Origin of the sequence: Thermodesulfatator indicus DSM 15286 (assembly GCF_000217795.1) — a bacterium.
Lineage (GTDB): Bacteria > Desulfobacterota > Thermodesulfobacteria > Thermodesulfobacteriales > Thermodesulfatatoraceae > Thermodesulfatator > Thermodesulfatator indicus.
In genome coordinates, this window is record NC_015681.1 from 1,713,366 (window position 1) to 1,768,948 (window position 55,583).

The window sequence follows — 55,583 nt, forward strand, 5'->3', positions numbered from 1 at the left end:
TAAAAAAAGATTTAAGGACTATAAAGTTTCTTTATCTTTCCCATGGCCATTATGATCATACAGGAGGGTTAGTAGAGCTTCTTAAGGTAAAATCTCCTCTGGATATTTATGCTCATCCTGACATATTTCTTGAACGCTACTGGATCAAAGAAGATATAAAAAAGTATATAGGAATACCTTTCCCTAGATTTTATTTAGAAAACTTAGGTGCCAAATTCGTTCTTCATAGAGAATTTCAAGAAATTGCACCAAACGTATTTTCCTCTGGAGAAGTAAAAAGAGAAACACCATTTGAAAAGATAGACAAAGAAATGAAGAAAAAAGTAGAAGGTCAATTGGTTCAAGATGATATTCTTGATGACTATTCTTTAGCTATTAAGACTAAAAAAGGACTTGTGATTATCCTTGGTTGTGCCCATTCAGGTATGGTTAATGTTATAAATCATTTTGTGCAGCAAACGGGTATTGACCAAATATATGCTGTTATAGGTGGTACTCATCTGGGGTTTGCCGATGAGGAGCAACTCGAAGAGACAATTAAAGTTTTAAAAGATTACGAAATTGCCAAATTAGGTGTTTCTCACTGTACAGGGCTTACCGCTTCCGCCAAAATCTTTAATAGTTTTAGGGAAAAGTTCTTCTTTGCTTCAGTAGGTGCAGTGCTGGAAGTGTAATACTAATACTTTTTGTTGCTTTCTTTTAAATGTGTTAAATACTCGTACATGCCTGGCCAGGATACTTTCGCCATAAAAGTGGAAAATCTGGTTAAACGCTACGGGGTTATAACGGCCCTTAAAGGTATATCCTTTACCATCAAATCAGGGGAGCTTTTTGCTCTCCTTGGCCCTAACGGAGCTGGGAAAACTACTACTATTCGAATCCTCTGTGGTCTTACCAGGCCTACCGGAGGTCAGGCCTTTTTTTATGAAGTAGATGTTTTTAAAGAGCCAATTCAGGCCAAAAAAATGGTAGGGCTTGTCCCTCAGGCCATTAACCTTGACCTGGAATTAACCCTTAAGGAAAATCTCCTTATTCATGGTCTTCTTTTTGGCTTAAGTCGTGAGCAAATTCGTAAACGCTCTTACGAACTATTACGTTTTGCTGAACTCTGGGATAGGGCTAATGAAAAAGTCAAAACCCTTTCTGGGGGTATGAGAAGAAGGCTACTTATCATAAGGGCTCTTCTTCATCAGCCACGAATTCTCTTTTTAGATGAACCTACCGTAGGGCTTGACCCTCATATCAGGCGCAAATTGTGGGGGCTTATAAAAAGCATTCAACAGAAGGGTACAACTATTTTGCTAACCACCCATTACATAGAAGAAGCGGAATTCCTGGCCGATCGGGTAGCTTTTATAAACGCCGGTCGTTTGGTGGCTATAGATACCCCTCAGGCCCTTATGAAACAGCTGGGGGAATATGCTGTGGATATTGTCCGAGGAACAGAACTCGAGACCAAATTTTTCCCCGACCGTAAGGCAGCCGAAGAATTTAGCTTGAAACTTTCAAATGAAGTTGAGTCTGTTATCCTCAGACGCATAAACCTTGAAGACGCCTTTGTGTATTTTACTGGACGTAAAGTATGAAAGGTTTTCTGGCTGTTTATTTGCGAGAGCTTTTTATTATCTGGCATCGTCTGCCACGAATGCTACTTTCTTTTTCTGTTTCTCCTATTCTTTATCTAGTTGCCTTTGGTTTTGGTCTAGGGAAACACCTTGAAGTGGGAGGAAGACCTTATCTTGAATTTCTTATCCCAGGGTTGGTGGCCGCTTCTTCCATGACCCAGGGTTTTGGCATAAATGTAGAAATAAACGTGGCCCGTTTTTATCTAAAAGTTTTTGAAGAGTTTCAAGCAGCTCCTATTTCAAATCTGGCTTATGTGCTGGGAGAGATCCTGGCAGGGGTTACCCGGGCTTTTATTTCGGTACTCATAATAATCCTTGTCACTCTGGTAGCTGGAGTTTCCCTTAATTTCGGTTTTTATTTCTGGTTGGGCGTATTTCTAAACGCCTTTATTTTTGCCAGCCTGGGTGTGGCGTCAGCCATGTTAATCAAGGCACATTCTGACCAGGCCCTTATCAGTAACTTCATCATTACTCCTATGGTTTTCCTGGGAGGAACATTTTTTCCGGTAGAAAACATGCCCGGGCCTGTTCAATGGTTATTAAAGGCCCTCCCCTTAACCCATGCTTCTCACATGATAAGGTCAGCGGCTTACGGAGAGGGCCTTATACCGTCTTCCTTGGTTATTTTGTTAGTTCTTTCTGTTTTAGGCCTGGTTTTGGCCTATCGTTCTGTTGATAAAGCCAGAGATTAAGCTTCTTTAAGTTTTTGAGCTAAGTAATGTAAGAGCACACGCGGATGATCTATCGGTCCTTCGTGCTCACGCACTATATTGTCTAGGGCCTTACCGTCAACGACGAGTCCTGCCAGCCGCTCAGCTACTTCTTCAGGGTCAGCCGGCCAGGATAGACCCTTAATACGTACCAGGACTTCGGCTGGCCAGCCTACTCCGAGAACTTTAGCGCTTTCTTGAAGCACAGCCGAGAAGAAAACCAGGGCATCTCGGCCTTCTTTTATCTCTTTGTAAGCCAGCTTGGCCAGGCCGCCTGCCGTATGGGCTCGGGGAGTTTTTTCCTGAAGCTCTCCCTCAAGCTTCTTTAAAACCAGTTCAGGCTCCGCTCGCAAAATATTGCGTACGGTTTGGCGGGTAAGACCTAGAAATTCGGCGATGTCATCTTCGGTTTTAAAGGCTTCTTCGGCCAGTACTATGGCGTAAGAGGCCTCCATCAAGCTGGTAATCCAGGTAAGGTTGCGATATTCAATCAACTTACGCGGGCCACCTATGATCTCAAGGGCCTTTAAAAAAACCCTTATGGCCATGGCATCTACGTCAAACTCTTTGATTTCTTGCGGTCCAATTATTACTGGCATATTCCACCTCCTGATATGCTTTTTGCTATAAAAATGGGCACGATTTTAAAAAAAGCCAGCCTTAAATTTGATTTCGCTAGCTTTCGGTTAACACACTAACAGATGGCGGGGACAGGCAAAAAAGAAAAAATTGCCTGTCCCTAAATTTGTTCTATATTATGGGCATGAAAACTCTTGTTAATGATTATTCCCTTTTAGAAATTGCCAGGCAAAAAAAACATCATCTGCCTGATGGCCGTTTTAAAAACCCCTGGTTGCCTTATGAAGCTCCAAAGCTTGCCAAAATATTTAAATGGAAGCTTTCTCATTTAGTCACTAAAGAAAATAATCATATTCCCGTTATTTATCCGTCTCCAGGGCTTCTCCAAGAAACTGAAGGGCCAATTATCTCTTTTCTGGCCCATAACACCGTTTTTCTAAGGCTTGGAGGGAAGAACTTTCTTTTTGATCCTATTTTTGGCAACATAAGTGGTATTATCAAAAGGCACACTCCGCCTCCGATATTGCCCGAAAAGCTTCCTCCTATTGACTTTGTTATATATAGCCACGCCCACCGTGACCATTTAGATCTTCAAAGCTTACAAAGGCTCCCTGGAAATCCCAAAGTTATAACGCCGCTCAAGTTTTCCCTTTACCTAAAAAATTCCAATCATGAACTCGACTGGTTTGACGAATACGAAGAGGCGGGGTTTCTCATCAGGGCTGTGCCCGTGCAACACTGGTCCAAAAGAAACATAGGCGATACAAACCTTGCCCTCTGGGCCGGGTTTATCATAGAAACGCCAGGTTTTAAGGTCTTTTTCGGTGGTGATACCGGTTATTTTTTCGGATTTAAAGAAATAGGAGATCTTTTCGGCCCGTTTGATTTAGCTCTGGTCCCGGCAGGGGCTTATCTCCCGCGAGAGTTAATGAGGCCCTTTCACTTAAGCCCAGAGGAAGCTGTTAAAGTTTGTATGGACATTAACGCCAAGTTTGGCATGCCAATCCATTGGGGGGCTTATAAGCTTGGCGACGAAGCCCTTGATGATCCTCCTAAACTCTTTAAAAAATACGCCTTAAACAGAGGGTTTAAACCCCTGATTATTTATCCTGGTGAAGTGGCTTATATAGAAAACGGAAAGCCTTTTTTTCTCACTTCTTGAAAAGATGGCTAACTGCTAAAAGGCCTCTTACGGTGTTTCCCACAAAGATTTTTTCTGCCTGGTAAAGGTCGGCTAGGTAGAGTTCTTTTTCATAAGCTTTGCCGGCGCTTAAAAGGCTTTCCCGCAAAACCCCTGGCAAAAGGCCAAGTTTAGCTGGCGGGGTATATAATTTGCCGTTAATTTGCAGAAAAATGTTTGAAATAGTCCCTTCAAGCAGTCTTTCTTTTTCGTCGTAAAAAACTACTTCAAAGAGGCCATTTTTTTTAGCAAAATCCTGCCAGCGATTGAACCAATGGCGATAAGTTGTTTTATGTAGAAGAAATTTTTTAGGTGGTACGTAGTCTTTTTTTACCAGCGCAATTTTTATTTCTTTCGGAGGCGAGGGTAGGGGGTAAGCCTCAAGCTTTAAGCGCCCGTCTTCTCTTAAGAGCAGACGAAGTTTTGCCGGTTTATCAAGAGTTTTAAAAACCTCTTGAAGAAGCGCTAAAAGGGCCTTTTCATCTAGAGGGAAACCAAAATAAGCAGCCGAGGTTTTAAGGCGTGAGAGATGAAAAGAAAGGAGTTTTACGTCTTCTCCTGGATCAAATCTTATTGTTTCTATTAATTCAAAATAGGGGGCCTTGTCTTTTAAAAATTTGGCCTTAAGAAGGCTTTCTTCGTATTCTTTTTCCGGATTACTATCCCAGACAATTCCCGAACCTATGCCGAACTCCCCTTGGCCTTGACTCAAAGCCAGGGTGCGAATAGCCACATTAAAAACCATCTCTTTTTGAGGAGAAATAAAGCCAATGGCTCCTGTATAAACGCCTCTTGGTTCGGTTTCGAGTTCAGAAATTATCTCCATGGTGCGGATCTTTGGAGCGCCAGTTACCGAGCCACACGGAAAAAGCGCCTTGAATATGTCTAAAAGACTAAAATTTTTAAGCTTTCCTTTGACGGTTGAAGTCATTTGCAAAACGGTTTCATATTTTTCCACTTCAAATAGTTTGGGCACCCATACGCTCCCTTTTTCGCAAACACGGCCCAGGTCATTCCGCAAGAGATCAACAATCATTACGTTTTCCGCCTGGTTTTTGGTGTCAGAAGAGAGAAAAGCAGCAAGCTTTTCGTCTTCTGAAAGATTGTCCCCGCGGGAAGCCGTGCCCTTCATAGGCCTGGTGAAAATGTTTCCCTCTTTTACCCTGATGAAAAGCTCAGGCGAAAAACTCAGCACTTGAAATTCAGGCGTTTTTATAAGCGCTCCGTAAGAAACCCTTTGCTTGCGTCTCAGGGCCAGGTACCAGGATAGGGTGTCTCCCTTGAAAGAAAAATGATATTTCATGGTAAAGTTTACCTGATAGGTATCTCCTGAGGCAATGTAGCCTTTGATTTGCCTGATTTTTGAAATGTATTCTTCTTGAGCGAGAGAAAGTTTAAGATTTTGCAGTTCAGGCTCTTCGGCCTCGCCAAAACAAACTCCTTTAGCCTCAAAGATTTGCGGATGTTTAAAGGCCGCGAGAAATACCAGCGGCAAAAAATGAGGCTCTTTATAACAGGAAGTCAGTTTTTTATCCAAAAAGTAGCCGAACTCATAGGAAAAAAAGCCTGCCAGCCATAATCCTTCTGAAAGGGCCTCCTCAAGTTTGCGGAAAAAAACTGCCAGATCATCTCCCGGTTTAAATAGGAGAATTTTAACTGGGTCAATAAAATAAAAATGCCTGTTTTCTTCGCCGCTAACCCGAGATGTGTCTAAAAACACCAGAAAATCTCGCTTATAGCCTTCCTTAAGAAGACTTTTTAGATCCAAAAGATTTGAAGGTTCAAATTCTTTAATAAAAAAAGGAGTATTTAGGTTTTCCCTGGTCCGCATAGTTTTAGTCTAACAATCAGAAATTTAATAATCCGAGCGTTTTTTAGGTAATAAAATATCATCGCTGATGTAATCGCTAAAGTGAAGTAATCTTTACTGTCACGACGAGGCCTCGTTTCCCTTTTTCGTCATTGCTAGCCACGAAGTGGCGAAGCAACGCTCTCGCGAGGCGACGCGGTTGCCGTGGCGATCCCTGAGATCCCTTCGCTGCGCTCACATAGTATTAATCCGAATGTTTTTTACACGACAAAGTATTGCCGCTGACATAATCGCTAAAGTAAAATAACCTTCGCTGTCACTGTAGGCCTCGTTAGAGATCGAAGCAGTCTCAGGGATTGCTTCGCTTCGCTCGCAATGACCGCTCTTATCGCTTATTTAGTGAACTTATTAATTAATAAAGAAGGCCTAAGCAAATAGGTGGCAGCGAACCTTTCGGCCATTTACAGTTACCATCTCGGGTGAGGTAAGGCATTTGGGGCCCTTTTTAGGGCACTTGTCGTAAAACCTACATCCCCCAGGCGGTTTTTCTGTTGACTCAGGAGGCTCCTTAACGCCTTTTAGTAGCATCTCGGTATAAGGATGAAAGGGACTTTCAAAGACATCCACCCCTTCTTCCACAATTTGGCCGGCATACATGACGGCCGTTCTATGGGCTACTATTTTAGCCAGCTCAAGGTCGTGGGTAATAAATAGATAACTTAGGCCAAACTTCTCCTGCAACGCCAGTAGCATCCTTGCGATGGCGGCTTGAACCGACATATCCAGCATGGAAGTGGGTTCATCACAGACAATAAACTTTGGCCTTAGAGATATGGCCCGCGCAATCATCACCCTTTGCAGTTCTCCACCGCTTAGCTCGTGAGGATAGCGGTAAAGGTGTTCTTCACGGAGACCTACCATTTCAATGAGTTTAAGAAGTGTGTTTTTGCTGGCGTCAAGACCGTGAATTCTTAAAGGCTCGGCGAGACTGCTGTAAATTTTCCACAAAGGGTCTAAAGAATCCTCTGGATGCTGAGGAATTAGTTGCATTTTCTTGCGCATTTTTCGGAGGTCTTTCTTCTTCATTTTGGTTAGCTCGTGGCCGTTAAAATGAATTTCTCCTTTAGTTGGCTGCATTAGCATTAAAAGCAGACGGCCAAGACTTGATTTTCCACTTCCGCTTTCTCCTACAAGGGCCAATATTTCTCCCTGTTTTATTTCAATATCAACGTTGTCAACGGCATTGACTCTTTGTTTTGATAACAGGCCTGAAGTAAAAATTTTGGAAAGTCCTTTCGCTTTAAGCATAAAGCCAGCACCTTACCTGACCATTAAAGGGGGGTTCTTCAAAACATTTATCCGTAGCGTAATCACATCTGGGTCTGAAGCGGCAGCCTTTAGGCGGATCTATCATACTGGGCGAGAGGCCTTTTATGGGTTTTAATCCCTTTGAAGGCAATGACTCAAGCAGGGCCTTTGAATACGGATGAAGCGGAGAGTTAAAAAATGTCTCCGCTTTGGCCACCTCTACTACCTGACCGCAATACATCACCGCTACTCTATCCGCCAATTTTTCAGCAAAGGGCAGATCATGGGTGATAATAAGAAGCGATGGTTTATGGTTATTCCTGATTTTTCTGAAGAGCTCTATCACTCTGATTTTTTTGGTGGCATCAACTCCCTTAGTGGGTTCGTCGGCAATAATGAGCTTGGGCCTGGTTGAAGTGCCCATGGCTACCAGGGCCCTTTGTCTCATGCCACCGCTATATTGATGGGGATATTGTTTAGCCCTTTTCTCAGGAGGCCTTATGTCAAAGAATCTGAGCAAGTCTATAGCCTTTTGCCAGGCTGTCTTTCTCCCATAACCGAGATGGACTTCCATGGGTTCTGCAATTTGAAAACCTACTTTCAAAACTGGATTTAAAGAAGAAGATGGATTTTGAGGAACCCAGGCAATTTCTTGGCCTCTTATGTCTTTCATTTTTTCTTCAGGTAATTCCAGAAGGTTAAAGCCATTGAAGTCAATTCGTCCACCTATTTTTATGTTGCTAGGGAGCAGTTTCAAAATGGCCATGCCAAGGACGGATTTTCCGCTTCCGCTTTCTCCAATTAAGGTAAGCACTTCGTTTTCTTTTACTTCAATGCTGGCTCTGTCAACGGCCTTTACCGTGATCTCTTCTAGCATGAAGTGAACACTCAAGTTTTTGACGTTAAGCAAGCTCTTCATAGTTCATGCCTGGCCTTGGGATTTAGTATGTCTTTAAGCCCGTCACCTAAAAGGGTGAAGGAAAAGACTGTGAGCACAATGGCAAGGCCTGGGAAAACTGACCACCACCAGGCCACTCTGAGATAGACTCTACCCTCGTTTAGCATGGTTCCCCACTCGGGAGTAGGGGGTTGGGCTCCAAGCCCTAAAAAACCCAGAGCTGCAAGAGATAAAACGGCGTGCCCCAGGTGAAGCATGGCAATAGTTACCACCGGAGAAAGGACATTGGGTAAGATGTGTTTGATTATCAGGCCAAAGTCACTAAGGCCTGCTGCTCTCGCCATTTCCACGAATTGTCTTTCCTTTATGGAAAGGACTGAGCCCCTTACCACCCGTGCGTATTTAATCCACCCAAGAACTACCAGAGCCAGGGCTGAGTTGAAAAGCCCCGGCCCCAGGGCTCCAACGATTACCAGAGCCAGAATCAGCTCTGGTAAAGCTAGAAACACATCTATGATGCCAATGGTTATTTTATCTACTTTTTTGAAAAATCCGGAAATAAGCCCGATAAATATCCCGATTATTACGGATAAGCTGACAATGAGAAGGCTTATGGCCAAATCTATTTGGGCTGCATGAAAAACTCTGGCCAAAAGGTCTCTTCCGAGATTATCAGTGCCAAAGGGATGTTTTAGGCTTGGAGGCTGTAAGCTATTCTGTAGATTGATGGCTGTAGGGTCAGAGGTAAAGGGAGAAAACAAAATCATAGAAAGAAGAAGCAAGAGGATAAACAGCCCTGCCACAATAGCCCTGTGCCTCAAACACTTTTTAATCACTTTCATCTCCGTATTTGACTCTGGGATCTAAAAAGCGATAAGAGAAGTCAACCAGAATATTTACCAGGGAAAACATAATAGCGATAAAAACTACACATCCCTGGATCATAGGAATATCTCTAACTTCTATGGAATCAGCCAAGAGTTTACCAATGCCAGGCCAGCCAAATACTGTTTCAACAATTACCGTGCCACTTAGCAGATGGCCTATTTGTAGTCCAATCATGGTTACCACGGGAATAAGAGCATTTCTTAGAGCGTGCCTGTAAAGAATTGTCTTTTCGGCAAGGCCTTTGGCCCTGGCGGTGATTATGTAATCCTGCCTTAAAACGTCTAGTAGGCTTGCCCGGGTTAATCTCACCGTTATGGCTGACATGCCTGCAGCTAGCGTAATAGCGGGCAAAATAAGGTGAGCTAAACTGCCAAACCCCGCTACTGGTAAAAGATCAAGATAGAGGGAAAAGAATAAGATGAGTATTAAGGCCAGCCAAAAATTGGGAACAGATATAAAGAAGGCCGAATAAGTAAGACAGGCGTAGTCCCAAAAGCTGTTGGGCCTGGCTGCTGATAAAATCCCTAAGGGTATAGCGACAATCACGGAAAGAAGAGTAGCGGTAATGGCCAGTAAGGCCGTGGCCGGAAGCCTGGTCAAAATTTCTTGCGTTACCGGAAGCCCGGAAACATAAGAGCAACCAAGATCTCCATGTACGGCCTTTGAGAGCCACTTTAAATATAAAACTACACCTGGGGCGTTGAGTTCAAAGACATCTTTAACTTGTTCAATTTCTTGTTTGGTTGGCGAGTATTCTTCCTCGCCAACCAATATCTTTTTTACGATTACTTCAGCAGTGTCTCCAGGAGAAGCCAAAAGTAAAAAGAAAGTGAGCGCAGAAGTAGCCACTACTACTAGAACCGCTATGAACAAACGTTTTAAAAGATAAATCAGCATTTACCCTACAAGACCTTTGTAAAATTCAAAAAATATAGGTTGAAATCGTCACGGCACCGCTGGCGCCTCGCGATAGGGATTGCTTCGGCCGTTGTTACTGCCCAGCCATCGGCCACGTTGTCACTGCAAGGGCCGTTTTCATCTTGTCGCTGCGAGGAGCTGTCCAGGAAGATCCCTTCGCTGCACTCGGGACAGGCGAAGCAATCCCTGCGCCAATAGCCATCTACCATCGGCCATCTGCCATACCGTCACTGCGAGGAGCCGGAGGCGACGAAGCAGTCCCTAACATGTTACCAGTTGCCATCAGCCATCGGCCATCCACCATCTAGTCACTGCGAGCCCTCTCTCGTAAGGGCGAAGCAGTCTCTTAAACAAAGCTTTTGCGAACTGCAATTTATTTAGCTACGTAAATTTCCGGATTAAGCATGTAATCATGAGCTACAGGATTAAACTTGAAGCCTTTAACGTAATCTCTGTAAACGACCAGTACCTTATAAAAAGCAATATGAATCAAGGGCAAGTCTTTAAGGGCTAGTTCCTGGACCTTGTCGTAAATCTTTTTTCGTTCTTGTTGGTCAAAGGTGGTGAGCCCCTTTTCAAGTAATTTGTCCATTTCAGGATTGTTATAACCCCAAGTATTAGTAGAGCCTTTAGAATGATAGATTTTTCTTAGGTAGTAATCAGGGTCAGGTACCATGGCCAGGTGATAGGCCGAAAGTTTCATGTCGTATTTTTTCATGTATTTGCCAATGGCACTCCAGTCAAGCACTCTTACCTCTGCTTTTATACCTACATTTTTAAGAAAGGCCTGAATGGTTTCAGCCATAGGTTTAAGCCCTGGCCTTTGAGGATAGGTGTAAATGGTTACGTGAAATTCTTTTCCATTCTTTTCTAAAATGCCGTCGTTATCTGTATCTACCCAGCCGGCCTCTTTTAGAAGCTCTTTCGCCTTTTTAGGGTTGTAATCGTAGCCAGAGACATTGTTGTTGGCCCACCAGAGAGAGGGAAGAATGATCCCCTTGGCAGGCTCAGCACATCCGTGAAGGACTATTTGGGCTATTGATTTCTTATCAATGGCGTAGCTTATGGCTTTTCTTACGCGGACATCTTCGTAAGGAGTGCCGTGCAGGCTGCCAAAGGTTAGCTGATAGACTCTGGCGGTGGGATGAATTTCTAATTTGATCCCCTTTTCCCTGGAGAGTCTTTCTACGTCTCCATAAGGCACATCACAGGTAAAATCTATTTCTCCTTTTTCCACAGCCACTTCTCTTGAAGCTGGGTCAGGAATGGCTTTTATGATAAGCTCGTCAAGTTTGGGTTTCCCCTGCCAGTAATCTTTGAATCCTTTTAAATAGAGGGTTTCAGTGGCGGGATTCCATTTTACCAACATGAAAGGCCCTGTGCCTATAGGTTTGGTGATGACGCCGTTTTTGTCCATCTCAGAATGGGGAGAAACTATAGAAACTTTTGAGTAGTGAAGAGTAGCGGGAAAAGCAGCGTAAGGTCCTTCGGTTATAAAATCAATGGTGTAATCATCTATAACTTTTATTTCTTTAATTTTGGTAAGGGACTTTATGGAAGGGTCTTTTAAGGCCCTTTCAATGGCCCACTTTACGTCTCCTGCCTTCATTTCACTCCCGTCGTGGAATTTTACTCCTTTTCTCAGATAAAACCGCCAGTGGGTGGGGCTTAGTTGCTTCCAGGATTTGGCAAGCCCCGGCCTGAGAGAAAAGTCCGGATCGGCCTCTACCAGGTTTTCGGTGATCAGAGCCTTTTCTTTTACAAGTGTTCCCTTTTTGACAGGGTCAACCCCTCTGATATTCCACATTTCTCCTACTTTGAGTTCGTTTTTGGCCTCACAAACCGGAGAAAAAGCCAAAGCAGACACTAATAAAAACAAAATAACAACTACCGACCTTATTTTCATGCTTACCTCCTCAAATTTGCTATTTTTACTGAATAAGTGACACAACACGTAAGATATGTCAAGTAGAGACTTTTGCAAAATTGAGAATATAAATTGGGATGACCATGGCGACCATGGCGCCTGGCACCTCGCGAGATTGCTTAGGCCGCTGGCGCAACCTTTTGCGCTAACAGCTATCGGCTACGTTGTCACTGCAAGGAGCCGAAGGCGAGAAGCATTTTTTGCGCCAATAACTATCTACCATCGGCCATCTGCCAGTAGCCAATCACCATCTAGTCACTGCGAGCCCGCAGGGCGAAGCAGTCTATTATTAATCCGAGTGTTTTTTACACGACAAAGTATTGCCGCTGACATAATCGCTAAAGTAAAATAACCTTCGCTGTCACTGCGAGGCCTCGTTAGAGGTCGAAGCAGTCTCAGGGATTGCTTCGCTTCGCTCGTAATGACTCAATTGTCGCCTATTTAGTGACCAATAAGTAAAGCGTTTTGCAAAGGTCACCTTTACTTGCGAGCCTTGTGAGAGGAAAAGCGTCCTTGTGGTGACCCAAAAATGTGTCGATGACTTCAGAATTTTTTAAAATTTATGGCTGGGGTTCGTTGGGATGGTTTTCCAGAGTATTCATGATTACTTCCAGAAGGTTTTCCATTTCAAAGGGTTTTTGAATTACGATACCATCTTTGGTATTGATAAGGTCGGCGATAGAGCCAGTGATAAAAATAATATTTAAACTGGGGAATTTGTCTTTAGCTACTCTTGCAATTTTAGTTCCTTTCCCTCCGGGAATATGCATATCAGTGATAAGAAAATCTATATTAGATGAAGTTTCTATTATGTTAATAGCTTCTTCAAAATCAGCAGCCTGAAAGACTTTAAATCCTTTTTCTCTTAAAAATTCTGTTAGTATATTTCTAATAATTTCTTCGTCCTCTACGACTAATATTGTAATAAGTCTAAACTTGTTTAGCTTTATAGTTTTTAAAGGAAATAATAAAACAAAAGTTGTTTCTTTTTCTTTGTTGTCAAGAAAAATTTTTCCGCCCATCTCTTCGATAGATTCTTTACTGAAAGTCAAGCCAAGACCAGTTCCCGCCTTTTGGGTGGTGAAATTTAGTTTGAAAATTTTTTCTTTTATATTTTCTGGTATGCCTGGCCCTGAATCAACAATCTTTACTTTGATATATTCTCCTTCTCGTTTACTTTCAATTTTGATGGTTCCTTTTCCTTTTATTGCTTGATAGGCGTTGGTAATTATATGTTCTAAAATTTGTTCTATAATATGTTCTTTTCCAGTAATTTTAGGTAAATTCTCTTCTAAATTTAATTTTATAGTCAAATTTTCTTGTTTAATCCTGTGTACTTGTTTTTTAATGAGTTCATTTATGTCAACCTTTATTTTGCTAGCAAAGCTTCTTTTGAAATGTATTTCCAAAAAATCTTTAGTTGTTTTTTCTCCTTCTTGGCTTGTTTTAATGATGTCTTTCAAGTATTTGTCTTTATCTTTTCGGTGTATCAGGCCTTTTTCAGCGGAAAACGATATATTTTGTAATGTATTTTTTATGTTATGGATAAGAGCTTGAGATGTTTTTTGGCATTCTTTTATGGTTTCTTCTTTTGTTTTTTCTAGGTTGATTATATTACCTATGATATGGGCTATGCTAAATAAAAATATTAATTCTTCTTGAGTTAATTTTGATTGTCTTGCTTCGTTTTCTAAGAGGATCAATCCTGTTAAATTTTTCTGCCTTGTTATAGGAATTAATGCTATTAATCCTTTTGATTTATCTGAAGTTATCAGTTCTCCAATAATATTTATAGCCTTTTCTCTTTCTAGCTTTTCAAGCCATTCTCCTTTTACTTTATCTAAAAGTCTTTTGTTATTAAGACCTTCAAAATTAGTAATTACTTTATTCTTTTCTTCGATAAAAATTAAAAATATTTTTTTAGTATCAAAAATTTTTTCTATTAATGATAGTATTTCTTGTATTTTTTCTTCGTTTTTTTTGGCTTTTTCAGCAATTTTTCCTATTTTATAAATTTGATAAATCAAGTTATTTTCTATCTTTTTGCCAAACATGTTAGTTCCTCTACATTATTAACCTGAGCGTTTTTAGGTAACAAAGAGTTATTGCTGACATAATCGCCAAGGCGAAGTAACCCTCGTTGCCACGGCGAGGCCACGTTAGAGGTCGAAGCAGTCTCAGGGATTGCTTCGCTTCGCTCGCAATGACTTAATTGTCGCCTATTTAGTGACCTCATTAATAATAACCCATTAATAAATCTTATAATCATTGGTCATTTCTCTTAGATGCAAGGCCAGTTTATTCATGTCTTCAGCGGCCTGTTTTATACCCACAATAGAGCTTTCCGCTTCTTCGGTTCTACTTTTAAGGTTGTTATTCATATTCATGATATTTGATAGTTCTCCAGCAATACTGCCTGTATTGTGTATTATTTCTTGAGTAACGGCAGTTTGTTCTTCAATGGCTGAGGCGATACTTCCTGCTCTTTCAACGGTTTTTTCCATAGTGTTTAATAAAGTCTGGCTGGTTTCGCGCAATTTCATGCCTTTTTCCACCAGGTTTTCCACCCAGGCCCTGATTTGGTCTGTCGATTGGGCCGTTTGTCTTGATAGTTCTTTGATCTCACTGGCTACCACGGCAAAGCCCTTACCAGCCTCCCTCGCTCGAGCCGCTTCTATGGTGGCGTTTAAAGCTAAGAGATTAGTCTGGTCAGCAATATCTTGGATTATATCAGCTGCGTGTTTGATGTGTTCAATTTCTTTTAGAAGGCTTTCCATCAGTTCACTATTGAGAGAGGCCTGGTCACTGGTGCTCTGGCTCTCTTCAGCAGTGGTGGCTGTATTTTGAGAAATTTCTGAAATAGCGGCACTCAATTCCTGAACGCTGCGGTTAGCCAAATCTAGTTGTTCGCTAATCTGTTCCGTAAAAGAGGCTAGCTTTTTGACTTCCTTAAAGGTTTCTTTAGAATGCTGGGTAACCTGTTCAGCAATGGCTGAGAATTCTTCAGAGCCTGAGGCAATTTGTTCAATGCCTTCTTTGACTTCTTTTAAGATTTGATTGCTATTTTCTATAGTTTGATTAAAGTACTTGGCCAGGATATGAATTTCATTTTGGCTATTAGGTATTTCTTTAGCGCTTTCTGTAAAATCTTTTTGGCTTATCTTTTTCATTACCGAGATAAGTGCCTGGGCTTCTTCTTCAAGTTTTTTGCCAATGTAAAGACATAACCCCAACCCTATAAAAAAAGATATTATAAAAATACCTAATTCTGTCAAGACAACTTCTTTTTCCTTGTTTAATAAGAAAAATTGAATGCCAATGCTTATACTCCATAGGGTAAACACTAAACCCATAATAATTAGTAGTATGTTTTTGGTTTTGAGTGTCATTAATCTAGTCACTTGCCCCTCCCGCTTTTTTTCATTATTTTTGATTCACTTTTGATTGTTTTTTTAACGGTTTTTAGATTTTTATCGTCGGATAGAGATAATAGTTTAATACTTTTTGTATTTTTTGGTTGTCATCATATTTAATGAACCCTAAATATTTATGGTTAGTTTATTTGTATAAATTTTGTCAAATATAATAGGATTAAGTTTTTGTTTTAGCATCATACTTGATGAACTAGTTATTTTAATGTTTTCTTAACTACTTTTACCAAAATACTACTTGACTAACATAAAAAATATGCTACGGCAGTAAATATCCAAATAAAAATTGTAAACTTTTTGTAACTCTGTCTAGGTTCATTGTAAATGATGAACTATTGTATAAATTTAAGAATTTTTCTAAACTACCGAAAAGGGGTGAAATTATTGTTTTTAAGGAGGGGATATGCCTACAAAACAACCTCGGCTTTGTATTGTGCTTGAAGAAGAAGTTTATCAGCGGATTAGAAAGCTTTCTCAGGTGAAAGGAAAATCTATGTCTGCGGTGGTAGCCGAGCTTATTAATAAGGCCCTTGACCTTGAGGAAGATTTACTGTTATTAGACTATTTGTCTCAAAGAGATGAAAAAGATATAATACAGGAAGATCAGGAAGGAGTTTTACCGATTGAACATGAGACAAAAAAACTATGAGTTAAGGTTTCATCCCGAGGTACTTAAAAGAGATCTGGAAGACTTAAGCCCGCCTTTTAAAAATGCACTAACTAAGTTTTTAAAGGAAAAGTTTATTAAAAGGCCATTTTTTTATGGCAAACCTATTCGTGGAGAAAGCCTAAATTATTGGAAAATTCGGCTGAGTAACTATCTGATCGGTTTTAAAATAATCGATAATCAAATTATAATTTTAGGTGTAGTATCTTTTCATCAGCTCTTTGAGCAAAAGCACGAGAGGTTTAGTTGATGTACACTTATTTTGAAAAGGCAGGGCGAGTTAACACCGAGGCGGCCTTAAAAATAGCCTTTAAGGCTTTTAAAGAACGGGGCCTAAAACATATAGTAATAGCTTCTACTTTCGGAGATACCGGCCTCAAGGCAGCTGAACTCTTTGCCGGTAAAGAGGCCAATCTGGTGGTAGTTACTCACAATGTGGGCTTCAGAGAGCCAGGCAAGATCGAGATTACTCAAGAGATGCGGGCCAAAATAGAATCTCTGGGAGCCAAGGTTTACACTGGCACCATGGTTTTACGCAATATTGGTACGGCTATTCGGGAACTCCAGCAATATTCCCAGCAAGACCTTATTGCCAACACCCTGCGACTTTTTGGCCAGGGCATAAAAGTCTGTGTTGAAATAGCCCTTATGGCCTGTGATGCAGGGCTTGTGCCTCCAGAAGACGTTATCACTGTGGCTGGTACTGCTCGCGGGGCTGATACCGTAGCCATTATAAAAGCTATGCCTTCTAATAAGCTTTTCAACCTTAAAGTGCGCGAGATCCTTGCCAAACCAAGAGACTGGTAGTTAGGCTGCTTTTTGAAATTGTTCCAAATATGTTTTTTCAGCCAGTTTTTGGTATTTTTTCACACGGGCTTCTATGTCTTCATAATTTTCTGTAACAATTTTTACTATACGCTTGTCAAGAAGGCCTTTTTTAACTTGATTAGTCAATATTTCTAAAACTTCCTTTTTGGTCATAGGGTTCCGATAAGGGCGTTCTTCTATAAGGGCGGTAAAGATATCGGCCACAGCCATAATTCGGGCTCCAAGGCTTAATCGGTCACCGGTAAGCCCAAAAGGATATCCAGAGCCGTCAAGTTTTTCATGATGAAAAGCGGCCCACTCGGCAATAGTCTCAAAACCTTCAACGGAAGAAAGAATCATATAAGTATAATAAGTATGTTGTTTAATAATGTTAAATTCTTCAGGAGTGAGACGGCCTGGTTTTTCAAGAATAAAATTTGGTATAGCCAACTTTCCAAGGTCGTGTAAGCTTGCGGCTACTTTCATATGAAGAATTTCCAGCTCAGTAAAACCACAAAGATGAGAAAGCATGGTGGCACAGGCCACCACGCCGCTTGAATGCGTAGAAGTAAATTGGCTCTTAAAGTCAATTATTTTACTGAAAAAACCGGCAAGCTGAGCTATTTCTTCAATGCCTATATGTACAGACTCAAGGGGCCCATATTTCAAAAGAATTGAATAAAGCCTGTGGTTTGTCAGATCAAACCAAAAGCATTCTTGTTTGCTTAACTCCAGAAAAGCATTTACCACTTCAGGATGGAATTCTTTTTTAGAGAGAGAAAGAATTTTTTTATTAATAATTACTCTCTGTTCTAATATAAATTCTTTGCGTCTAACTAGACGTTCTACTGTATCAGCCAGGTTTAGTATCTGGCTTTCCAGGACGTAAGGACTATTTAAACTAAAGCCTTCTTCTTGCCAGAGGTGCCAGGGTTTGTGGTGAAAACGTATCAGAGGAGCTATTGGAGCAAGAAACTTGAGAGATTTAAAAAGCTCTTCTCCTTTAATACAGTGTAAATCTAGATTTTTTTCTATCGAGGAGTGTAGGCGTAATTTATCTTGAGGGGTTAAGGCGCCTACATCATGGAAAAGAGCCGCTATGTAAAGCTGATTAGTTTTTTCAGAAGACAAACGAAAAAGTTTCCCCATACGCCATGAAATATAGGCTACCTTAATTTGGTGGGCAGAAATATGGGGGTTAGCAAGGTCTATGGCATCAGATACCGAAAGAAAAAAATTATTCAAGTTTATGAGAAGTTCTCTTACCATATCATCAAACTTTTTCGGCTAAGTGTTGATAGGGCTTTAATGAAAAAGTGTTGAACTTTTGATTCTGACTATGTCACTGCGAGGAGCACTAAGGCACGAAGCAGTCTTTTAACGAAAGCTATCTTTTGGTGAACTAATCCAATAGGGAAATTATCTTTCGGGGGAAAAGAGTGAGCCTTTCTGGACCGTTTGCAGTGATATGATAAGTATCTTCAAGGCCAATAACTCCTATTTCTGGCACGTGACATTTGGGCTCGAGGGCTATGACCATGTTTTCTTCAAGGGTTATGTCCAGAGAAGCAATAGGTGGCCATTCGTCAATTTCAAGCCCAACCCCGTGGCCTACAAAAGGTACTTTTTCTGGCCCATGAGCCATAAAGTATTCGCTTATTCCTAGCTCCTCAGCTTTTAAAACAGCCCTTTCATATAGTTTTTGGACACTTATCCCGGGACGCAGCAGTTGTTCTAAATCTTCGAGTAAAGCGAGCACTTTATCATAGATTGCCAATGTTTTTTGGGGGATATTCCCAAAATAAAAAAGGCGGCTCTGGTCAACCATGTAGCCCTCATGCCAGCCAGCATAGTCAATTAGAATAAGTTCATTTGGTTGAATTTTCTTTTCCGATGGCCCTTGAGGGAAACCGTAAATTCCTTGGCCGCCCTGGCCAGTGGTTACAAAAGCAGGTATCACACCAGACTTGCCTGAAAGGAGGTGACCGTAGGCAAGCTCCTGCCCAAAACCATAGGTGCGTGTAAAAGCCGGATGCCCTCTTTTCCGGAGTTCGGCTTCAAGTAAACCTGCGGCTTCAAGTTCACTAAAACCCGGTTTAAGTTTGGGCAAAAAGCTATAAATGGCGTCTGAAAGTATCTCTGCCGCTTTTTTTAGACAATCTATTTCGTAACGGCTTTTAATAGCCCGTAAATTTCTGACAATTTCACTGATATCCCCAAGGTCAAAAGCTGCCAGAAGTTTTTGATACCGTCGATATAGGTTTATAGGAAGGCGGTCTTCTTCAAGGCCTAAAGTTTTTATGCTAAGGTCAGCTAAAAAAACAGGAAGTTTTTTTAAGGAACGAAAAGGAATAACTTCAGCCACGGGGTTAAAATCAGGCCTGCCTAAAGTGCGGTAAACTAGCAGAAAAACTTCTGCTCTTTTAGTTATAACCAGATGACCATCAACAAAAGCACCTGTGAAATAAAAAATATTTAGAGGATAGCGAATAAGAGCTGCATCAAAGCCTTTTTGTGATAGCCTTTCAGCTAAAAGGGCTATACGACGGGTAAATTCTTCTCTATCCGCTGGCATCTTTTAGTTTTTTAGCAAGACTTAATACTGTTTCCGCATAAGGCCGGCTTTTGTTGTAAGTCATAATTACTTTTAGTTGGGCCTGATAGTCTTTGGCCTTACCCCAGCCATGACGAGCTAAGTAGTTGGCTATAGAGGCTAAGGCGTCTTCCAAATTGAATAGATCTATCTTTCCGTCTTTGTTCCAATCGTAGCCGTAGAAAAGGAGACTTGAAGGTACAAACTGGGGTAGGCCAAATGCTCCAAAAACCGAGCCCTTTATGGAAAGGGGATCAACATTATGGTTAGAACTATAACGCAAAAGGGCTACCAGTTCTTTGTAAGCCCATTTGGACCGCCGTTTCATAAAAGCTTTTAGCCTTTTCTCTTCCTCGGGAGAAAGATTTTCAGGTAAAAAAGATTTTACCTCCTCCCAATCAGATGCGATGGCCATGCTGGCCAGCACATTAAAAGTCTCATATTTGCCGGTGTAACGTCCGAGATCGGTCTCAACTAAAAATATGGCTACAATTACTTCTTTGGGTACACCAAAATGTTTTTCAAGAGAAGACAAAAGCTCATAGTTTGCTTTCAAAAACTTTTGGGCCCGAGCCACTCTTTCAGGTTCTAAAAACTGGGCGTAGTTCAGTTTGTATTCATCATGAAGCAGTTTACGGGGCATTATCTGGGGTAAAAATTTTACCTCAGGACGAGAAAAAATTTCTTCTACATACGTAGGTGATAAACCGTCAGCTATTAGCCTTTGTTTTAAACTTTCAAAATTTACGGCCCAAGCAGAACCGGCTGTAAAAAAAACAGACAATACGAGCCAAAAATAACATATCATGAGATATTTGCTTCGAAGCTTCGTTCCAAATGAAACTACAAAGTTAGCCTTTTGTAATGAATTCAAAATATGAATACGAAAAAATATGTTAGATCTGTTAGTTGGCAAAAGTTTCATTAAATGACTCCTGCTTTATTTAAAACTTCTTTGAGCATTTCAAAAGTGACAGGTTTTCTCAAGTAGTAAGAATTATTTACTTTTCTTGCTTGAGATTCTGTGTGGTTATTAATAAGGCCGGTGAGAAAAATAATGGGATTGTTAGATTTGTTTCTAATATGATGAGCTAGTTCTAGCCCATCAACCTGTGGGAGCTTAATATCAAGGAGATAGAGATAAAAAAGTTCTTTTTCTATAAGATTTAGAGCTTCTTTGCTGCTACCGGCCAGAGAAACTTCAAAACCGAGCATACTAAAAAATTCCGCCAGCACTTCGCGAACTCCTGCATCATCTTCTACAATTAATACTTTTTTCATCTCGCCCACCCTAAAATTATAACAAATTATAAACGAGTTTTTAATTTTTTAATAGTTTTTATTTAAGATTTATCACAAGTTTACTGGGAATTTTTAACATAAAATCTAAAAAATTCACAGTGCTATTGTTTGGGGGACAGGCGCGAGATTGATTTCGGCCGATCTCCAAAAAATTTTTGGAAAAACTTTCAGAAAACCGAAAAGATTTATATAATCCCGATTAAGTTTCAAAGGGGTTGGGTATTCAAAAGGAGGCTTAAATGGACGCATTTACTATTTGGTTTACTGGTCTTTCTGGTTCAGGCAAGTCTACCCTATCCAGAAGAACATACCTGGAAATAAAAAAGCGAGGCCTTAAGGCTGAATTGCTAGACGGTGATATTATCCGTACCAATTTTAGTCAGGAGCTTGGTTTTACCAAGCGAGAACGAGATATTAACGTCAAGCGTATCGGTTTTCTTTCCTGGCTATTAAATAAACACGGCATTATTAGCGTGGTAGCCGCTATTGCTCCCTATGAAGAAACTCGCCAGTTAAACCGTAAACTTATTCCCAATTATATTGAAGTTTTTTGTAATTGTCCCCTTGAAGTGGTAGAAAAACGCGATGTAAAAGGCTTATACGCTAAGGCTCGTCGCGGCGAAATTCCTAATTTTACCGGTATTTCTGATCCTTACGAACCACCTCGAAATCCCGAAATAGAAGTTTTTACTGATAAAGAAACCGTTGCAGAAAGTATGCAGAAAATAATTTCTTATCTTGAAAAAAAAGGCTTTCTACCGGCTACGGAAAACAATATAGATCCCACAGTCATAGAAGAAGAGGAACGTCTTTTGCGAGAACATTTACGTCAGTTAGGTTTTGCCCGAAAAAGCTGGTAATTTTGGCCATGTCTTCTGAACAAATTTCATTTCTGGTTTTTGCTGACGATTGGGGTGAACACCCATCAAGTTGCCAGCATATTTTTAGACACATTGTTAAAGATTACCCCGTCGTTTGGGTAAATACTGTTGGTATGCGTTTACCCCGCCTTTGTAAAGCAGACCTGGCCAAAGGTTTTCGTAAACTGAAAAAAATGCTTATGACTACCAATCAAAAAGTTCCCCAACAGGCGCTACCAGAAAATCTTTCGGTAATTCAGCCTCCTATGATCCCTTATAACAAAGGCTTATTTCGACAAATTAATCGCAACTCGGTTATAAAAGCTGTTAAACAAGAGCTAGAACGTCGAGGTCTAAACAGTCCCATATTAGTTACCACTGTTCCCAATGCCTGTGATTATATAGGTGCTTTTGGAGAAAAAAGAGTAGTCTATTATTGTGTTGACGATTTTGCCAACTGGCCAGGACACGAAAAAGATCTTATTTTGCAAATGGAGAAGGAACTAATAAGAAAAACAGATGTCTTGATAGTGGTATCAGATATCTTAGCCCAAAGAATTAAAAAAATTGCGAAATCTCAAAAATTTTTTCTATTAACCCATGGTGTAGATATTTTTCGCTTTGCAAACCCTTTTAGTATTAGACATGAAATCGTTAAAATCCCCAGACCTAGAATTGGTTATACCGGTCTTATTTGGGAACGTTTGAATTTTCAGCTAATTGAACATATAATAAATAAACACTCTGATTACTCTTTTGTTTTTGTAGGAAAGGAAGATATTTCCGTAGATTTTCTCAAAAAATATAAAAATTTTTATTATTTTGAGCCTGTATCTTTTGATAAAGTTCCGGCCTTATTAAAAGAATTTGACGTCTTAATAATGCCCTATCAGTTAGACAAAGGGACTCAGTCTGCCAACCCTTTAAAACTTAAAGAATATCTAGCTTCCGGGAAACCAGTAATAGGGGTTCCGTTAAAAGAAATAAAAAAGTTTGAGCCTTACGTAGTCGTAGCGGAAACCCCTGAAGAATGGGTAAAGGCCATACAAGACATTATTAGCGGGAAGCTATGCCCACCAAAAATTCCTCATGAAGAATTGGTCAAAGAAGACTGGTCCTATAAGGCCAAGGAGTTTTTATCTTTTTGTCTCTCATGAATCTATATTTTTGCTTTATCGGGAATATAGGAAATTAATTTGGGTTCTCGACGTTTAGTGTTGATCCGATATAATAAAGAAAAGGGTAGGAAAAATTTGAACCAAGGCGGTTCGATAGTGAAGGGGAATAAGTTTGAAACTTATATCTTCATCACCTGATCCCTTTAGTTCATTTTATAAATCCGCCTCAAAAAATATTAATAATTTCCTATAGATACTTCTGAAGAAAAAGATCCAGAGGCTACTATTAAGAAAATGGAACTGGTGAGAGCAGCGGCTCTTGCTCCTGTAGATCCTTCTCTTCAAGATATTCAGGTAGCCCAAATGGCGTTGATGAAAGAAATGAGAGCTAGAGAAGAACTTTTAAAAACACAAGAAAAGTCCCACAGTTATAAAATTAACGAGATAGTCTAAATTCTAACTTTGTTTTGTTTCCTTCGGATAGACTGTTTTAGAAGTTTTAACTTTAGAAGTAATTTTAGCGAGTTTTTTCTCAGCCCTTACAAATCTTAAAGGGTTAAGACTTCTTCCCCAGCGCCTGATTTCATAGTGTACATGGGGCCCCGTACTTCGGCCAGTATTTCCTACGTAGCCAATTATTTCACCCTTTTGGACCCGCTCACCCCTTTTGACAACATATTTGCGCAGATGCCCATAAACGGTCATAAAACCGTGGGCGTGTCTAATCTTTACATAACGACCAAGAGCTCTGGTATAACCTACGCGATAGACTACTCCATCGGCTGTGGCTCTAACTGGGGCTCCGTAACGCGCTACTATGTCTATCCCCGAATGAAAGGCACGTTTTTTAGTGAAAGGATCTCGACGATAGCCGTAATAAGAAGAAATATAACCTCGAACCGGCTTTCCTATGGGTATTTTGTCAAATTTAAGAAGGTAAGTACTTATTTGGTTGATTAAAATTTCATATTCTTTTTTAGGAGGAAGATAGGGACCACCAACGGCCTTGTTTGATGAGACCTTAAAATGGTGTGAAAGCCCAAGCTGGCGCACCACCTTTTTAACATAGCGGTCATATTGTCGTAGAGCTCCTACTGCCTGGTTGAGTAGTTCTTCTTTTTCTTTTTCAAGCTCGTCAATCTGGGTTTCGAGTTCTTTCTCCCTTAACCTTAAAGAAACAATTTCTGTTTCTAAAGAGGCAACTTTTCCTCTTAGTTCTTTAACTTCAATTCTTAATCTAATATTTTGGTAAAAAAGAATGGCAGAAAGCAGGAGCAAACAGATGATAATCAGCGGACATAAATTTCCTTTAAGCCAACTAGGGCTGTTTTTATCATCGATATTTTTTTGTGGCATAGGAAGATGATGCCAAAAAATTCTTTGAAAGGCAAGACCTTTGTGTTTAGTATTTGAAACATGAGTAGTCCAAAAGAACGAATCTGGCTCGAAATATCGGTAGTAGTACCATCAGAACTCAGTGATGCTGTAGCCAACTTTTTTGTGGAAACCACTGGCCATGGGGTAAAGTGTGAGGATATAGAACCCCACCCTGAAGGAACCCTTCTAGTAAAAATTACCGGGTATCTTGCCCCTGAACAGGCAGAAACAGGCCTTATTAAAAAAATTTACGCCTATCTTGCTTCTCTTGAAGAACTCTATCCTGAATACCGGTTTAAATTGGAACACCGTCCTTTACCGGAAGAGGAATGGGAAACCGCATGGCAAGTCTATTTCAAGCCAATAAAGGTTGGTAAACGCCTGATTATAAAACCATCTTGGGAAGTTTACATACCAGAGCCAAAAGAAATTGTAATTGAAATAGATCCGGGAAGGGCTTTTGGTACTGGGCATCATCCTTCTACATATTTAATCCTTGAAACCTTAGAAGAACTTTTTGAAAAAGAACTTGCAAGTCCTACAGTGCTTGATGTGGGGACAGGCACGGGAATTTTGGCCATAGCAGCGGCCAAGTTAGGGGCCAAGGAAGTGATCGCTATTGATATAGACCCTGAAGCCACCGAAGTGGCTAGGGAAAATATTCTTCGCAATCATTTGCATGACAAAGTTTTCGTTTCTACCACTCCTATTTGGGAAATTTTTTCAGGTTTTGATTTGATTTGTGCCAATATTTCGGCATATGAATTAGAACTTATGGCTGAAAAGCTTACAGAGCTCTTAAACACCAAAGGTTTTCTTCTTTTATCGGGTTTTTTAAAAGAAGAGGCCCACAAACTTAAAGAAAAATATCTGTCATCAGGTCTTAAATTATATCAGGAAAAAACTGACCGGGAATTTCAGGAATGGACCATGCTTGCCTTTCAAAAGGATTAGCCCGCTTTTTGGCTGAAGGAATCAACCTCGGAACCACTTATCTGCTTGATCCTGAAGAAAGTCATCATCTTAAAAATGTTTTGCGTCTTAAAGAAGGTGAAAAAATAATCCTTCTTGACCTGGCTGGTAAAGAATATCTCGGGAAAATTGTAAAACTAGACAAAAAAGGGGTTTTAGTTAAGGCTCAAAGACTTTTGCGCCAAGAAAAACCTTTAAAACCAGAATTAATTTTTCTCCTCCCTTTGTTGAAAAAAGATTGGCTAGCGTTTTTGGTGGAAAAAGCGGTAGAACTCGGTGTTTCACAGGTAATCCCTGTTATTACCGAAAGAACTGTAGTCAAACCAGGAGCCAATTTTACGGCCAAACTTGAAAAAAGGGCCAGGCAAAGTTTAAAACAATGCCGCCGTCTATGGCCTTTAAAAATCCAAAAGCCTTTTTCTTTAAGCCAGGCAGCCAAAAATATCGTGGCAGATTTAAAGATTTTTGCCTACGAGAATGAAAAAGAAAGGACGCTCGTCGATGTATTAGATGTTAACTCAAAAGTAGAAAAAGTAGTCTTTACTTCTGGACCAGAAGGTGGATTTTCTCCAAAAGAGGCAAAAATTCTCAAAGAATGCGGTTTTGAATCAATCGGGTTGGGTTCATTTATTTTGAGAGCTGAAACTGCGGCTCTCTATTTGATGAGTGTAGCTCACTTTACTTTTTTTGCTTCAAAAATCTTGAAAAAAAGAAGTTATTAGATTAATTTTTTTAATAAAAATCCAGGAGGTAGGCCGTGTATAACACGCTTAAAACATTTATCCTACTCGCTGCTTTGACCGCACTATTTGTTATTTGTGGTCAATTATTAGGGGGTAAAACTGGAGCTGTAATTGCGCTTGTTTTGGCGGGGGTTATGAACTTTTTTGCCTACTGGTACTCTGATAAGTTTGTCCTGAAAATGACTGGAGCGAGAGAAGTGTCACCTGCTGAAGCCCCTGAACTGCACAATATAGTGGCTAAGCTTGCGGCTCAAGCGGGTATTCCTAAACCCAGAGTTTTTATCATGGATACTGACACCCCTAATGCTTTTGCCACTGGAAGAAATCCGGAAAAGGGTGTGGTAGCTGTTACCAGAGGGATTATGCAAATTCTTAACAGAGATGAGCTTGAAGGGGTCTTGGCTCACGAAATTGCTCACATTAAAAACCGGGATATTTTAATTTCCTCTATTGCGGCGGTAATTGCAGGAGCTATTGCTTATTTGGCTGATATGGCCTCATGGTCTTTACTTTTTGGTGGTCTTTATGGAGATGATGAAGATAATGGTGTTTTAGGTTATGTGGGCATTTTTCTTATGATATTTCTTGCGCCTCTTGCGGCCATGATTATTCAGATGGCCGTTAGCCGTAGCCGCGAGTATCTCGCTGACGCCACAGGGGCAAAAATTTGTCGTTGCCCGATGTCCCTGGCCAGAGCTCTTGAAAAGCTTGATGCCTGGAACCGCCAGGTTCCTATGCAGGTAAATCCGGCTCAGGCCCAGATGTTTATCGTCAATCCTTTAGCAGGTGGTAGCTTTTACAAGCTCTTTTCTACACATCCTCCGATAGAGGATCGTATAGCTAAACTAGTAGAAATGGCAAGGCGCGAAGGCCTGGCTGCTTAAGTTTTGGGGCCTCTCACGGCCCTTCCTCTCCTTTATTAGAGGGGAATTCGGGCTTTTCATTGTAACCCCATGCCTTATTTTCTTAGAGAGCGAAGCAATTTCGTAAAATTGTCGCAGGACACTACATTACTTTACAAAAAGCTGGTTAATAACCGGACTTAAAGTTCAAAATAAATATATTTCGCTACTAGAAATTATTTTTTCTTTCTTTTTAGAAAATTTTTTCTTTAATACTTCTAGATGGTTTAATACTTCTAGATGGTAAATAAATTGTTTTGAACCAATGATAAGACTTTCCGTGAAGTAGCGCGATCGATACGTAAATTCCTTGGCTTTGTTAAATTTTTTTGATTCACCGAGCCCACCTTTTCTGTAAACAAACTCTCGGTACAGCCTGAAACGCTCTTTTTCTGATTTGTTGGCATAAGAGGGAAGCCCTAAATTAAGGGTCATAAAATTTTCGCCTGTCCCCAATCTTGCCCGGTAGCCTAGTGAGCACCAGCGGTAATCCTCTGGCTTATCCACAATTCCTACCCGCACAGGATTTAGCTCAATATAGGCCAAGCAATTCAAAAGGGCCTCGCCAGTCTCAATGATTACGGACTTAAAGCGGTCACTCCAGAAATAGCCTTTGCGTTCGTACCTGCGGTTATACCAGCGTGAGAAGCGCTGCTTCAGATCTTGGATATAACGGGAAAGGCTGGCCAGTCTAGATCGCCATTTGGTTATTAGTTCTTCGTAGACAAAGACCTTGCGCTTTCCCTGGTAATAGAGCTTTATGCGGCGTACTACTTCTTCGTCGGAGAACTGATTCTCTGGTAGCATGCGGCATAACAGGTGAAAGTGGTTACCCATGATAGCGAAGCCATAGACTTCTACGAAATAAACTTGTGAGAGCCAGCGAATAAGATTGAGCAAATAGTCTTTTTCTTCGTCACCAAGGACGTCATGGCCTGGTAAGGCCGTACGCGAGATGACATGATAAGCCGCTTTTGGATGATTGGTAAGTAAGCGAGGGATTCTTGGCATGCTCAAACCTCCTGAAAAAATCTTCGCCTGTCCCTCTTATCGGAAGAAGTTTTGCGGAGCTTGAAAATTTCGCCTGTCCCTACCTTAATTTTCGAGTTCTTAAAAAGGTATTATGTTTATGCTGATGACCCTTGAAAAATTTTGGCAAAAATTTGCCTCTTTTCTTTGGCCTTTCGGAAAGGCCTATTCGCTTTTGATGCAAACAAGGCACGTTGCTTACGCCAAAGGGGTACTCAAAAGCCACCAGGTTCCGGCCAAAGTAATAAGTGTGGGTAACCTCTCCCTAGGTGGTGAAGGAAAGACTCCACTAGTTATATGGCTCGCCAGATTTTTTGAAACTCAAGGTGTCAAAGCCGCCATTGTAACAAGAGGTTATCGCGGCCGTCTAAAAGGGCCCATCATAGTCGGAGACCAGGGCAAAGTATTCTATCCCTCAAAAGATATAGGCGATGAAGCCGTGCTACTGAGCTTGAAAACAGAAGTTCCCGTTATTGTAGCCAGAGATAGAGTTGCTGGCGCAAGGCTTGCCATCCAAAAAAGGGGAGTTCAAGTTGTCATCCTTGATGACGGCTTTCAGCACTTGCCTCTTAAGAGAGATTTAGACTTAGTTCTTATGTCCCCAGGTCGCGATCCCTTTAAAGAAAAAGTATTCCCAGCTGGTTATCTGCGTGAGTCCTGGCCGGCCCTTAATCGGGCTCACGCCTTTATAATTACGAAAAGCAAACCAGAAGACCAAAAGGCCCAAAAACTTGTCGAAAAACTTAAATGCTTTGCTAAGCCCATTTTTTATGCCCCTTTTAACCTTAAAAATCCATATAAATTAGAAGACCTATGGCAGAGAGGAAAAAAGCCAATTCAAACAAAACAAGAAAAAGTAATAGCCTTTTGTGGTTTGGCGAGACCCGAGCCTTTCTTTAAAGCGGCAAGCCATTTCTTCTCATTAGCCCAAAAAGTAGCTTTTGAAGACCATGTTTATTATGACCAAGCCCAAATTGATTATCTTTTAGCCCAAAAAGAGAAGTATTCGGCCACAGGTTTCGTCACTACCGAAAAAGACGCTGTTAAATTAAAAAAGTTTGTTCAAGAACTTGAGCCGTGCTACCTTTTGCCGATAGAAGCAAAACCGGAGGAGGGCCTTGGAGATTTCATCCTCAAACACCTTGAAAATAATGGAACTCCCTGCTGACGAAGAAGGCATGTTTCTTGAACGCCCAAATCGCTTTTTAGGTAAAGTAGCACTAAACGGAAAAATCGTGCTGGTTCATGTACATGACCCTGGCCGTCTTCCGGATCTTCTCCTGCCAGGAACGCCTGTGCTTTTAAAACGTGCAGAAAGCCCTAAAAGGAAAACGGCTTTTAGCCTCCTTGCCGCCCGTAAAGATAGTTTCTGGGTATTTGTCAATTCCGGCTATCATCGGCGTTTAACAGGAGCCTTATTAGAAAAACTTGGCGAAAAATTATTCCCCGGCCTTAGAGGGTTTCAGGCTGAACCCAAGTTTGACGGTGGAAGGCTTGATTATCTTTTGAAACTCGAATCACAAGAAGAAATTCTTTTGGAGGTGAAGGGGTGCACCTGGGCCAAAGGTGAGATAGCCCTTTTCCCTGATGCTCCCACTACCCGTGGGCAAAAACACCTCCGCCATCTCTTAGAACTTAGGCGAAGAGGCCTTAAAGCTTGCCTCTGGATACTCGTTTTTAGACCTGAGGCTACCTGTTTTTGCCCTGCTGTTGAGATCGACCCGGTATTTGCCGAACTTTTTAATGAAGCCTTAAAACAAGGGGTAATTTTGAAAATGCACCGCATTTTATACGATGGAAAAAATCTTTCTTTTGGAGGAGAACTTCCTCTATGCCCAAGTTGAAAATCTGGCTCGTAATTTTTTTTCTCATAATATCTGTTCCTCGAGTTTTTGCCCTTAAAACCCACCTAACCCCTGAACGCATTCTGGTAGTAGTAAACACCAAAAGCCCAAAATCAAAGAGAGTAGCTGCTTTTTATCAAAAGGCTCGTCAGATACCTGCCGAAAACATGCTTTATCTACCTATGCCAACGCGTGAAGAAATAACTCGCCCTTTTTATCTAAAGTTCATTGAAACCCCGATACGCAAGTTTTTGGAAAAAAAAGCATGGCAGGACAAGATTCTTGTAATCCTTTTAATGCCTGACGTGCCGCACAAAATTGCTGGAAAAGTAGCCAAAAATGGAGATGCCGCTTCGGTTGACTCTGAGCTTACCTTACTTTACCGCAAGATGTTATTTGGCCCTTACCGTAAAGATGGCTGGTTACCAAACCCTTATTTTCAAAGTCCGATTGACGAACCCTTTGAACATGACCGCTACGACATTTACTTAGTAACCCGCATAGATGGTTATACGGAAAAAGACTCTCTTGCTCTTATAAAAAGGGCCACCGCTGCTAAAAAAACTCATCCTCCATATACGCTTGTTTTAGATGCCAAAGATGGGCCGGCAAGACCGGGTGATAATTGGCTACACGCTGCCTATTTGCTTCTTAAAGATTTTCCCGGCCTAAAAATCGAAGCCTCTTTTAACCGGGCTTTTTTAGTTTCAGGAGAAAGGGTGATTGGCTATGCCTCTTGGGGCTCAAATGACCCTAATTATCCAAAAGACCGTAAGCTTTACTTTAAATTTTTGCCAGGAGCCATTGGTGTCACTTTTGTTAGCACTAGCGCCCGTACTTTTATAGAACCGCCGAGACACTGGCAGGTAAATCGAGGCCGAAAATATTTTTTCCAGGGTTCTCCACAGTCCCTAATTGGTGATCTGGTGCGCCTAGGCATAACGGGTATCTCTGGAAATGCTTATGAACCCTATCTTTCAGCTTGTGCTAGGCCCCATTTGCTATTTCCTGCCTATATTAAAGGTAAAACCTTGGCAGAGGCTTATTATCGTTCTTTGGCTTACCTTAGCTGGCAAACTGTTGTTTTAGGAGATCCTCTGGCCAGTATCGGACCAAGAGAAGTGGAGAGGCCTCCTTTAGAAAATTGGTTTGTTAAAAGAAAAGAGGCCTACCAAGAAGCTAAAAAATCTAAAGATTACCTTCTGTTAGCTAAAATTGAGATGCATCTCGGCTGGCCAGAGAAGGCACTCAAGTATCTCAAAAAACTCAAAGAAGAAAAAGAAACCCTGCCGCCTCAAGCATACTATCTTCTTTTGGCTATGGCTCGTCAAAAAGATTTTGAGAGACGGGTAATCGATTTTTTGAAGTATGACTCCAATGAAAACGCAAAAATTGTAGAGGCCTTTATCTATATCAAGCACAAAAGGTATGCCTGGGCGGAAAAAGTGCTTTTAGAAACACCTCTTAAAACCCCTGACGCCCTCTTTTTGCTTGGCAAAGTAAAACTTGCCCTCAAAGACTGCGAAAGTGCTGTAAATCTCATAGAAAAAGCTATCGCTTTAAAACCTAATGCCTGGGGTTTTTATCCAGACCTTTACAGGGCTTTAAAGGCTTGCGGGCAAAAAGAGCGTGCCGAAAAGATAAAGACCAAACTCTTGCAAATGCCTTCTTTAGCTGAGCTGTGGCCAGAGTTAAAAAACTAATAGCGTCGGTTAAGCTCCCATTGCCAGGCGGTTTCTATGATGCGGGTCAAGTCATCGAACTTAGGTAAAAACCCTAAAAATTTTTTGACATTCTCGCTTTTAGCTACGAGTATCGGTGGGTCTCCTGGCCGCCTTTCTTTTATTTCATAAGGAATGTCCCTTTTGGTTATCCGTTTAGCTTCTTCTAAAACTTCCTTTACCGAATAACCGTGGCCATAGCCACAATTCAAGGTAAGACTTTCTCCCTTGTTAAGCAGGTGTTCAAGGGCAAGGATATGGACTTCTGCCAAGTCGTTTACATGAATAAAGTCGCGAATACAGGTACCATCTGATGTGGGATAATCTGTGCCGAATAAGTAAAATTTTTCGCGCTTCCCGATGGCTGTTTGCAATAAAAGGGGGATTAGGTGAGTTTCTGGATTATGGGCTTCGCCTATAAGGCCTGAAGGGTCAGCTCCGGCAGCATTAAAATAGCGCAGAGAAACATAGGGAAGACCGTAGGCATTATGGCAATCAGTGAGCATATTTTCTACCATGGCCTTGCTAGTCCCGTAAGGATTAATGGGCGAAACAGGATGTTCTTCAGGAATGGGGACTTCTTTAGGTACACCGTAAACCGCGGCACTTGAAGAAAAAATAAAGGCCGAGACTTTGTTTTCCACTGAAGCTTGTAATAGATTAACCGTGGCTGAGAGGTTATTTTCGTAGTATTTCAAAGGGTCAGTCACGCTTTCTGGTACCACGATATAAGCAGCAAAGTGCATTACGGCTATCGGCTTTTCCGCTTCAAAAAAACTTTTTAAAAAGGCCTTGTCTCTTAAGTCGCCCTTTACTAGCCGCGCGCCTAAGACTGCCTCACGGTGGCCAGCAGAAAGGTTGTCTAACACAATCGGCTCATAACCTTTTTCTAAAAGAAGTTTCACCACGTGAGAGCCTATATAGCCAGCGCCCCCGGTTACTAGAATTTTTCGGGACATAGGAAAACCTCTAAAAAGAATTTAGGCCAAGATATCATGGCTCTAGCGAGTGAAAAAGTCTCTTATCTGAGCAATTTTTAACTTCTCACCTATGCTTGCGAGCGAGCCATAGGCGAGCAAAGCAATCTCGCCGCCGTAATCGTAGAGGTAGTGGCCTTCAGCTAAAGGGCACGGGTAGCCGTGCCCATAAGTTCACTTTGCCAGTTTTTTAGCTATTTCTTTTGCAAAATAAGTAAGTATTATGTCGGCGCCTGCACGACGAATAGAGATAAGGCTTTCCATCATAGCACGTTCTTCGTCAAGCCAACCAAGCTTTCCAGCAGCTTTAATCATAGCGTATTCCCCGCTTACCTGATAAGCAGCAATTGGATGGTTGAACTCTTCGCGTAGTCGCGTAATCACGTCAAGATAGGGCATGGCAGGCTTTACCATCAAGATATCAGCACCCTCTTCTACGTCTAGGGTGGCTTCGCGCAGGGCTTCTCTGACGTTAGCTGGGTCCATCTGGTAGCTTCGCCTGTCCCCAAATTGAGGGGCTGATTCAGCCGCGTCTCTAAAAGGGCCGTAAAAGCTTGAGCAATATTTTACTGCGTAACTCATGATGGGAATATGTGAAAAGCCTGCCTCATCAAGGGCTTCACGAATTCTGGCCACTCGGCCGTCCATCATGTCTGAAGGGGCTACCATGTCGGCTCCAGCTTTGGCGTGAGAGACGGCTACTCTGGCAAGCTGTTCAAGCGTAAGGTCATTATCCACCTCGCTGCCTTTAATAATTCCACAGTGACCGTGGCTGGTATACTCACAAAGGCAGACATCTGTGATTACTAGAAGTTCTGGCGCTATTTTCTTTATGGCCGAAATCGCCCGCTGAACAACTCCTTTTTTGGCGTAGGCCTCTGAGCCGATTTCGTCTTTTTGGGCCGGGATACCGAAGAGAATAACAGCTGGTAGGCCAAGGTCTATAATTTCTTTGATTTCTTCTTTCAAAAGATCTACTGAAAAGCGAAAAACTCCGGGCATAGAGGGTACTTCTTCTTTAATACCGTGCCCTTCAACCACAAAAAGAGGATAAATAAGATGATTTAAAGAAAGTTCGGTTTCACGTACGAGGGATCGCAGGGTCTCATTTCGGCGGAGACGACGGGGCCTGTATTCAGGAAAGAACATAATGGCCTCCTTTTTTGTCAAAGGATTTTAAATGAAAAAGAAAAAAAGGCAAAATTTATACTTTCTAAATAGAAAGTTTCTGTTAAAAGTTTCCCACCATGGATTCTCCAAAATCTAAATTTAAAACTCTGGAGATTTTTTTACTTTCTCTGGCCCATTTTGTCCACGATGTTTACACGGCTTTTTTATCACCACTTCTTCCTCTTTTAATGGATAAATTATCTCTTTCTTTGACACGAGGAGGTTCTCTGGCCGCAGTAATGCAACTTCCTTCGTTGATAAATCCTCTTTTAGGACTTTTAGCAGACAGAGTGAACCTTAAATATTTTGTAGTATTTGCCCCGGCCTTTACCGCTATATTCATGAGCCTTATAGGTCTTGCGCCAAATTATCTAATTTTGCTTTTTATGCTTTTTATGGCCGGTATAAGTGTAGCGGTGTTCCACGTACCTGCTCCAGTGCTTATTGCCAGGATGGCTGGCTCACGAAAAGGCCTGGCCATGAGCTTTTTTATGGTTGGGGGAGAGCTTGCTCGAACTGTAGGGCCAATTATAGCTGTAACTCTTGTGGCCATGAGAGGTCTGGACGGATTTTGGCCAATCATGTTTGCCGGTATTGCCACGTCTGGAATACTCTTTTGGCGTCTTAGAAATGTCGATCTCTCTATTCATAAGTCAACAAAGAATTTAGCCCTTTCTCGAACTTTTATAAACCTTAAGCATATATTCTTGCCGCTTGCTGGAATTATAGCTGCCAGAAGTTTTATGCACGGGGTTTTAACTACTTTTTTACCAACCTATATCAAGACCCAAAGCGGAAATTTATGGCTGGCCGGATTAGCCCTAAGTGTTCTTGAAGCTGCTGGTGTTGTTGGTGTGTTAATTGCCGGGCCGTTGAGTGATTTTCTAGGCCGCCAAAAGACACTGGCTATTTCTTTAATAGGTGCTCCAGTTTTTATTCTATTGTTTTTAGAAAGTAGCGGAATATGGCAGTTTCTGGCTTTGATTGGCTGTGGAGCTACTTTACTTTCTACTACACCGGTTATGCTAGCCCTAGTTCAAGAACATGCTAAAGAAAGTCCTGCTACAGCCAACGGCATTTTTATGATGTTATCATTTGTATTTAGGTCTTCTATAGTAATATTTATAGGGTTCCTTGCAGATAGATTAGGCCTCCATACTACTTATTTTATTAGTGCCTTGGTAGGAATGCTTGGTATCCCCTTTCTTTTCTTTTTGCCCAAAAAGTCAAATTAATAACCAACGTTTTTTCTCAGTCGATACCAATTGGTTACTGCGAGGCCAGGTGAAGACCGAAGTAGTAGAAACGCAAATTTTGTTCCAAGATGGGACGTTCTGAAAGCATTGTTTTTTGGGTATTTTGAAGGTAAAAATTTTTTATTTTGGTTTTTTGACGGAAAAAATTTTCCCCTTCTAGTGGAAAAATTTTCTACTTTTTTAAAAGGGAAAATTTTTTCCACTTAATTTATTTGCCTGTCCCCAAAAAGCAGGGTTAAATTTTAACAATTTATGGGAGGGACTTTGTATTATGATTAAAACCATCACGGTTAAAACCAATCGTCAGACAGAACTGGTTGATATCACTGATCAGGTGGCCCCTTTGGTGGCAGGGGTGGAAAGCGGCATTTGTTTTCTTTATTGTCCGCATACCACTGCTGGCATCATTATAAACGAAGGGGCTGATCCGGCGGTAGCTGACGATGTAATTTCAGTTTTAAACCACTTTGTGCCCTGGAAGTTTTCCTATAAACACCTGGAGGGCAACTCACCGGCTCACGTAAAGGCGGTTTTAACCGGCCCGGGCACCTTTGTTTTTATAGAAAACGGAAAACTTAAGCTTGGCACCTGGCAGCGTATATTTTTTGCCGAATACGACGGGCCGCGTACCCGCAAAATTTATGTTAAAGTTATGGCCGACAAATAATCCGAGGAGAATTTTATGAGTGTGAATAAAGTTATTCTCATAGGGCGCCTTGGAGCCGACCCTGAAATTCGTTACACCGCTGATGGCCAGCCGGTGGCCACTTTTAGGCTGGCTACCTCTGAGCGATGGACGGACAAGAACGGCCAGCGCCAGGAAAGAACAGAGTGGCACCGTGTAGTGGCTTTTGGCAAATTAGCTGAAATTTGCGGGGAATATTTGTCTAAAGGCCGCCAGGTTTATATAGAAGGGCGCCTTCAGACCCGTTCTTACGAAGACCGCGACGGCATAAAACGTTACGTGACAGAAATCGTCGCTCAGAATATGCAAATGCTTGGCCGCCGTGACGAAGTCTCAGCTGGCCCAGCTCCCAGTGCTGGGACTAGCGATTTTGTTGATGAGCCACCCCCAGACGAAGACTTGCCTTTTTAGCAGGCGGTAAAAGACTTTACTTCGTTCTCTAGAAGAAATCGGCAAGTGTGGGTGATGAGCTGGTTTAATTACTTTTTAGCATTCTCTTCAGGCACTATAAGCCTGAGATTATTAATCCGAGTATTTTTTATACGACAAAGTATAGCCGCTGACATAATCGCTAAAGCAAAGTAACCTTAGCTGTCACGGCGAGGTCTCGTTAGAGGTCGAAGCAGTCTCAGGGATTGCTTCGCTTCGCTCGCAATAGCTCAATTGTCGCCTATTTGGCTCTCCCCTTAGTAGAGAAATAAATTTTATCTTTTGTTATCTCTGGTAAGGAGAATGTATCCACAAACGGCCGCGTGGGCTCCAATTATCTTGCTCCTTCGGGACAAGGCAAAGCAATCTAACAGGAAAAGTATCAAGTAGGGCATGGGAAAAACTTGCCGACTGTTAGTTTTTCGTTAAATTTTTCCGGGAAATGAGAATCAAGCGTCTAGAAATTTTTGGTTTCAAATCCTTCCCTAAAAAGGTAAACATAGTTTTCCCTTCAGGGATTTCAGCCATAGTAGGGCCTAACGGTTGTGGCAAAAGTAACCTGGTAGATGCCCTTCGCTGGATCCTGGGGGAGCAAAACCCGCGTTTTTTACGCGTAAGAGAAATGACTGACCTCATTTATGCCGGCGAAAATGGCCATCGTCCGGATTTTGCTGAGGTGAAGCTAATTTTAGATAACGATAAAAAAGAAGGCCCTAAAGACCTGGCGCAACTTAATGAAATCTCTGTGGCCAGACGCCTTTATCGCGACGGCGAAAGCGAGTTTTATCTCAATAATCGTCCCTGCCGTTTAAAAGATATTGTTTATCTCTTTCTTGATACAGGGGTCCATGCCAGGGGCTACGGCATTATTGATCAGGGAAGGGTTTCTCAATTTTTAGAGTTAAGCCCTAAGGAAAGACGTCGCTTTTTGGAAGAGCTGGCCGGCATTGCCCGCTTTAAAGTAAAAAAAGAAGAAACCGAAAGGCAGCTTTCCAGGACAAAAGAAAATTTAAACCGTATAAAAGATATCTTAACTGAAGTAGAATCTCGCTTAACAGAACTAAAAGAACAGGCCAAAAAAGCAGAGGAATATCTTAAACTTCAAGAAGAAATAAGAGATTTAAGTCTTAAAAAGTTTGATTATCTATTTAGGCAAGCTAGAGATAAACAGCAAGAAGTTTCTGAAAAAATAGCTTCTTTAAAAGAAGAAGTAAAAAATATTTCATTACAAATAAATCAACTTGAGCCCCAAAAAGACGAAAAAGAAGCTCTTATTTTACTTTTAAAACAGGAAATTGAAAAAATAAAAGCTGATTTTAATGAAGTAGATAAAAAGTTAAAAAATAAAGAAAAAGTCTTCCATGAATTACTTAAAGAAGAGAGTAATATTGGTCAAAAAACCGTTAGAATAAAAGAAAAAATTGCCGGAAAAAAAGAAAGAATAGAAGCTATTAAAAAGAGAATTTTAGAAATAAAAAGCGAAAAAGAATTAGTTAATGAAAAAATTGTTAATAGCCAGGATGAGCTTAAAAATTTGCACAGAGATAGACAAGAACTTTTTAAAGAAAAAGACGCTTTGGAAAAGAATATCAAAAATATAAAAGAAAGTCTTTTTAAAATAAAATACGAGATAGACGAAAAAAGGAAGTTAAAACAAAAAAATAATCAAATTCTTGAAACTAAATTAAAAGAATTACAAAAAATTGATCAAGAAATCAAAACTCTTGAGAAGAGATATAAAAAAAGTTTAGAGAAACAGAAAGAGCTTGAAATTAAAAAAGAAAATTTAGATAAAAGACAAAAAGAACTCTCAAAAAAAATAGAAAATCTTGAATTAAAAATTGAAGAGAAAAAAATAATTCTTGAACGAGAAAGAGAAAAAATATCTGATCTACGTTTAAAAATAAAAGAAGTAACTTCAGAAATAGAATGGTTAAAGCAAATAATAAAAGACAGAAAATCAGAGGCTGAAAAACTCTTAAAAAATAAAGGTTTTGACGTTCTTAGTGTTTTTGAAACTATAGAATTAGCACCTGAAGAAGAAAAAATAGCTGAACTGGCCTTCCCAGAACTCTTAGAGGCTATTTATTTTAAAGATAAAGAGACCTGCCAAAAAGCTATCAATGTCCTTAAAAAAGAAAAAATTCAGGCTTTAATTGTCTATAATAAAAATCCAAGCCTTTTAATAAAGGCAAAAATAAAAAACATATCATTAAAAGACGAGATTGACTTAACTGAAAAACAGGCTGTTGTTACTCTTCAAGGGGAATTATGGGATCCAGATGGCATATTTCGTTTAAAGGGTAAAGTCTCTTCATTATTGACTCATAAAAAAATGCTTGATGAAAAAATCAAATTTCTTCCCAAAACAAAAGAAGAACTACTTGAAAAAGAAAAAAATTTTAAAGAAATAAATAAAATTTTAGAAAATCTAAAAAGAGAATATACTGAAAATATAAAATTTAAAAAGCAGCTGAATAACGAACTACAAAGTATAGAATCTAGTCTTAAAAAGATTGCTCTTGATACTGAAAAAGCAATTCAAAGAAAAGAATTATTAGAAAAGCAAAAGCAACAAATTAATAAAGAAATAGTAAGCTTGAAAGAGGTTATTAGTCAAATAGAATTAGATAATTTACTAAAGGAAAAAGATAATTTACAGTCAGAACTGCATAAGCTTGAAGAACAATTTAAACTGAAAAATAAACAGCTCAAAGCTGTTTTGGCCAAAATAAGAGCAATAGAATTAGAAATTACAGCTAACAAGGAAAAATTTAATCAACTTATAAAAGAAGAAAAAAGAATACTTCAAGAGGAAACTAGCTTAGCTAGAGACATTGAAAAGCTCCATGAAGAAAAATTTATCTATGAAGAGAAGTTAAATGATCTAAAAAAAGAAATTGCTAATATTAAAAAAGACATAGATTCCCTTTTAGAAAAAAGAGAACAATTACAAAATGAAATAAATGCTAAGCAAAAGGATTATCAACAAATTGATGAGTTTTTAAAAGAACTAACAAAATCTTTAGAAGTCTTGAAAAATGAGAAACAGCAAAAAGAAAAGAAACTCCATCGTCTGGAAATAGATCTAGCGGAAATAGAGCTTACTTTAAGCCATTTAAGAGAGCAGGCAAAAGAACAATTTAATATCGACCTCCCCTTAGAACAAAATACTTCAGATCTTTCTTTAGCTCAGATAGAAAAAATCTTAAAGGAGAAAAAAGAAGAGTTTAATTCTTTTGGTCCTGTCAATCTGCAAGCTATTGAAGAACTTCAAAAGACAGAAGAAAGAAGGGCTTTTCTTTTGGAACAAAAGGCAGACCTTGAGAAGGCAATTGACGATTTAATTTCTGCGGTTAAGCAGATTGATCGCACCTGTCGTGAAAAGTTAAAAGAGGCCCTTAAGGCGGCTAATTTAAAACTTGCCGAAATTTTTCCGTTGCTTTTTGAGGGAGGCCAAGCCGAGCTTCAGTTTACCGAAAACGATGATCCTCTTGAGGCCGGGCTTGATTTGGTTATCAAGTTGCCTGGTAAACCCATAAGGCATCTTTCCATGCTTTCGGGAGGAGAAAAGGCCCTTACGGCTCTGGCGGTGCTCTGTGCCTTTTACCTGGTCAAACCCGGGCCATTCTGTATCCTTGACGAAGTTGACGCTCCACTTGACGAAGCCAATACCGAAAAATTCATTCGTTTGTTACAGGAGCTTTCCAAATATTCACAGATAATTCTGGTAACACACAATAAACGGGTTATGGAACACGCCGATCTCCTGATTGGTGTAACCATGGAGGAAAAAGGTATTTCTAAGATAGTCAGCGTTTCTCTTTCCTAGAAGAGGAGGGAAGAGGGGCCCTTGCGCCCCTCTTGTTAGCTCAAAGGAACAACTTTTACTTTGATGTGAGCGGTAACATCAGCTGAAAGCTTTATAGGGACGACATATTCACCCAGTTTTTTGATGGGTTCTTCAAGAAGGACCTGTTTTTTAGCGATTTCAAAGCCCTTTTCTTTTAAGGCGTTGACGATTTCCGTAGCAGACACGGAACCATAAAGGCGGTCTTCTTCTACCACACGCTGAGGGATTTCAAGTTCAACTTCGTTAAGACGTTCAGCTTCAGACATGAGCTTGCGGCGAATGCGTTCGGCCTTGGCCAGGATTATCTGGCGTTCTCTTTCAATGGCCTTAAGGCTTTTTTTGCTGGCCGGGATAGCCAAGCCTTTTGGGATTAAATAATTACGGGCGTAACCCGGTTTAACGGTAACTACATCTCCAGGGGCGCCTAAATTGGGAACATATTCTTTAAGGATAACCTGCATGGGTAACCTCCTATCTCACGAACTCTGCGTCTTCAATGTCAGCAATAAAAGGCAAGAGGGCCATAATGCGAGCCCGTTTAATAGCTGTGGTTAGCTGACGCTGATGTTTAGCACAAGTGCCAGTCTGCCGACGGGGAATAATTTTGCCTCTTTCGGTGATAAAGGCCTTGAGTATTTCGGGTTCTTTATAGTCAATCTTCAAATTGGGATCAGCGCAAAAACGACATATTTTTTTACGCGGATAAAACCGACGACGTCTTACTGTGCTTTGGGTATCGTTGGCCATGATTTCCTCCTTTACGCAGCTAGAGTTTCTGGTTCGTATTTTTCGTCAAGCTTGACCACGATAAACCGCATAATTCTTTCGTCTATACGGAAAGTCTGTTCAAGCTTAGGCGGAGTTTGGGCCGGCGCCGCAAACTCCATGAGGTAATAGTAACCCTGACGCTTTTTCTCAATGGGATAGGCAAGTTTTCGCATGCCCCAATCGTCTTGCTTGAGGACTTCGCCACCGTCTTGCTGGATAATTTGCGAGATTTTCTCTACGATTTCGTCTTTGGCGTCAGTATGATCCGGGTGGATCACAAAAAGGGTTTCGTACTTACGTAACTTCTCTGCCATACTTTCCTCCTTTTGGACTTATTTTAGGCCCCTTGCGGAGCAAGGAGGTGCCTTCTCTAATTTAATAAAAATTTTGGTGGGCGGTGCTGGATTCGAACCAGCGACTTCCACCGTGTGAGGATGACGCTCTACCACTGAGCTAACCGCCCACCTTCGTTCAAATATAAATTAGTTAAACATATTTGCAAGAGCCGAGAAAATCTATAACCCCTATTCAATTTCTTCAAGAAAAGAAGAAAGTTTGGCCTTGACTTCAGCCAGGGCTTTGCCCCGGTGGCTTAGCTTGTTTTTTTCGTCAAGGGGAAGTTCAGCTGCGGTTTTGCCAAGCTCTGGTACTAAAAATATAGGGTCATAACCAAAGCCTTTATCTCCCCGGGGTTCAAGGGAAATTAAGCCTTCCCAAATGCCTTCAGCGGAAAACCACTTGCCGCTAGGGTGATACACCACCATTACGCATTTAAACCTGGCCGTGCGTTTTTCTGGGGGCACACCTTCAAGCTCTTTGAGTAGTTTTTCTATGTTTTTCCGGTCATCGCCGTGGACACCTGCGTATCTGGCGGAGTAAACCCCTGGTGCGCCGCCTAACGCATCTACTTCAATACCAGAGTCGTCAGCCAGAGCCATCTGGCCAGTGGCCTCGGCTATCTCTTTGGCTTTTTTAAAAGCATTTTCAAAAAAAGTTTTCCCCGTTTCCTCCACCTCTGGAACTTCAGGAAACTCATCTAGACCTTTGACCTCAACCGGCAGGCCTTCAAGAGAAGCTTTAATTTCTCTCACTTTTCCGGGGTTTCTTGTGGCGAGGACAAGTATTTTTTTAGGCATTTTCAAGCACCTTTTGTTGGATTTGGGCAAGTTCATTTATGCCCTTTAAGGCCAGGTCTTTCATTTTTTCAAAGGTTTCCCAGGAGAAGGGTTCTTTTTCCGCGGTGGTCTGGATTTCTACGATGTGGCCTTCAGCCGTCATAACGAAGTTAGCGTCTATTTCGGCCAGCGAGTCTTCTTCGTAGTTTAAGTCAAGAAGTACTTCACCGGTCACTTGCCCACAGCTTATGGCTGCCAGCTGATGTTTCATCGGGTCCTGGGTCAAAACTTCTTCTTTTAAGAGCTTTTTGAAGGCAAGTGCCAGGGCCACCCAGGCTCCGGTAATGGAAGCGGTCCGCGTGCCGCCATCGGCCTGCATGACGTCGCAATCAACCCAGAAAGTCCTTTCGCCAAGAAGGGTGAGGTCAACCACGGCCCGGAGGGAGCGGCCGATGAGGCGCTGAATTTCGTAGGAGCGACCTTTTTTGCCTGTAGCACTTTCGCGCGGAGTGCGCTGGTGCGTTGAGCGAGGAAGCATGGCGTATTCTGCCGTTATCCAGCCCATACCGGTGTCTTTTAAAAACGGAGGCACTTTTTCTTCCACCGAGACGCTGCAAATAACTTTGGTTTCACCAAGCTCCATGAGCACCGAGCCTTCGGCGTACTTTAAGTAATGAGGTGTTATTTTTACCGGCCTTATTTCGTCAGGTCTTCGTCCGTCCTTGCGCATAGCTTTAAACCTTTGCCAAATATCTTATTTAAGAGACTGCTTCGCCCTGCGGGCTCGCAGTGACAAATGTAGCCAGGGCTCGCAGTGACAAATGAAGTAAAGACTTGCCGTGACAGGATGGGAAAGGCTCGCTGTGACAAGGAAGAGAAAAAATTCGCAGTGACAACCCAACAATCATGCGAGCCACGCCCTTCTGTTTTGTCATTGCGAGCCACGTCCCTCTATCTCGTCATTGCGAGCCACGTCCCTCTATCTCGTCATTGCGAGCCACGAAGTGGCGAAGCAATCCCTGTCCCGAGCGCTAGCGAAGGGATCTCTGTCGCCAGGCACCAGCAGCAAATTAATCCCTATTGTAAAGCGCTGGTGGCGCGCGGCGATCTACCTCATATTTTTTTGAATTTTGAAAGATCTTATATCTTTTTTTTACCAATACTTTTACGAGAGTCAAATCTTTCGGTGAGGATTAGAGAAAATTCAAGTTCTATGACTTTGGCAGGGCAGCCTTTTAGGCAATTCAAGCAACGGATACATTCAACGCTATTTAATTCTTCGGGAATTTTTAGGCCCATGGGGCAAACCTTTTCACAAATATCACAGTCAAGGCAGGCCTTCTCGTGCCACTTAAGTTTGAATAAGCCGACCTTGTTGAAAAGGCCGTAAATAAGGCCGAGAGGGCACAAAACCTTGCAAAAAAAGCGAAAATAGAACACGCAAAGCGTGAGAATGGTTAGTAAGAGGGCTACCTTCCAGTAGAACAGGCTTTTTACCAGGGCGGCCAGCTCGGGCCTTAAGGCCAGGTTTAAAAGGCCGGCTTCAAAGGTGCCTGCCGGGCAGATCAGACGGCAAAACCACACTTTGCCGTAGCCAGTTTTACTAACCAAAAGTGCCGGCAAAAGGATTACAAAAAAGACGAGTAAGAAGTACTTTACGGCGAAAAGTACGCGGGGACAGGCAAATTTTTGGGTTTTGATTTTGTAAAGCAGTTCCTGGAGGAGGCCAAAAGGGCATATCCAGCCGCATACGATTCTTCCGAGAAAAAGTCCAAAAAGAACGAGGCTTCCGGCTACGTAAGCCAGAGCAGCTACAGCCTGAGAGCCAAGGAGTCTTAAGCTTGCTAAGGCTTGCTGCAGCGTCCCAAGGGGACAGGCAAAAGAAGCCGCTGGGCAGGAATAACAATTGAGGCCAGGGAAGCAAATGCCTTTAAATGGCCCACGGTAAAGGGCCTTTTGCCATAAAAAACCGATATTGGCATTGGCTAAAAGGGCAAAAAACAGCTGAATGAACTTGCGTTTGGGAAGTTTCATTCAAGCCCCATGCAGGAAAGGCAAAGAGAGACCGCTCTTGACCACACAAAGCCAAAACCACCAGTGAGGAGGCCGTAAGCCAAAAGGCCCCCTCCTACCAATAAGAGAAACTTAGGTAAATGCTTCATTTAGATGTTTTTTAACGTGTTCTACCTTATCGCCAAGATGGACTTCTTTGTCCCGACGGTCGTCTATCTTAATAGCTGTATAGACCCTTTTGGCTCCAGCCTTGAATGGAATTTCGTGCACTTCACGGGCTATTTTTAAAAGTTCTTCTACATCGCCTTCAATGATGGTGCCCATGTCAGTGAGTTTATGAGGAATGTTTTTTTCTGAAAGATACTTTTCAATATCAGCCACGTAGCGGCCAAGGCTTGTTGAGCCTGTTCCGAGAGGTATTACGCTAATTTCCATGATAGCCATGGCTACCTCCTTTCATTACAATAGGCCATTTATTATACTCCATACATGTTTTTGTCTCTATAAGAAGCCGAACGTCCCCTCACGGCGAGGCCTCGGCCACCATCCTGTCACCGCGAGGTCTTGTTAGAGGCCGAAGCAGTCTCATACGCCCGCTGTCAGCCATTTGTCCTTATCCTTTTGCCCTTATCTATCAGCTCTTAGCCAGCTTGTCACTGCGAGGAGCCCCCCATTGTCACTGCGAGCGAAGCGAAGCAGTCTCTGAGATTACTTCGTCGGCCCTTTGGGCCCATTCGTAATGACCCGGTTGGGCCACTTCGTCGGCTCTGCGGGGCCCCTCGTGAGTATAAGTGAGAAGTGAAAAGTGAGAGCCTTCTACCATCAGCCATCTGCCATACCGTCACTGCGAGGAGCCGGAGGCGCCGCAGCAGTCCCTAACATATTACCAATTGCCATAAGCCATCGGCCATCCACCATGTAGTCACTGCGAGCCCGTAAGGGCGAAGCAGTCTCTTAAATAAAGCTTTTGTAAAGGTCTCAACTCAATCTAAATAAAGTTTATGTAAAGCAATGAATTCTCTTACAGATTCAGGCACTAAAAATTGAATGGACTTTCGGGTTTTAACAGCTTCTCGTATCATGGTGGAAGAGATATCAAGACGTGTTACCGGAAGGAATCTCAGGCTTTTCCCTTTAGGCAGGTGAAAAATCCCTTCCTTTTCTTGGGCTTGAGGGAAAATTTTTCTAGTTTTTTCAAAAAATTCTTTTTGCCCACCAGGCCCTCTATTTATTACCACCACATGGGCGAGTTCTGGAATACGCTGATATTGATACCATATGTCGAACTCAAGATAGGCATCAAGCCCTAAAATAAAAAAGAATTCATATTTAGAGACGGTCTTAAGTTCTTCAAGAGTCAATACCGAATACGAAGGACCTTGGCGCCGGCCTTCAATGTCTGAAACTTCGAAGTAAGGGGTATCTTTTATGGCCAGTTTGGTCATTTCGTAGCGCAGAGAAAAGGGGCTTAAAGGCCTTCTTTTTTTGTGAGGAGGGGTTCCTGCGGGGATAAAAACGAGTTTGCTCAAAGCGAGCTTTTCATAAACCTCAAGCCCGGCGCGCAAATGCCCTAGATGAATAGGGTCAAAAGTCCCTCCAAGAAGACCAACTCTTTCCATTACTCTCTGATTTGCCCTTCACCGAAAACAATAAATTTGAGGGTGGTAAGCTCTTCCAGGGCCATAGGGCCGTAAGCGTGAATTTTGGTGGTGGAAATACCTATCTCTGCTCCCAACCCCAGCTGGCCACCGTCGTTAAAACGGGTAGAAGCATTCACCATTACCACCGAGGCATCTACCTCCCGTAAGAAGCGTAAACCACGATGATAATCTTCAGTAACTATGCTTTCTGTATGATTTGAACCGTAACGGGCAATGTGGGCCAAGGCGTCGTCAAAGGTGTCAACTATTTTTACAGCAAGGACAAGGTCAAGGAACTCCTCTCCCCAGTCTTCTGGGGTAGCCTCTTTTACCCAGGGAACGATTTCTTTAGTTTTAGGGCATCCCCTTATTTCTACCCCTGCTGCTCGGAATTCTTCACACATGTCAGGTAAAAATGCTTTGGCTACGGCCTTATGTACCAGCATGGTTTCCATGGCGTTACAAACCCCAGGCCGCTGGACTTTGGCGTTAAAGCAAATACGGCGAGCCATTTCAAGATTAGCGAAACGGTCCACATACACATGACAAACACCCTTATAGTGTTTGAGTACAGGGATTCGTGAGTTTTCACTAACAAAGCGAATTAAACCTTCACCACCGCGAGGGATAATAAGGTCAACGTATTCTTCTAACTTCAATAATTCGTTAACTGCGGCCCGGTCAGTTATGGGAATAACCTGGACACTTGCTTCTGGAGCTCCCGCCGCTTTGAGGGCATCCTGAAAAAGCCGAGCCAGAGCCAGATTGGAATAAATGGCCTCAGACCCACCCCTCAATATAACCGCGTTTCCACTCTTAAAACAAAGCCCGGCAGCATCAATGGTAACATTAGGCCGACTTTCGTAAATCATACCTATTACGCCCAAAGGAATACGCATGCGCCCTACCCAGAGACCATTGGGCCGACGCCACATTTTCACTACCTCGCCAACCGGATCTGGAAGAGAGGCGACTTCCTCAAGCCCCTGAGCCATGCCTTCAATAACTTTATCTGAAAGGGTCAATCGGTCTATTAACGCCGCTGATAAACCCTTTTCGCGGGCTGATTCCAAATCTTTGCGATTTTCTTCCTGTAAAAATACGCGCTCTTCGCGAAGGCGAACCGCTACGTCCCTCAATACTTTGTTTTTTATATCAGTAGAAAGATAGGTTAAAACCCTTGCCGCTTCCTTGGCCTTGCGTCCTACTTCGGTGACAAGCTCTTTTACTTCCATGAGGCCTCCTCTATATTTCTTTGGTTACATAATTTTTGAGTTTGCCAACACCGGTAATTTCTATATCAATAACATCGCCTGGAGAAAGAGGGCCAATCCCTGGCGGGGTGCCAGTGGCAATAACGTCTCCAGGATAAAGGGTCATAATTTGTGAAACAAAACTTACAACTTGTGGTACAGGGAATACCAACTCTTTAAGAGAAGAATCTTGACGTAGTTCTCCGTTTAAATAAGCACGTACTCTTACCTTTTCTAAATCAAGCTCAGTTTCAACCCAGGGCCCTATGGGAGCAAAGGTGTCAAAACTTTTGGCCCGTGTCCACTGAGCGTCTTTTTGTTGGAGGTCTCTAGCGGTTACGTCGTTAAAACAGGTAAAACCAAGTATTACCTTCATGGCCTCTTCGGGTGATATTCGTCTGGCCTTCTTGCCAATCACCACTGCCAGCTCTGCCTCGTAGTCCACCCTTTTACTTTCAGGGGGAAGGAGAATGTTTTCCTCAGGGCCGATCACCGCAGAAGGAGGTTTCATAAAAATGAGTGGCTCTTCAGGTAAAGGAAGATTGAGTTCTCGGGCATGATCACGATAATTAAGCCCTAAGGCAATAATTTTGCTTGGCGTGACTGGAGGAAGAATTTTAACCTCTAAAAGGGATATTCCCTTACCGTTAACTTTTGGTTCATCGAAAATAGAACCTACCAGAGGATAGACTTTATCTTCAGAAAAGAGTACGGATAAAACTTTTCTCTGATATAAAACCCTCCCTAAACGCATGCTTCCTATTTAGCATAAGCTTGTCTTAACGGCCAGTTTTTTTAGGCCTTAAAGGACGCCGTGGCCGTTTAAGTTTTTGGGAAGTCGGCTTTTTGGACAAAGGTTTATACTTCTTGGCAATCTTTTCTCTGGCGATTACAGGAGAAAGGAACCATTCTTCTTCAGGCTCTGGCCAGGAAACAGGAATTTTAAAACCCAGTTCTTTTTCAATAAATTCCAGAAAAAAGGCCCCTTCTTCATCACAAAAGGAAATAATAGTCCCACCTTCTTTAACTTTTAAGGCACGCTGGCGAAATTCTTCGGCCGTTTCAGGAAGATCAAAGTTTATTAGAAGAGGGACCCCATCTTGTTGGATAAACCGGCAACCAGCATCAGTGGCTATCAAGATGTCGGCCTCTTTTCCGGCAAACTGTTTAAGAAATCGCAAACGATATTCTGGCCCCAGGTCAGGTTTAAGGAAAACAGCTTTGGCCCCTAGTTTTTTGAGTTCATCACAGAGTTTTTGTGCTTCTAACTTGTTGTTCACAAAAATAATGGTCTTAGGCCAATGATGTTTATCAAGAACACCTAAAAGAAGCATAAATTTTTCTTCAGAAGATACGTGGAAAAGAGAAAGATTAAGATTGGAAAAGTCCACTCGTCCAATTTCTATATATATTTCATCAGGTTCTTTAAGAAATTTATAGGCGAGTTCCAGGGCCTCATAACGAATATTTTCCATAAAAGCAAGCCCTTGACGTTCACCAGGTAGAGGAAGATTAGAAAGAACAGATTCTAGAAGAGTACGGTTTTCAAGGGCCATTTGGTCAAATTCGTCAAGAACCAAAATTTTTAGATTCTGAGGGTGAATAATTTTCCATTTGAGAAGACGGCTAAGCCAGTAAGGAGTGGTGAATATCAAATTTGGCCCGCGTTCAACAGCTTTTAGTTGTTCCTCTGGGATTTTTTCTTTAGCGGCAAAGGCTGTAAGACTGAAAGAAAAAGGCTTAGCTAGCTCCCTAGTAAGAGACAAAAGCTCAATAGCCCTTTCAGGATTAGTCACCAGGACAATGGCTTCGTTCTTTTGGGGTGGCTTGCGCAAAAATCTATCTAAAATGGTGACAATATAAGCTAAGGCTTTACCACTTCCACGTCTGGCTTTAACAATGACATCATGCCCTCTAAGGGCTTGAGGTAAGAAAAGATCTTGGATAATGGTGGTTTTTGTAAAGCCTTTCTCTTCAAGAATGCCTAAAAGATCAGGATGCAGAGGAAAAGCCCGAAAAGGGCGACCATGTAAAGGCACGGTGAGAGGCCGAATTTCTTTTTGAATATCAGCTGCCACTTCTGCCATACCGTTTCTCCTCTGTTTTAAAGCTTTATCAAAGATGACTTCAAAAGCGATATTAAGCATTTTCTCCCGCTCTTCAAGATTAATGAGTATCTAAAATGGCGAGACTGCCTAACGCCAAATGGTCTTAGGGGATCGGTCTGTTTAAAAGTATTTCGCAATGTAAGGGTTGATAAAAATTTTTCTTTGAAAAGATTTATGTTTTTTTCTGGGCTTCCGATATAAACATAAGCAACCCTTAATAGAGGGATAAAGGTGATTATAGAAAAAGGGCAATTTCAAATAACTAACGCAAAAGGTGAGATTATTGAAACGGAATCTCTGGGATCTTGTGTGGCCCTTGTGGCCAGAGACCCTGAGGCCAGGGTTTATGGCCTTTGGGTGTTTGTTTTACCGGCAGAGAGGATTCTTCCCAGAAGAGTCCCTGGGACTACTCCGGAATTTTTTGCCAGCGAAGGTATAGATAAATTTTTAGAAGCTTTAGAAGAGGCAGGAGCTTTGCGGGAAAGGCTTGAATTTTTCGCTGCAGGAGGGGCCAGGTTTCTTGAAGCGCCAACTATTTTTGACTTGGGAGGGGTAAACTCCTCTATGATTCGCAAATTACTTAAAGACCGAAATTTATCCCTTAAAGCTGAGCGTTGTGGGCTTCCTTTCCCCTGTCGTGTAAAGATTGATCCCAAAAATGACGAAATTATTTATAAAATTTCAGGAGAAGAGGAAGAAAAGTGGTAAAGATACTTGAACATATATTTGAAGAGCTCAATACCGTTCCCAATTTTCCTGATACAGCTTTAAAGGCCCTTCAAATGCTTGAAGATGAAGACATTAATTTTGAAGATCTGGCCAAAGTTATTAGATACGATGCTTCTATCACGGCCAATTTTTTAAAACTGGTAAATTCAGCTTATATAGGCCTGAGGCGCAAAGTAGAATCTTTAACCCAGGCCTTTGCCCTCTTGGGTATTAATCAAATTCGTTTTTTCTTAGTAGCCGCCTGTGCCGGGCAATATTTAAAACGCACTTTGCACGGCTATAATTTGTCTCCCTACGAGGTCTGGTTGCATTCTTTGGGAAGCGGGGTTTTTGCCGAATTAATAGCCGAAAAAGTCAAGGCCAAGCATCCTGACTACATATTCACCGCAGCTCTTTTACACGATATTGGCAAACTGGTATTAGATTTATTCGTTGGTGGTGAGCTTGAAGTAATAAAAGACTTAGTTAAAGACGAAGGCCTTACCTTTATGGAGGCCGAGATAATGGTCTTGGGAACCGACCACGCTGTGGTAGGTGCTGAGCTTTTAAGGCGTTGGGGTTTCCCAAAAGAAGTTATTTTTGCGGTACGTGCCCATCACGATGAGGACTGGATGGTCCAGAATCAGACTGCGGCTGTTGTGGCTCTTTCCAATATGCTTACTAATCTTTTGGGCATAGGGATGGGTTCAGACGGGCTTTCCTACCGGGTACCTCAGAAATTGCTCAAAGTAGCTGGCATTAAAGACCGCGAACTTTTTTCTCTTATCGCTGAGGGTTACCAGAGGTTTCAAAATATCAAAAATAATCTTTTGGCTAACTCTGCTCATTAAGGCGCCAGGCCCAGGCTAGCACTATGGCTACGGCTTCGTAAAGGTCTGGCGGGATTTCTTGATGTACTTCTAGCTTCATTAAAGCTTCAATAAGCTTATCATCTTTTTTAACAGGGATTCCATGTTCTTTAGCTAGAGCAAGTATTCGTTCAGCAAGTAACCCCTCACCTTTGGCTACTACTTTAGGTGCCTGGTCTTTGTTAAAGTCATATTTTAGGGCTACCGCTTTTTTCTCCATTTTTCTTTTGGCGACTTCTATTAGAACGGGCCTTTTTCTCTTCTTGGCCCTGATGACATTTTAAATTTTTACTTTCTTCTTTTATCGCTATTTTGTCTGGTTGAGCTTTAATGTCTGAGGAATTCTTTTTCTTTTCTTCGAAAATAGTTTCTTCGGGAGTTAAATAGATGTCAGGTTCAATGATAACAGTAGCGTTGTAATAGTCTTCTAAAGCCGCTAAGTCCTTTCTTTTTTGATTCAAAAGATAAGAAGCAAGTTCAGGAGATACTTTTACTTTTAGTTGGCATATATTCCTGGTAGCCAGTTTGCTTTTTATTCGTCTTAAAAGAGCGGTGGCCGAGACTTCTACGGTTCTTATCTGGCCTGCTCCGCGGCAACAGGGACAGGGACGATAACTTCCCCATTGCAATGGAGCCTGAAGCTTCTGACGAGCCAGTTCTATTAGCCCTAGCTTACTGAATTTAGTTACTGTTATTTTGGCTTTGTCTTTTTTGAGGGCTTCTTTTAGACATTTTTCTACCTGGTAGCGATGCTTGGTTTGCTTCATGGTGATGAAATCAATGACTACCAAGCCCCCAAGGTCTCTTAAACGAAGTTGACGGGCAATTTCTTCAGCGGCTTCAAGATTAGTTTTAAAAGAAGTTTCTTCCAGATCTTTTTCGCGCACGCATTTGCCGGAATTTACATCTATAGCTACCAGGGCCTCTGTCGGTTCAATATAAAGTGTTCCTCCAGAGGGTAAGGGCACTACGGGTTTGAAAACATTTTCAATTTGTTCTTCTAGATTGAAAAGGGAAAAAATAGGTCTTTCTTCTTTAAATAATTTAGCTAGACGTACCTGACGCGGAGCCACTAATCTCAAGAACCCTTTTATTTTTTCTAAAGCTTCTGGGGTGTCAACTAAAATTTCTTTCACGTCAGAGGCCAGGTGTTCACGTAAAAATCTAACGATGACGTCTTGATCACGGTAAAGCAGGGCAGGGGCTTTTTTTTGGGCAGCCTGTTTCTTGATTTCCTGCCAGAGGCGCAAAAGATATCTTAGGTCTGCCAGGATATTTTTTTTGGCGGCATCAGCCGCGGCCGTGCGCATTATAACGCCCACGCCTTCCTGCAGTTTTAGACCAAGAAGGATATCTTTTAGCCTTTTTCGCTTGTTTTCATCTTCTACCTTTTTGGAAACTCCCTGGGTGGGATTCCCTGGCATCAAAACTACGTAACGACCTGGTAAGCTGAGGTAGGTAGTAAGGCTTGCCCCTTTAGTGGGAGTTTCCTCTTTAACGATTTGTACTAAAAGCTCCTGCCCTACTTCAAGAAGTTCTGGCAAACGGGACTTACCAGAAGAATCTACCGCTTCGGCATAACCATAATACTCAGGATGAATTTCTTTGAAAGGCAGATATCCATTTCGCGAAAGGCCTATATCTACGAACACAGCCTGAAGGCTAGGTTCAATATTTACCACCCGGCCTTTGTAAATGTTGCCTTTAGTATGTTCGCGAACGACAGTTTCTATATCAAAGGCCTCCAGGCGTCCGTTTTCAACTAGTGCTACCCGGACTTCTTCTGGCTGGTCAGCATTAATCAGGATAATTTTATTTTTTTTAGTGGTCTTTTCCTTTTGTTTGGCCATGTTATGCGGGTATTTCCTCTTTATATGTAACCGATTCTTTTATCTGGTTTAGTACGTTAGTGAGGGAGTTTATTACATTATCTCGAAAATCTCCAGCTCCCACTAAACGCATAACATAGTCTCCTACCTTTAATTCTCCTTCCCTGACAAAAGCCCTTACTTCGAAGATCCCCGGCAGCTTTTGAGCTTCTTCTATAATCTCTGCCAGTTTATCTCTATCGACTTTAATCCTAACCCCTTTTACCTTGGTACCATTACGGCTATACTCTCGTACAATACCAGTATAGGAAAATACTAGACCGATTTTCCCCTGAGCCTTTTCGTTAATCTCCTGTATTAAAGAATCAAGAGACGGCATTTCCTCTGCAGATGAAATAACTTTAAACATTTTAGCCTCCTTATTTTATAGCTTTAAATTATATAGTTAAATTGTAGCCAAAATATGATAAAAAACTACACCCAAATAAATCAAAGTTACCAACAGGAGGCCTAAAAGGGCCTTTTTTGATTTTTGGCGAATACATAAAAGAAAGAGTATTCCACCAAAAAAACCTACTAGAGAACTTTTAAGTAATAAAAAGAAGACTGGAGAAATTTTGAAACTCCAGTTCATAAGAGGATTTAGTTCTAGGCATCTGTCTTCATAAAGGCACTCAAGTGTTAAAAAAGCGTCTATCTTTGAAAGCATGAGAAGAAACACGTAGGCGCAAAGGGCTAGCGCAAAAATAAAAGAAAGCTCTATCGGGCGCTTGAGTTCTTCCCACAATATTGACGCTTTTTTAAAGGGCATATTTAAAAATCAACAATTTTTTTGGCTTGGGCTGTAGCCCTTTGGACAGATACAGCCTTATCTAGATCCAAATCAGCTAACTCCTCTTCTCCCATATCACGGTAAACTTGACTTCTCGCCATAAAAGCGGCGGCGTATAAAGGTTCCAGGTTGATAGCGGTATTAAAACTTTCTAGGGCCTTTTCTAGTTCTTTTTTCCGATAATATACCTGTCCTAAACGATAATGAAGTCTCGGATTTTCCGGTTCTTCCTCTAAGGCCTTTAATAAATCTCTTTCCGCTTCGTCTAAGCGGTCAAACTTTAAAAAAATGGCTGCCCTGGCGTGCAGAGCCTTTACAAAGTTTGGTTCCAGTTCAAGGGCTTTGTTTAAATATTCTAGAGCCTCTTCAAATTGTTGTTTAAAAAGTAAAAAAGCACCTTCTTCATAAAATTCTTCAGCAGTCATGATGTCCTCCTTCTTGTTTTTTCTCAGATTTTGTTTAATAGTTATTTTTAGTAAAGACAAGGAGGGGTGCCCGAGCGGCCGAAGGGGGCGGCCTTGAAAGCCGCTGAGGGCCTAGTGCCCTCCGGGGGTTCGAATCCCTCCCCCTCCGCCAAAATAGTGATATTTTGTTTTACGGGAAAGCTTTATTAGCGCTTGCAGGAAAGGAAATATTTCGTTAGTTTATAAATAACTCTCGGAGGGGTGACCGAGAGGCCGAAGGTGCTCGCCTGCTAAGCGAGTGTGCCCCCAAAAGGGGCACCGTGGGTTCGAATCCCACCCCCTCCGCCACACCTCAACTTCAACTCTCTTTTCTGTGTTTTTAATTTTGCCATTTTGCCGACAAAATAGTTTCACTGCCGACGTTTTTGTCGGATATTTTATAGTTATTCCCAATTAATTTTCGCCTGGCCCCACCTGCGCTGCAAAGAGAATAGCTGTCTATACAGAATTAGGTTGACTAGATTGGTTATATTTTGCCCTATAGTATCTCAGCTAAAAATTTTAACTAAAAATTCTAAAATGGCATCGATATTGCACTTTTAAAAATCAAAGCAGCAATTAAGGAGGCTAAAATGAAAAAACTTTTATTTATATTAGCGGTCTTAATTTTAATCGGTTCTATAAATGCTTTAGCTGAAAGAGATACTAATAATGTTTCAAAAAAAAATAGTTTTACCTTTGGTAAAGGAGTATCAAGTTAAAATTGGTAAGGCCTCATTCCCTCACGCCAAGCATTTTATGGATGCAGGCTACTCTTGTGGAACTTGTCATCACGAAAAAAAGGTCGAAGTAAACGGCAAAATGCAATCCGTTCCTTTAACAACAGAGAAAGTTAAAGCCATGATGGCTGAAGGTAAAAATCCTTTTCAGTGTAAAAGTTGCCATGGCGATCTAAGCCGCAAGCAATATAAAAAGCTCTTTCATAAAAATTGTTTGAGTTGCCACAAGACCCTTAAAAAAGAAGGTAAAAATGTCCCTACCAAATGTAAAGAGTGCCATATAAAGCCTAAGAGACGTAAGGCCGTTTTGGAAGGTTGTTAGCTATAATTTTTGGGGAGAGGTCTTATATTCCCCCCTCCCTCCCAATTAGGAATGACCTCTCCCTCTTCATTAAATTGATTTTCATTAAATTGAAACTTTTTTTCCAGTAAAAAAGCAATATAATGAGCTTCATGGCCAGGATAGTATATTTTTTGTTCTGTCTTTCTCTGTTGATTACGGGATGTTCGGCTAATCGTCCTGCCCTTACTCAAAATATTAAACCTCCTGAAAAATATCTTTTGGCTTCAAGTGATAGGCAGTCTCAAGTAAGCCTCGATCATTGGTGGGAAAGCTTAGGAGACAAAGAACTAAATAACCTTGTTCAGGAACTTCTTTCTTCAAATTTTCGTTTGCAGGAAGCCGCCGCCAAAATAAAAGCGGCTGAGGCTTTTTTAAAGGAAACCAGGGCCGCTCGGTTTCCGAGGTTAGATTTTTCTTTTTCCGCTAAACGTGAGCGACAGCCTGTTTATTCCCTTCCGGTTAAGCCTTCTGTTACGGGTAGTTTTTCCGGAAGCCTTATGGCTTCATACGAAGTAGATGTTTGGCAGAGGCTTAGCCACGCCAAGAAGGCATCTTATTATCAACTTATGGCTAGCCAAGAAAACCGTAGAGCTCTGGTTCAGAGCCTTATAGCCCAACTAGTAAGTGAATACGTATCAGGGGCCTATTTTTCATGTGAAAAAGCTATCCTAGAAGAACAGCTGGAAATACAACGACGCTATCTTGGAGCCCTGCGTAAACGTTATCGATTAGGGCTAGTAGAGCCTTTTATTCTTGAGCAGGAAGAACGGCTGCTTGCTAGTCTTGAAGAAGAGAAAGAGAGGCTTGAAGGAGAAATTATAACTGCCAGACAAAAAATATCTCTTCTTCTTGGAAAGTATCCCAAACCCTGGCCTATTTCCGCTAATGTTTGTCGCCTGGAAATCCCTCCTCCACCGGCAGGTTTGCCCTCAGAGCTTTTAGAGCGCAGGCCCGATGTTCTGGCGGCAAGAGCGCGTCTCCTTTCGGCAAGTGAACAGGTAGCCAGTGAAAAGGCAGCTCTATTTCCTAAAATAACCCTTACGGCCCAGGAAGGCCGAGTTTCTAATGCCCTTGTCTCTTTACTTAACAACGAAAATAGGTTTTGGGAGTTGGCTTTATCTCTTACCCAACCTATTTTTGACGCCGGAGCACGTAAGGCCAGGGTAAAAGAAGCTCAAGCCCGTTTTAAAGAGGCTCAAGCTGTTTATGCGCAAACAGTTCTTCAAGCCTTCTTTGAAGTAGAAAACGCCCTCATGCTAGAAAATAACTGGCGTAAACGTCTTGAACTATCTGAAAGACAGGAAAAAGCCGCCTGTAATGAAGAAAAGTTAAAGTCTTTACAA

59 protein-coding genes and 3 tRNA genes (2 of these 62 cut by a window edge) are annotated in these 55,583 nt (G+C 41.5%); 27 read left to right on the plus strand and 35 right to left on the minus strand.

Features of this window, described 5'->3' with window-relative positions; genetic code table 11:
* The 3 genes in view from THEIN_RS08415 to THEIN_RS08425 are tightly spaced (at most 48 nt apart) and all read left to right on the plus strand, a layout consistent with a single transcriptional unit that may run on beyond the window.
* On the plus strand, positions 1-674 hold the 3' portion of the coding sequence (locus THEIN_RS08415) for an MBL fold metallo-hydrolase (RefSeq protein WP_013908251.1). The gene continues 157 nt to the left of window position 1, outside the view; the window shows 674 of its 831 coding nt (coding positions 158-831); the start codon falls outside the window, past its left edge; it ends in the stop codon at positions 672-674.
* Positions 675-722: 48 nt separating this feature from the next.
* Positions 723-1,586: an ABC transporter ATP-binding protein gene (locus THEIN_RS08420; protein ID WP_013908252.1), complete on the plus strand. Its 864-nt coding sequence runs from the start codon at positions 723-725 to the stop codon at positions 1,584-1,586.
* On the plus strand, positions 1,583-2,317 hold the full coding sequence (locus THEIN_RS08425) for an ABC transporter permease (RefSeq protein ID WP_013908253.1): 735 nt from the start codon (positions 1,583-1,585) through the stop codon (positions 2,315-2,317). Before THEIN_RS08420 ends, THEIN_RS08425 begins: the two co-directional genes overlap by 4 nt.
* On the opposite strand, the gene THEIN_RS08430 is transcribed toward THEIN_RS08425, so the two are convergent.
* On the minus strand, positions 2,314-2,934 hold the full coding sequence (locus tag THEIN_RS08430; protein WP_013908254.1) for a bacterio-opsin activator HTH domain-containing protein: 621 nt from the start codon (positions 2,932-2,934) through the stop codon (positions 2,314-2,316). The genes THEIN_RS08425 and THEIN_RS08430 overlap by 4 nt on opposite strands.
* 164 nt (positions 2,935-3,098) lie before the next feature.
* Between THEIN_RS08430 and THEIN_RS08435 the strand changes: the two genes are divergently transcribed.
* Entirely contained in the window at positions 3,099-4,076 is a 978-nt protein-coding gene (locus THEIN_RS08435) for an MBL fold metallo-hydrolase (RefSeq protein ID WP_169311166.1), read from the plus strand.
* Here THEIN_RS08435 and pabB read toward each other — a convergent pair.
* From pabB to THEIN_RS08475, 8 genes are all read right to left on the minus strand, one after another.
* Positions 4,066-5,925 (minus strand): aminodeoxychorismate synthase component I, encoded by a 1,860-nt coding sequence (gene pabB, locus THEIN_RS08440; protein WP_013908256.1) that lies wholly within the window; start codon positions 5,923-5,925, stop codon positions 4,066-4,068. The genes THEIN_RS08435 and pabB overlap by 11 nt on opposite strands.
* A gap of 405 nt (positions 5,926-6,330) precedes the next feature.
* Positions 6,331-7,212 (minus strand): ATP-binding cassette domain-containing protein, encoded by an 882-nt coding sequence (locus THEIN_RS08445; protein ID WP_013908257.1) that lies wholly within the window; start codon positions 7,210-7,212, stop codon positions 6,331-6,333.
* On the minus strand, positions 7,205-8,131 hold the full coding sequence (locus tag THEIN_RS08450) for an ABC transporter ATP-binding protein (RefSeq protein WP_013908258.1): 927 nt from the start codon (positions 8,129-8,131) through the stop codon (positions 7,205-7,207). The genes THEIN_RS08445 and THEIN_RS08450 overlap by 8 nt, the downstream gene beginning before the upstream one ends.
* Positions 8,128-8,952 carry an ABC transporter permease gene (locus THEIN_RS08455; protein ID WP_013908259.1) on the minus strand — a complete coding sequence of 275 codons (825 nt, stop codon included), beginning with the start codon at positions 8,950-8,952 and terminating at the stop codon, positions 8,128-8,130. The genes THEIN_RS08450 and THEIN_RS08455 overlap by 4 nt, the downstream gene beginning before the upstream one ends.
* Positions 8,939-9,895, minus strand: coding sequence for a nickel ABC transporter permease (gene nikB / locus THEIN_RS08460; RefSeq protein ID WP_013908260.1), 957 nt, complete (start codon positions 9,893-9,895; stop codon positions 8,939-8,941). Before nikB ends, THEIN_RS08455 begins: the two co-directional genes overlap by 14 nt.
* A gap of 394 nt (positions 9,896-10,289) precedes the next feature.
* Positions 10,290-11,822: an ABC transporter substrate-binding protein gene (locus THEIN_RS08465; protein ID WP_013908261.1), complete on the minus strand. Its 1,533-nt coding sequence runs from the start codon at positions 11,820-11,822 to the stop codon at positions 10,290-10,292.
* Positions 11,823-12,403: 581 nt separating this feature from the next.
* On the minus strand, positions 12,404-13,897 hold the full coding sequence (locus THEIN_RS08470; protein ID WP_013908262.1) for an ATP-binding protein: 1,494 nt from the start codon (positions 13,895-13,897) through the stop codon (positions 12,404-12,406).
* 195 nt (positions 13,898-14,092) lie between these two features.
* Positions 14,093-15,244 (minus strand): methyl-accepting chemotaxis protein, encoded by a 1,152-nt coding sequence (locus THEIN_RS08475; RefSeq protein ID WP_013908263.1) that lies wholly within the window; start codon positions 15,242-15,244, stop codon positions 14,093-14,095.
* A 433-nt stretch (positions 15,245-15,677) separates the two neighbouring features.
* On the opposite strand from THEIN_RS08475, the gene THEIN_RS08480 reads away from it, so the two are divergent.
* From THEIN_RS08480 to THEIN_RS08490, 3 genes are read left to right on the plus strand one after another with little or no spacing between them, the layout of a single operon-like run.
* On the plus strand, positions 15,678-15,923 hold the full coding sequence (locus THEIN_RS08480) for a hypothetical protein (RefSeq protein WP_013908264.1): 246 nt from the start codon (positions 15,678-15,680) through the stop codon (positions 15,921-15,923).
* Positions 15,904-16,191 (plus strand): type II toxin-antitoxin system RelE family toxin, encoded by a 288-nt coding sequence (locus THEIN_RS08485; RefSeq protein WP_013908265.1) that lies wholly within the window; start codon positions 15,904-15,906, stop codon positions 16,189-16,191. The genes THEIN_RS08480 and THEIN_RS08485 overlap by 20 nt, the downstream gene beginning before the upstream one ends.
* Complete coding sequence (locus THEIN_RS08490) at positions 16,188-16,748, plus strand: pyruvate kinase alpha/beta domain-containing protein (protein ID WP_148236950.1); 561 nt, start codon at positions 16,188-16,190, stop codon at positions 16,746-16,748. The genes THEIN_RS08485 and THEIN_RS08490 overlap by 4 nt, the downstream gene beginning before the upstream one ends.
* On the opposite strand, the gene THEIN_RS08495 is transcribed toward THEIN_RS08490, so the two are convergent.
* The 4 genes from THEIN_RS08495 to THEIN_RS08510 all read right to left on the minus strand — a co-directional run bounded on the left by THEIN_RS08495 (position 16,749) and on the right by THEIN_RS08510 (position 20,622).
* On the minus strand, positions 16,749-18,017 hold the full coding sequence (locus THEIN_RS08495) for an HD domain-containing phosphohydrolase (RefSeq protein ID WP_013908267.1): 1,269 nt from the start codon (positions 18,015-18,017) through the stop codon (positions 16,749-16,751). It abuts the gene before it with no gap.
* Between the two features lie 133 nt (positions 18,018-18,150).
* Complete coding sequence (locus THEIN_RS08500) at positions 18,151-19,323, minus strand: M24 family metallopeptidase (protein WP_013908268.1); 1,173 nt, start codon at positions 19,321-19,323, stop codon at positions 18,151-18,153.
* The gene (locus THEIN_RS08505) at positions 19,310-20,266 is read right to left on the minus strand and encodes a lytic murein transglycosylase (protein WP_013908269.1); all 957 of its coding nucleotides are present in this window, start codon (positions 20,264-20,266) and stop codon (positions 19,310-19,312) included. Before THEIN_RS08505 ends, THEIN_RS08500 begins: the two co-directional genes overlap by 14 nt.
* Positions 20,266-20,622, minus strand: a complete 357-nt coding sequence (locus tag THEIN_RS08510; RefSeq protein ID WP_013908270.1) for a response regulator — start codon at positions 20,620-20,622, stop codon at positions 20,266-20,268. The genes THEIN_RS08505 and THEIN_RS08510 overlap by 1 nt, the downstream gene beginning before the upstream one ends.
* Before the next feature lie 260 nt (positions 20,623-20,882).
* Here THEIN_RS08510 and cysC point away from each other — a divergent pair, with 260 nt between their 5' ends.
* The 3 genes from cysC to THEIN_RS12065 all read left to right on the plus strand — a co-directional run bounded on the left by cysC (position 20,883) and on the right by THEIN_RS12065 (position 23,074).
* Positions 20,883-21,503 (plus strand): adenylyl-sulfate kinase, encoded by a 621-nt coding sequence (gene cysC, locus THEIN_RS08515; protein WP_013908271.1) that lies wholly within the window; start codon positions 20,883-20,885, stop codon positions 21,501-21,503.
* A gap of 8 nt (positions 21,504-21,511) precedes the next feature.
* A complete protein-coding gene (locus tag THEIN_RS08520; protein WP_013908272.1) occupies positions 21,512-22,660 on the plus strand; it encodes a glycosyltransferase in 1,149 nt (382 codons plus the stop codon).
* A gap of 210 nt (positions 22,661-22,870) precedes the next feature.
* Positions 22,871-23,074, plus strand: a complete 204-nt coding sequence (locus tag THEIN_RS12065; protein ID WP_148236951.1) for a putative metalloprotease CJM1_0395 family protein — start codon at positions 22,871-22,873, stop codon at positions 23,072-23,074.
* 3 nt (positions 23,075-23,077) lie between these two features.
* Here THEIN_RS12065 and THEIN_RS11725 read toward each other — a convergent pair whose 3' ends face one another.
* A complete protein-coding gene (locus THEIN_RS11725) occupies positions 23,078-23,977 on the minus strand; it encodes a M23 family metallopeptidase (protein WP_013908273.1) in 900 nt (299 codons plus the stop codon).
* A 60-nt stretch (positions 23,978-24,037) separates the two neighbouring features.
* Here THEIN_RS11725 and prmA point away from each other — a divergent pair, with 60 nt between their 5' ends.
* Genes prmA through htpX form a run of 3 tightly spaced genes read left to right on the plus strand, consistent with a single transcriptional unit; the run spans position 24,038 to position 26,597 of the window.
* Positions 24,038-24,952 carry a 50S ribosomal protein L11 methyltransferase gene (prmA, locus tag THEIN_RS08535; protein WP_013908274.1) on the plus strand — a complete coding sequence of 305 codons (915 nt, stop codon included), beginning with the start codon at positions 24,038-24,040 and terminating at the stop codon, positions 24,950-24,952.
* An 8-nt stretch (positions 24,953-24,960) separates the two neighbouring features.
* Positions 24,961-25,692, plus strand: coding sequence for an RsmE family RNA methyltransferase (locus THEIN_RS08540; RefSeq protein WP_169311167.1), 732 nt, complete (start codon positions 24,961-24,963; stop codon positions 25,690-25,692).
* 35 nt (positions 25,693-25,727) lie between these two features.
* Positions 25,728-26,597 (plus strand): zinc metalloprotease HtpX, encoded by an 870-nt coding sequence (gene htpX / locus THEIN_RS08545; protein WP_013908276.1) that lies wholly within the window; start codon positions 25,728-25,730, stop codon positions 26,595-26,597.
* 165 nt (positions 26,598-26,762) lie between these two features.
* Here the strand turns inward: htpX and THEIN_RS08550 are convergent, their stop codons facing one another.
* Positions 26,763-27,626, minus strand: coding sequence for a transposase (locus THEIN_RS08550; RefSeq protein ID WP_013908277.1), 864 nt, complete (start codon positions 27,624-27,626; stop codon positions 26,763-26,765).
* 112 nt (positions 27,627-27,738) lie between these two features.
* On the opposite strand from THEIN_RS08550, the gene lpxK reads away from it, so the two are divergent.
* Genes lpxK through THEIN_RS08565 form a run of 3 tightly spaced genes read left to right on the plus strand, consistent with a single transcriptional unit; the run spans position 27,739 to position 31,191 of the window.
* Complete coding sequence (gene lpxK, locus THEIN_RS11730; RefSeq protein ID WP_052299063.1) at positions 27,739-28,812, plus strand: tetraacyldisaccharide 4'-kinase; 1,074 nt, start codon at positions 27,739-27,741, stop codon at positions 28,810-28,812.
* On the plus strand, positions 28,796-29,488 hold the full coding sequence (gene sfsA, locus THEIN_RS08560; protein WP_013908279.1) for a DNA/RNA nuclease SfsA: 693 nt from the start codon (positions 28,796-28,798) through the stop codon (positions 29,486-29,488). Before lpxK ends, sfsA begins: the two co-directional genes overlap by 17 nt.
* Positions 29,476-31,191: a TIGR03790 family protein gene (locus tag THEIN_RS08565; RefSeq protein WP_013908280.1), complete on the plus strand. Its 1,716-nt coding sequence runs from the start codon at positions 29,476-29,478 to the stop codon at positions 31,189-31,191. Before sfsA ends, THEIN_RS08565 begins: the two co-directional genes overlap by 13 nt.
* Here the strand turns inward: THEIN_RS08565 and galE are convergent.
* Positions 31,188-32,168: a UDP-glucose 4-epimerase GalE gene (gene galE, locus THEIN_RS08570; RefSeq protein ID WP_013908281.1), complete on the minus strand. Its 981-nt coding sequence runs from the start codon at positions 32,166-32,168 to the stop codon at positions 31,188-31,190. The genes THEIN_RS08565 and galE overlap by 4 nt on opposite strands.
* Before the next feature lie 192 nt (positions 32,169-32,360).
* The gene (hemB, locus tag THEIN_RS08575) at positions 32,361-33,335 is read right to left on the minus strand and encodes a porphobilinogen synthase (RefSeq protein WP_013908282.1); all 975 of its coding nucleotides are present in this window, start codon (positions 33,333-33,335) and stop codon (positions 32,361-32,363) included.
* Between the two features lie 98 nt (positions 33,336-33,433).
* On the opposite strand from hemB, the gene THEIN_RS08580 reads away from it, so the two are divergent.
* The 4 genes from THEIN_RS08580 (at position 33,434) to THEIN_RS08595 (ending at position 39,558) form a co-directional block, all read left to right on the plus strand.
* The gene (locus THEIN_RS08580) at positions 33,434-34,591 is read left to right on the plus strand and encodes an MFS transporter (RefSeq protein WP_013908283.1); all 1,158 of its coding nucleotides are present in this window, start codon (positions 33,434-33,436) and stop codon (positions 34,589-34,591) included.
* Positions 34,592-34,883: 292 nt separating this feature from the next.
* Positions 34,884-35,279: a secondary thiamine-phosphate synthase enzyme YjbQ gene (locus THEIN_RS08585; RefSeq protein WP_013908284.1), complete on the plus strand. Its 396-nt coding sequence runs from the start codon at positions 34,884-34,886 to the stop codon at positions 35,277-35,279.
* Between the two features lie 15 nt (positions 35,280-35,294).
* Positions 35,295-35,708, plus strand: a complete 414-nt coding sequence (locus tag THEIN_RS08590) for a single-stranded DNA-binding protein (RefSeq protein ID WP_013908285.1) — start codon at positions 35,295-35,297, stop codon at positions 35,706-35,708.
* 460 nt (positions 35,709-36,168) lie between these two features.
* Entirely contained in the window at positions 36,169-39,558 is a 3,390-nt protein-coding gene (locus tag THEIN_RS08595) for an AAA family ATPase (protein WP_013908286.1), read from the plus strand.
* A 35-nt stretch (positions 39,559-39,593) separates the two neighbouring features.
* Here THEIN_RS08595 and rplI read toward each other — a convergent pair whose 3' ends face one another.
* The 13 genes from rplI to THEIN_RS08655 form a co-directional block, all read right to left on the minus strand.
* Positions 39,594-40,040, minus strand: coding sequence for a 50S ribosomal protein L9 (gene rplI, locus THEIN_RS08600; RefSeq protein WP_013908287.1), 447 nt, complete (start codon positions 40,038-40,040; stop codon positions 39,594-39,596).
* A 10-nt stretch (positions 40,041-40,050) separates the two neighbouring features.
* Positions 40,051-40,326: a 30S ribosomal protein S18 gene (rpsR, locus tag THEIN_RS08605; RefSeq protein WP_013908288.1), complete on the minus strand. Its 276-nt coding sequence runs from the start codon at positions 40,324-40,326 to the stop codon at positions 40,051-40,053.
* Positions 40,327-40,337: 11 nt separating this feature from the next.
* A complete protein-coding gene (rpsF, locus tag THEIN_RS08610) occupies positions 40,338-40,661 on the minus strand; it encodes a 30S ribosomal protein S6 (RefSeq protein WP_013908289.1) in 324 nt (107 codons plus the stop codon).
* A 74-nt stretch (positions 40,662-40,735) separates the two neighbouring features.
* Positions 40,736-40,810, minus strand: a tRNA-Val gene (locus THEIN_RS08615).
* 61 nt (positions 40,811-40,871) lie between these two features.
* Positions 40,872-41,483: an XTP/dITP diphosphatase gene (locus THEIN_RS08620; protein ID WP_013908290.1), complete on the minus strand. Its 612-nt coding sequence runs from the start codon at positions 41,481-41,483 to the stop codon at positions 40,872-40,874.
* Positions 41,476-42,192 (minus strand): ribonuclease PH, encoded by a 717-nt coding sequence (gene rph / locus THEIN_RS08625; RefSeq protein WP_013908291.1) that lies wholly within the window; start codon positions 42,190-42,192, stop codon positions 41,476-41,478. The genes THEIN_RS08620 and rph overlap by 8 nt, the downstream gene beginning before the upstream one ends.
* Positions 42,193-42,602: 410 nt before the next feature.
* Positions 42,603-43,496: a 4Fe-4S binding protein gene (locus THEIN_RS08630; protein ID WP_013908292.1), complete on the minus strand. Its 894-nt coding sequence runs from the start codon at positions 43,494-43,496 to the stop codon at positions 42,603-42,605.
* Positions 43,493-43,624, minus strand: coding sequence for a thioredoxin (locus THEIN_RS12475; protein WP_148236952.1), 132 nt, complete (start codon positions 43,622-43,624; stop codon positions 43,493-43,495). Before THEIN_RS12475 ends, THEIN_RS08630 begins: the two co-directional genes overlap by 4 nt.
* Positions 43,608-43,919, minus strand: coding sequence for an MTH1187 family thiamine-binding protein (locus THEIN_RS08635; protein WP_013908293.1), 312 nt, complete (start codon positions 43,917-43,919; stop codon positions 43,608-43,610). Before THEIN_RS08635 ends, THEIN_RS12475 begins: the two co-directional genes overlap by 17 nt.
* Positions 43,920-44,458: 539 nt before the next feature.
* Positions 44,459-45,094, minus strand: a complete 636-nt coding sequence (gene nadD, locus THEIN_RS08640) for a nicotinate-nucleotide adenylyltransferase (protein ID WP_013908294.1) — start codon at positions 45,092-45,094, stop codon at positions 44,459-44,461.
* Positions 45,094-46,350 carry a glutamate-5-semialdehyde dehydrogenase gene (locus THEIN_RS08645; protein ID WP_013908295.1) on the minus strand — a complete coding sequence of 419 codons (1,257 nt, stop codon included), beginning with the start codon at positions 46,348-46,350 and terminating at the stop codon, positions 45,094-45,096. The genes nadD and THEIN_RS08645 overlap by 1 nt, the downstream gene beginning before the upstream one ends.
* A 10-nt stretch (positions 46,351-46,360) precedes the next feature.
* Positions 46,361-47,122 (minus strand): fumarylacetoacetate hydrolase family protein, encoded by a 762-nt coding sequence (locus tag THEIN_RS08650; protein WP_013908296.1) that lies wholly within the window; start codon positions 47,120-47,122, stop codon positions 46,361-46,363.
* A gap of 25 nt (positions 47,123-47,147) precedes the next feature.
* Positions 47,148-48,515, minus strand: coding sequence for a DEAD/DEAH box helicase (locus tag THEIN_RS08655; RefSeq protein WP_013908297.1), 1,368 nt, complete (start codon positions 48,513-48,515; stop codon positions 47,148-47,150).
* 192 nt (positions 48,516-48,707) lie between these two features.
* Between THEIN_RS08655 and THEIN_RS08660 the strand changes: the two genes are divergently transcribed.
* Together THEIN_RS08660 and THEIN_RS08665 are read left to right on the plus strand one after the other, a co-directional pair.
* Positions 48,708-49,184: a chemotaxis protein CheD gene (locus THEIN_RS08660; protein ID WP_013908298.1), complete on the plus strand. Its 477-nt coding sequence runs from the start codon at positions 48,708-48,710 to the stop codon at positions 49,182-49,184.
* Positions 49,178-50,035, plus strand: a complete 858-nt coding sequence (locus THEIN_RS08665) for an HDOD domain-containing protein (protein WP_013908299.1) — start codon at positions 49,178-49,180, stop codon at positions 50,033-50,035. The genes THEIN_RS08660 and THEIN_RS08665 overlap by 7 nt, the downstream gene beginning before the upstream one ends.
* On the opposite strand, the gene THEIN_RS08670 is transcribed toward THEIN_RS08665, so the two are convergent.
* From THEIN_RS08670 to THEIN_RS08690, 5 genes are read right to left on the minus strand one after another with little or no spacing between them, the layout of a single operon-like run.
* On the minus strand, positions 50,019-50,273 hold the full coding sequence (locus THEIN_RS08670; RefSeq protein WP_013908300.1) for an EscU/YscU/HrcU family type III secretion system export apparatus switch protein: 255 nt from the start codon (positions 50,271-50,273) through the stop codon (positions 50,019-50,021). The genes THEIN_RS08665 and THEIN_RS08670 overlap by 17 nt on opposite strands.
* Complete coding sequence (locus THEIN_RS08675) at positions 50,242-51,903, minus strand: Rne/Rng family ribonuclease (protein WP_013908301.1); 1,662 nt, start codon at positions 51,901-51,903, stop codon at positions 50,242-50,244. Before THEIN_RS08675 ends, THEIN_RS08670 begins: the two co-directional genes overlap by 32 nt.
* Position 51,904: 1 nt before the next feature.
* The gene (locus THEIN_RS08680) at positions 51,905-52,291 is read right to left on the minus strand and encodes a molybdenum cofactor biosynthesis protein MoaE (RefSeq protein WP_013908302.1); all 387 of its coding nucleotides are present in this window, start codon (positions 52,289-52,291) and stop codon (positions 51,905-51,907) included.
* Positions 52,292-52,327: 36 nt separating this feature from the next.
* Positions 52,328-52,693, minus strand: a complete 366-nt coding sequence (locus THEIN_RS08685; protein WP_013908303.1) for a DUF5658 family protein — start codon at positions 52,691-52,693, stop codon at positions 52,328-52,330.
* Positions 52,694-52,695: 2 nt separating this feature from the next.
* The gene (locus THEIN_RS08690; RefSeq protein WP_013908304.1) at positions 52,696-53,139 is read right to left on the minus strand and encodes a tetratricopeptide repeat protein; all 444 of its coding nucleotides are present in this window, start codon (positions 53,137-53,139) and stop codon (positions 52,696-52,698) included.
* A gap of 60 nt (positions 53,140-53,199) precedes the next feature.
* On the opposite strand from THEIN_RS08690, the gene THEIN_RS08695 reads away from it, so the two are divergent.
* From THEIN_RS08695 to THEIN_RS08710, 5 genes are all read left to right on the plus strand, one after another.
* Positions 53,200-53,290 (plus strand) — tRNA-Ser (locus tag THEIN_RS08695).
* Positions 53,291-53,373: 83 nt separating this feature from the next.
* Positions 53,374-53,466: transfer RNA gene (locus tag THEIN_RS08700), tRNA-Ser, on the plus strand.
* 284 nt (positions 53,467-53,750) lie between these two features.
* Positions 53,751-53,879 carry a hypothetical protein gene (locus tag THEIN_RS12480; RefSeq protein WP_013908305.1) on the plus strand — a complete coding sequence of 43 codons (129 nt, stop codon included), beginning with the start codon at positions 53,751-53,753 and terminating at the stop codon, positions 53,877-53,879.
* Positions 53,830-54,219, plus strand: a complete 390-nt coding sequence (locus THEIN_RS08705; RefSeq protein WP_013908306.1) for a cytochrome c3 family protein — start codon at positions 53,830-53,832, stop codon at positions 54,217-54,219. Before THEIN_RS12480 ends, THEIN_RS08705 begins: the two co-directional genes overlap by 50 nt.
* Before the next feature lie 131 nt (positions 54,220-54,350).
* Positions 54,351-55,583: the 5' portion of an efflux transporter outer membrane subunit gene (locus THEIN_RS08710; protein ID WP_013908307.1), read on the plus strand. Its footprint extends 144 nt past the window's final position; only the first 1,233 of its 1,377 coding nucleotides appear in the window; the start codon lies at positions 54,351-54,353; its stop codon lies beyond the right edge, outside the window.

Coding starts and splice junctions, on each gene's coding strand:
- THEIN_RS08420 (WP_013908252.1), top strand. CDS start 723: ATGCCTGGCCAGGATACTTTCGCCATAAAAGTGGAAAATCTGGTTAAA.
- THEIN_RS08425 (WP_013908253.1), top strand. CDS start 1,583: ATGAAAGGTTTTCTGGCTGTTTATTTGCGAGAGCTTTTTATTATCTGG.
- THEIN_RS08430 (WP_013908254.1), bottom strand. CDS start 2,934: ATGCCAGTAATAATTGGACCGCAAGAAATCAAAGAGTTTGACGTAGAT.
- THEIN_RS08435 (WP_169311166.1), top strand. CDS start 3,099: ATGAAAACTCTTGTTAATGATTATTCCCTTTTAGAAATTGCCAGGCAA.
- pabB (WP_013908256.1), bottom strand. CDS start 5,925: ATGCGGACCAGGGAAAACCTAAATACTCCTTTTTTTATTAAAGAATTT.
- THEIN_RS08445 (WP_013908257.1), bottom strand. CDS start 7,212: ATGCTTAAAGCGAAAGGACTTTCCAAAATTTTTACTTCAGGCCTGTTA.
- THEIN_RS08450 (WP_013908258.1), bottom strand. CDS start 8,131: ATGAAGAGCTTGCTTAACGTCAAAAACTTGAGTGTTCACTTCATGCTA.
- THEIN_RS08455 (WP_013908259.1), bottom strand. CDS start 8,952: ATGAAAGTGATTAAAAAGTGTTTGAGGCACAGGGCTATTGTGGCAGGG.
- nikB (WP_013908260.1), bottom strand. CDS start 9,895: ATGCTGATTTATCTTTTAAAACGTTTGTTCATAGCGGTTCTAGTAGTA.
- THEIN_RS08465 (WP_013908261.1), bottom strand. CDS start 11,822: ATGAAAATAAGGTCGGTAGTTGTTATTTTGTTTTTATTAGTGTCTGCT.
- THEIN_RS08470 (WP_013908262.1), bottom strand. CDS start 13,897: ATGTTTGGCAAAAAGATAGAAAATAACTTGATTTATCAAATTTATAAA.
- THEIN_RS08480 (WP_013908264.1), top strand. CDS start 15,678: ATGCCTACAAAACAACCTCGGCTTTGTATTGTGCTTGAAGAAGAAGTT.
- THEIN_RS08485 (WP_013908265.1), top strand. CDS start 15,904: ATGAGACAAAAAAACTATGAGTTAAGGTTTCATCCCGAGGTACTTAAA.
- THEIN_RS08495 (WP_013908267.1), bottom strand. CDS start 18,017: ATGGTAAGAGAACTTCTCATAAACTTGAATAATTTTTTTCTTTCGGTA.
- THEIN_RS08500 (WP_013908268.1), bottom strand. CDS start 19,323: ATGCCAGCGGATAGAGAAGAATTTACCCGTCGTATAGCCCTTTTAGCT.
- THEIN_RS08505 (WP_013908269.1), bottom strand. CDS start 20,266: ATGAAACTTTTGCCAACTAACAGATCTAACATATTTTTTCGTATTCAT.
- THEIN_RS08510 (WP_013908270.1), bottom strand. CDS start 20,622: ATGAAAAAAGTATTAATTGTAGAAGATGATGCAGGAGTTCGCGAAGTG.
- cysC (WP_013908271.1), top strand. CDS start 20,883: ATGGACGCATTTACTATTTGGTTTACTGGTCTTTCTGGTTCAGGCAAG.
- THEIN_RS08520 (WP_013908272.1), top strand. CDS start 21,512: ATGTCTTCTGAACAAATTTCATTTCTGGTTTTTGCTGACGATTGGGGT.
- THEIN_RS11725 (WP_013908273.1), bottom strand. CDS start 23,977: ATGCCACAAAAAAATATCGATGATAAAAACAGCCCTAGTTGGCTTAAA.
- prmA (WP_013908274.1), top strand. CDS start 24,038: ATGAGTAGTCCAAAAGAACGAATCTGGCTCGAAATATCGGTAGTAGTA.
- THEIN_RS08550 (WP_013908277.1), bottom strand. CDS start 27,626: ATGCCAAGAATCCCTCGCTTACTTACCAATCATCCAAAAGCGGCTTAT.
- lpxK (WP_052299063.1), top strand. CDS start 27,739: ATGTTTATGCTGATGACCCTTGAAAAATTTTGGCAAAAATTTGCCTCT.
- sfsA (WP_013908279.1), top strand. CDS start 28,796: ATGGAACTCCCTGCTGACGAAGAAGGCATGTTTCTTGAACGCCCAAAT.
- THEIN_RS08565 (WP_013908280.1), top strand. CDS start 29,476: ATGCCCAAGTTGAAAATCTGGCTCGTAATTTTTTTTCTCATAATATCT.
- galE (WP_013908281.1), bottom strand. CDS start 32,168: ATGTCCCGAAAAATTCTAGTAACCGGGGGCGCTGGCTATATAGGCTCT.
- hemB (WP_013908282.1), bottom strand. CDS start 33,335: ATGTTCTTTCCTGAATACAGGCCCCGTCGTCTCCGCCGAAATGAGACC.
- THEIN_RS08580 (WP_013908283.1), top strand. CDS start 33,434: ATGGATTCTCCAAAATCTAAATTTAAAACTCTGGAGATTTTTTTACTT.
- THEIN_RS08585 (WP_013908284.1), top strand. CDS start 34,884: ATGATTAAAACCATCACGGTTAAAACCAATCGTCAGACAGAACTGGTT.
- THEIN_RS08590 (WP_013908285.1), top strand. CDS start 35,295: ATGAGTGTGAATAAAGTTATTCTCATAGGGCGCCTTGGAGCCGACCCT.
- THEIN_RS08595 (WP_013908286.1), top strand. CDS start 36,169: ATGAGAATCAAGCGTCTAGAAATTTTTGGTTTCAAATCCTTCCCTAAA.
- rplI (WP_013908287.1), bottom strand. CDS start 40,040: ATGCAGGTTATCCTTAAAGAATATGTTCCCAATTTAGGCGCCCCTGGA.
- rpsR (WP_013908288.1), bottom strand. CDS start 40,326: ATGGCCAACGATACCCAAAGCACAGTAAGACGTCGTCGGTTTTATCCG.
- rpsF (WP_013908289.1), bottom strand. CDS start 40,661: ATGGCAGAGAAGTTACGTAAGTACGAAACCCTTTTTGTGATCCACCCG.
- THEIN_RS08620 (WP_013908290.1), bottom strand. CDS start 41,483: ATGCCTAAAAAAATACTTGTCCTCGCCACAAGAAACCCCGGAAAAGTG.
- rph (WP_013908291.1), bottom strand. CDS start 42,192: ATGCGCAAGGACGGACGAAGACCTGACGAAATAAGGCCGGTAAAAATA.
- THEIN_RS08630 (WP_013908292.1), bottom strand. CDS start 43,496: ATGAAACTTCCCAAACGCAAGTTCATTCAGCTGTTTTTTGCCCTTTTA.
- THEIN_RS12475 (WP_148236952.1), bottom strand. CDS start 43,624: ATGAAGCATTTACCTAAGTTTCTCTTATTGGTAGGAGGGGGCCTTTTG.
- THEIN_RS08635 (WP_013908293.1), bottom strand. CDS start 43,919: ATGGCTATCATGGAAATTAGCGTAATACCTCTCGGAACAGGCTCAACA.
- nadD (WP_013908294.1), bottom strand. CDS start 45,094: ATGGAAAGAGTTGGTCTTCTTGGAGGGACTTTTGACCCTATTCATCTA.
- THEIN_RS08645 (WP_013908295.1), bottom strand. CDS start 46,350: ATGGAAGTAAAAGAGCTTGTCACCGAAGTAGGACGCAAGGCCAAGGAA.
- THEIN_RS08650 (WP_013908296.1), bottom strand. CDS start 47,122: ATGCGTTTAGGGAGGGTTTTATATCAGAGAAAAGTTTTATCCGTACTC.
- THEIN_RS08655 (WP_013908297.1), bottom strand. CDS start 48,515: ATGCTTAATATCGCTTTTGAAGTCATCTTTGATAAAGCTTTAAAACAG.
- THEIN_RS08670 (WP_013908300.1), bottom strand. CDS start 50,273: ATGGAGAAAAAAGCGGTAGCCCTAAAATATGACTTTAACAAAGACCAG.
- THEIN_RS08675 (WP_013908301.1), bottom strand. CDS start 51,903: ATGGCCAAACAAAAGGAAAAGACCACTAAAAAAAATAAAATTATCCTG.
- THEIN_RS08680 (WP_013908302.1), bottom strand. CDS start 52,291: ATGTTTAAAGTTATTTCATCTGCAGAGGAAATGCCGTCTCTTGATTCT.
- THEIN_RS08685 (WP_013908303.1), bottom strand. CDS start 52,693: ATGCCCTTTAAAAAAGCGTCAATATTGTGGGAAGAACTCAAGCGCCCG.
- THEIN_RS08690 (WP_013908304.1), bottom strand. CDS start 53,139: ATGACTGCTGAAGAATTTTATGAAGAAGGTGCTTTTTTACTTTTTAAA.
- THEIN_RS12480 (WP_013908305.1), top strand. CDS start 53,751: ATGAAAAAACTTTTATTTATATTAGCGGTCTTAATTTTAATCGGTTCT.
- THEIN_RS08705 (WP_013908306.1), top strand. CDS start 53,830: ATGTTTCAAAAAAAAATAGTTTTACCTTTGGTAAAGGAGTATCAAGTT.